This window comes from Enterococcus sp. AZ063, from assembly GCF_051715045.1.
Taxonomy (GTDB): domain Bacteria; phylum Bacillota; class Bacilli; order Lactobacillales; family Enterococcaceae; genus Enterococcus_D; species Enterococcus_D casseliflavus.
The window spans coordinates 2867045-2924715 of record NZ_JBIOTA010000001.1; the positions used below are offsets into that span (position 1 = coordinate 2867045).

49 protein-coding genes and 1 tRNA gene (2 of these 50 running past the window's edge) are annotated in these 57671 nt (G+C 42.6%); 13 read left to right on the top strand and 37 right to left on the bottom strand.

The features are described 5' to 3' along the window. The 8 genes from IGK61_RS13525 to rpoN form a co-directional block, all read right to left on the bottom strand. On the bottom strand, window positions 1-5547 hold the 5' portion of the coding sequence (locus IGK61_RS13525) for a KxYKxGKxW signal peptide domain-containing protein (protein WP_438844948.1). 5529 nt of this gene lie to the left of the window's left edge; 5547 of the gene's 11076 nt are visible here — the first part of the coding sequence; it begins with the start codon at window positions 5545-5547; its stop codon lies off the left edge, out of view. 159 nt (window positions 5548-5706) lie between these two features. Continuing rightward, entirely contained in the window at window positions 5707-6819 is a 1113-nt protein-coding gene (glf, locus tag IGK61_RS13530; RefSeq protein WP_074535539.1) for a UDP-galactopyranose mutase, read from the bottom strand. Between the two features lie 228 nt (window positions 6820-7047). After that, on the bottom strand, window positions 7048-8349 hold the full coding sequence (eno, locus tag IGK61_RS13535) for a phosphopyruvate hydratase (protein WP_438844949.1): 1302 nt from the start codon (window positions 8347-8349) through the stop codon (window positions 7048-7050). Between the two features lie 112 nt (window positions 8350-8461). Further along, window positions 8462-9217, bottom strand: coding sequence for a triose-phosphate isomerase (gene tpiA / locus IGK61_RS13540; protein WP_074535537.1), 756 nt, complete (start codon window positions 9215-9217; stop codon window positions 8462-8464). A gap of 63 nt (window positions 9218-9280) precedes the next feature. Then, on the bottom strand, window positions 9281-10471 hold the full coding sequence (locus tag IGK61_RS13545; RefSeq protein ID WP_005234355.1) for a phosphoglycerate kinase: 1191 nt from the start codon (window positions 10469-10471) through the stop codon (window positions 9281-9283). Between the two features lie 99 nt (window positions 10472-10570). Beyond that, window positions 10571-11572 (bottom strand): type I glyceraldehyde-3-phosphate dehydrogenase, encoded by a 1002-nt coding sequence (gene gap / locus IGK61_RS13550; protein WP_005228677.1) that lies wholly within the window; start codon window positions 11570-11572, stop codon window positions 10571-10573. 40 nt (window positions 11573-11612) lie between these two features. Continuing rightward, window positions 11613-12650 (bottom strand): sugar-binding transcriptional regulator, encoded by a 1038-nt coding sequence (locus IGK61_RS13555; RefSeq protein WP_005228675.1) that lies wholly within the window; start codon window positions 12648-12650, stop codon window positions 11613-11615. 242 nt (window positions 12651-12892) lie between these two features. After that, window positions 12893-14212 carry an RNA polymerase factor sigma-54 gene (gene rpoN, locus IGK61_RS13560; protein WP_175445279.1) on the bottom strand — a complete coding sequence of 440 codons (1320 nt, stop codon included), beginning with the start codon at window positions 14210-14212 and terminating at the stop codon, window positions 12893-12895. 51 nt (window positions 14213-14263) lie between these two features. Here rpoN and IGK61_RS13565 point away from each other — a divergent pair. Further along, window positions 14264-14335, top strand: a tRNA-Arg gene (locus tag IGK61_RS13565). Between the two features lie 166 nt (window positions 14336-14501). Here IGK61_RS13565 and rpoE read toward each other — a convergent pair. Both rpoE and IGK61_RS13575 read right to left on the bottom strand, forming a co-directional pair. Next, window positions 14502-15110 (bottom strand): DNA-directed RNA polymerase subunit delta, encoded by a 609-nt coding sequence (gene rpoE / locus IGK61_RS13570; RefSeq protein WP_005234347.1) that lies wholly within the window; start codon window positions 15108-15110, stop codon window positions 14502-14504. 84 nt (window positions 15111-15194) lie between these two features. Beyond that, window positions 15195-15632, bottom strand: coding sequence for a DUF1934 domain-containing protein (locus IGK61_RS13575; protein ID WP_074535535.1), 438 nt, complete (start codon window positions 15630-15632; stop codon window positions 15195-15197). A gap of 223 nt (window positions 15633-15855) precedes the next feature. Here IGK61_RS13575 and IGK61_RS13580 point away from each other — a divergent pair, with 223 nt between their 5' ends. From IGK61_RS13580 to yidA, 3 genes are read left to right on the top strand one after another with little or no spacing between them, the layout of a single operon-like run. Then, complete coding sequence (locus IGK61_RS13580) at window positions 15856-16677, top strand: lipoate--protein ligase family protein (RefSeq protein ID WP_074535534.1); 822 nt, start codon at window positions 15856-15858, stop codon at window positions 16675-16677. Continuing rightward, the gene (locus IGK61_RS13585) at window positions 16661-18031 is read left to right on the top strand and encodes an HD domain-containing protein (RefSeq protein WP_074535533.1); all 1371 of its coding nucleotides are present in this window, start codon (window positions 16661-16663) and stop codon (window positions 18029-18031) included. The genes IGK61_RS13580 and IGK61_RS13585 overlap by 17 nt, the downstream gene beginning before the upstream one ends. A 9-nt stretch (window positions 18032-18040) precedes the next feature. Then, complete coding sequence (gene yidA, locus IGK61_RS13590; RefSeq protein ID WP_016619757.1) at window positions 18041-18859, top strand: sugar-phosphatase; 819 nt, start codon at window positions 18041-18043, stop codon at window positions 18857-18859. 45 nt (window positions 18860-18904) lie between these two features. Here the strand turns inward: yidA and IGK61_RS13595 are convergent, their stop codons facing one another. Next, window positions 18905-19348 carry an NUDIX hydrolase gene (locus tag IGK61_RS13595; RefSeq protein ID WP_060792833.1) on the bottom strand — a complete coding sequence of 148 codons (444 nt, stop codon included), beginning with the start codon at window positions 19346-19348 and terminating at the stop codon, window positions 18905-18907. 147 nt (window positions 19349-19495) lie between these two features. Here IGK61_RS13595 and gloA point away from each other — a divergent pair, with 147 nt between their 5' ends. Both gloA and IGK61_RS13605 read left to right on the top strand, forming a co-directional pair. Continuing rightward, on the top strand, window positions 19496-19870 hold the full coding sequence (gene gloA / locus IGK61_RS13600; RefSeq protein WP_005228659.1) for a lactoylglutathione lyase: 375 nt from the start codon (window positions 19496-19498) through the stop codon (window positions 19868-19870). An 87-nt stretch (window positions 19871-19957) separates the two neighbouring features. Further along, window positions 19958-20671, top strand: coding sequence for a gamma-glutamyl-gamma-aminobutyrate hydrolase family protein (locus IGK61_RS13605; protein ID WP_074535532.1), 714 nt, complete (start codon window positions 19958-19960; stop codon window positions 20669-20671). 72 nt (window positions 20672-20743) lie between these two features. On the opposite strand, the gene IGK61_RS13610 is transcribed toward IGK61_RS13605, so the two are convergent. The 8 genes from IGK61_RS13610 to zapA form a co-directional block, all read right to left on the bottom strand. Next, window positions 20744-21997 carry an ABC transporter permease gene (locus tag IGK61_RS13610; protein WP_074535531.1) on the bottom strand — a complete coding sequence of 418 codons (1254 nt, stop codon included), beginning with the start codon at window positions 21995-21997 and terminating at the stop codon, window positions 20744-20746. Further along, window positions 21990-22889, bottom strand: coding sequence for an ABC transporter ATP-binding protein (locus IGK61_RS13615; RefSeq protein WP_005228654.1), 900 nt, complete (start codon window positions 22887-22889; stop codon window positions 21990-21992). The genes IGK61_RS13610 and IGK61_RS13615 overlap by 8 nt, the downstream gene beginning before the upstream one ends. A 17-nt stretch (window positions 22890-22906) precedes the next feature. After that, window positions 22907-23587: a DUF2812 domain-containing protein gene (locus IGK61_RS13620; protein WP_010749814.1), complete on the bottom strand. Its 681-nt coding sequence runs from the start codon at window positions 23585-23587 to the stop codon at window positions 22907-22909. Next, window positions 23574-23900 carry a PadR family transcriptional regulator gene (locus IGK61_RS13625; RefSeq protein WP_010749815.1) on the bottom strand — a complete coding sequence of 109 codons (327 nt, stop codon included), beginning with the start codon at window positions 23898-23900 and terminating at the stop codon, window positions 23574-23576. The genes IGK61_RS13620 and IGK61_RS13625 overlap by 14 nt, the downstream gene beginning before the upstream one ends. A 282-nt stretch (window positions 23901-24182) precedes the next feature. Beyond that, a complete protein-coding gene (gene trxA / locus IGK61_RS13630) occupies window positions 24183-24497 on the bottom strand; it encodes a thioredoxin (RefSeq protein WP_005228645.1) in 315 nt (104 codons plus the stop codon). 96 nt (window positions 24498-24593) lie between these two features. Further along, window positions 24594-26957: an endonuclease MutS2 gene (locus IGK61_RS13635; protein WP_074535530.1), complete on the bottom strand. Its 2364-nt coding sequence runs from the start codon at window positions 26955-26957 to the stop codon at window positions 24594-24596. 78 nt (window positions 26958-27035) lie between these two features. Next, complete coding sequence (locus IGK61_RS13640; protein WP_005234314.1) at window positions 27036-27590, bottom strand: CvpA family protein; 555 nt, start codon at window positions 27588-27590, stop codon at window positions 27036-27038. 23 nt (window positions 27591-27613) lie between these two features. Continuing rightward, window positions 27614-28054: a cell division protein ZapA gene (zapA, locus tag IGK61_RS13645; protein ID WP_005228634.1), complete on the bottom strand. Its 441-nt coding sequence runs from the start codon at window positions 28052-28054 to the stop codon at window positions 27614-27616. Window positions 28055-28270: 216 nt separating this feature from the next. Between zapA and rnhC the strand changes: the two genes are divergently transcribed. Continuing rightward, complete coding sequence (gene rnhC, locus IGK61_RS13650) at window positions 28271-29197, top strand: ribonuclease HIII (protein ID WP_074535529.1); 927 nt, start codon at window positions 28271-28273, stop codon at window positions 29195-29197. An 89-nt stretch (window positions 29198-29286) separates the two neighbouring features. On the opposite strand, the gene IGK61_RS13655 is transcribed toward rnhC, so the two are convergent. After that, entirely contained in the window at window positions 29287-30267 is a 981-nt protein-coding gene (locus IGK61_RS13655) for an ROK family protein (protein ID WP_060792827.1), read from the bottom strand. 159 nt (window positions 30268-30426) lie between these two features. Here IGK61_RS13655 and IGK61_RS13660 point away from each other — a divergent pair, with 159 nt between their 5' ends. The 3 genes from IGK61_RS13660 to IGK61_RS13670 are packed head-to-tail and all read left to right on the top strand — an operon-like array spanning window position 30427 to window position 32330. Continuing rightward, window positions 30427-30819 (top strand): VOC family protein, encoded by a 393-nt coding sequence (locus IGK61_RS13660; protein WP_016619764.1) that lies wholly within the window; start codon window positions 30427-30429, stop codon window positions 30817-30819. 13 nt (window positions 30820-30832) lie between these two features. Then, window positions 30833-31474 carry a sugar O-acetyltransferase gene (locus IGK61_RS13665; protein ID WP_074535528.1) on the top strand — a complete coding sequence of 214 codons (642 nt, stop codon included), beginning with the start codon at window positions 30833-30835 and terminating at the stop codon, window positions 31472-31474. A gap of 19 nt (window positions 31475-31493) precedes the next feature. Continuing rightward, a complete protein-coding gene (locus IGK61_RS13670) occupies window positions 31494-32330 on the top strand; it encodes a histidinol-phosphatase HisJ family protein (RefSeq protein WP_074535527.1) in 837 nt (278 codons plus the stop codon). Window positions 32331-32432: 102 nt separating this feature from the next. On the opposite strand, the gene IGK61_RS13675 is transcribed toward IGK61_RS13670, so the two are convergent. The 6 genes from IGK61_RS13675 to IGK61_RS13700 form a co-directional block, all read right to left on the bottom strand. Next, on the bottom strand, window positions 32433-33131 hold the full coding sequence (locus IGK61_RS13675) for a DUF624 domain-containing protein (protein WP_074535526.1): 699 nt from the start codon (window positions 33129-33131) through the stop codon (window positions 32433-32435). A gap of 65 nt (window positions 33132-33196) precedes the next feature. Then, entirely contained in the window at window positions 33197-34066 is an 870-nt protein-coding gene (locus IGK61_RS13680; RefSeq protein ID WP_074535525.1) for a carbohydrate ABC transporter permease, read from the bottom strand. After that, entirely contained in the window at window positions 34067-34984 is a 918-nt protein-coding gene (locus IGK61_RS13685) for a carbohydrate ABC transporter permease (RefSeq protein WP_254777446.1), read from the bottom strand. Window positions 34985-35054: 70 nt separating this feature from the next. Next, window positions 35055-36341, bottom strand: coding sequence for an ABC transporter substrate-binding protein (locus IGK61_RS13690; RefSeq protein WP_254777445.1), 1287 nt, complete (start codon window positions 36339-36341; stop codon window positions 35055-35057). Between the two features lie 17 nt (window positions 36342-36358). After that, entirely contained in the window at window positions 36359-37846 is a 1488-nt protein-coding gene (locus IGK61_RS13695; RefSeq protein ID WP_074535523.1) for a glycoside hydrolase family 30 protein, read from the bottom strand. Further along, window positions 37840-40257, bottom strand: coding sequence for a glycoside hydrolase family 2 TIM barrel-domain containing protein (locus IGK61_RS13700; protein ID WP_074535522.1), 2418 nt, complete (start codon window positions 40255-40257; stop codon window positions 37840-37842). The genes IGK61_RS13695 and IGK61_RS13700 overlap by 7 nt, the downstream gene beginning before the upstream one ends. 169 nt (window positions 40258-40426) lie before the next feature. Here IGK61_RS13700 and IGK61_RS13705 point away from each other — a divergent pair, with 169 nt between their 5' ends. Then, window positions 40427-41257 carry a helix-turn-helix transcriptional regulator gene (locus IGK61_RS13705; protein WP_074535521.1) on the top strand — a complete coding sequence of 277 codons (831 nt, stop codon included), beginning with the start codon at window positions 40427-40429 and terminating at the stop codon, window positions 41255-41257. A 44-nt stretch (window positions 41258-41301) separates the two neighbouring features. Here IGK61_RS13705 and IGK61_RS13710 read toward each other — a convergent pair whose 3' ends face one another. From IGK61_RS13710 to IGK61_RS13730, 5 genes are all read right to left on the bottom strand, one after another. Continuing rightward, window positions 41302-43062, bottom strand: coding sequence for a family 43 glycosylhydrolase (locus IGK61_RS13710; RefSeq protein ID WP_074535520.1), 1761 nt, complete (start codon window positions 43060-43062; stop codon window positions 41302-41304). Window positions 43063-43378: 316 nt separating this feature from the next. Then, window positions 43379-45103 carry an ABC transporter permease/substrate binding protein gene (locus tag IGK61_RS13715; RefSeq protein WP_005228611.1) on the bottom strand — a complete coding sequence of 575 codons (1725 nt, stop codon included), beginning with the start codon at window positions 45101-45103 and terminating at the stop codon, window positions 43379-43381. Then, entirely contained in the window at window positions 45096-46310 is a 1215-nt protein-coding gene (locus IGK61_RS13720; protein ID WP_005228609.1) for a quaternary amine ABC transporter ATP-binding protein, read from the bottom strand. Before IGK61_RS13720 ends, IGK61_RS13715 begins: the two co-directional genes overlap by 8 nt. 135 nt (window positions 46311-46445) lie before the next feature. Next, a complete protein-coding gene (locus IGK61_RS13725) occupies window positions 46446-47099 on the bottom strand; it encodes a GntR family transcriptional regulator (protein WP_074535519.1) in 654 nt (217 codons plus the stop codon). 54 nt (window positions 47100-47153) lie between these two features. Beyond that, complete coding sequence (locus IGK61_RS13730; protein WP_074535518.1) at window positions 47154-48347, bottom strand: NAD(P)-dependent oxidoreductase; 1194 nt, start codon at window positions 48345-48347, stop codon at window positions 47154-47156. Window positions 48348-48441: 94 nt separating this feature from the next. Here IGK61_RS13730 and IGK61_RS13735 point away from each other — a divergent pair, with 94 nt between their 5' ends. Together IGK61_RS13735 and IGK61_RS13740 are read left to right on the top strand one after the other, a co-directional pair. After that, window positions 48442-49065 carry a DapH/DapD/GlmU-related protein gene (locus tag IGK61_RS13735; RefSeq protein WP_015510201.1) on the top strand — a complete coding sequence of 208 codons (624 nt, stop codon included), beginning with the start codon at window positions 48442-48444 and terminating at the stop codon, window positions 49063-49065. 194 nt (window positions 49066-49259) lie between these two features. Beyond that, window positions 49260-50798, top strand: a complete 1539-nt coding sequence (locus IGK61_RS13740) for an AMP-binding protein (RefSeq protein WP_074535517.1) — start codon at window positions 49260-49262, stop codon at window positions 50796-50798. 72 nt (window positions 50799-50870) lie between these two features. On the opposite strand, the gene menC is transcribed toward IGK61_RS13740, so the two are convergent. The 6 genes in view from menC to menB are tightly spaced (at most 15 nt apart) and all read right to left on the bottom strand, a layout consistent with a single transcriptional unit that may run on beyond the window. Further along, entirely contained in the window at window positions 50871-51998 is a 1128-nt protein-coding gene (menC, locus tag IGK61_RS13745) for an o-succinylbenzoate synthase (RefSeq protein WP_060792820.1), read from the bottom strand. Between the two features lie 15 nt (window positions 51999-52013). Continuing rightward, on the bottom strand, window positions 52014-52853 hold the full coding sequence (menH, locus tag IGK61_RS13750; protein ID WP_074535516.1) for a 2-succinyl-6-hydroxy-2,4-cyclohexadiene-1-carboxylate synthase: 840 nt from the start codon (window positions 52851-52853) through the stop codon (window positions 52014-52016). Continuing rightward, window positions 52850-54562, bottom strand: a complete 1713-nt coding sequence (menD, locus tag IGK61_RS13755; protein WP_074535515.1) for a 2-succinyl-5-enolpyruvyl-6-hydroxy-3-cyclohexene-1-carboxylic-acid synthase — start codon at window positions 54560-54562, stop codon at window positions 52850-52852. Before menD ends, menH begins: the two co-directional genes overlap by 4 nt. After that, a complete protein-coding gene (locus IGK61_RS13760; RefSeq protein ID WP_074535514.1) occupies window positions 54555-55919 on the bottom strand; it encodes an isochorismate synthase in 1365 nt (454 codons plus the stop codon). Before IGK61_RS13760 ends, menD begins: the two co-directional genes overlap by 8 nt. After that, window positions 55897-57396, bottom strand: a complete 1500-nt coding sequence (gene menE / locus IGK61_RS13765; RefSeq protein WP_074535513.1) for an o-succinylbenzoate--CoA ligase — start codon at window positions 57394-57396, stop codon at window positions 55897-55899. The genes IGK61_RS13760 and menE overlap by 23 nt, the downstream gene beginning before the upstream one ends. Continuing rightward, window positions 57396-57671, bottom strand: the end of a protein-coding gene (menB, locus tag IGK61_RS13770; RefSeq protein WP_005228595.1) for a 1,4-dihydroxy-2-naphthoyl-CoA synthase. It continues 540 nt past the right edge of the window; only the last 276 of its 816 coding nucleotides appear in the window; its start codon lies off the right edge, out of view; it ends in the stop codon at window positions 57396-57398. Before menB ends, menE begins: the two co-directional genes overlap by 1 nt.

Here is a 57671-nt window from a genome sequence, read left to right on the forward strand (position 1 = left end):
CATTGAATCGCTAATCGATGTGCTGGTGCTTGTCGACTCACTAATGCTTGCAGATGTTGATTCACTACTTGACGTACTTGTACTTGTCGAATCACTGTTACTTACACTTGTGCTGCCGCTAAAGCTTGCTGATTCACTCGCACTTTGTGAAGATGAAACGCTTGTACTCAATGAGGATGAATCACTGATTGATGTGCTGGTGCTTGTCGACTCACTAATACTTGCAGATGTTGATTCGCTCGATGACGTACTTGTGCTTATGGAATCACTGTTGCTAACACTTGTGCTGCCACTAAAGCTTGCTGAATCACTCGCACTTAGAGATGTCGAAATACTTGTGCTCAATGATGATGAATCACTGATTGATGTGCTTGTACTTGCTGATTCACTATTACTGATGCTTGTACTTACAGACATTGAATCGCTAATCGATATGCTGGTGCTTGTCGACTCACTAATGCTTGCAAATGTTGATTCACTACTTGACGTACTTGTACTTGTCGAATCACTGTTGCTTACACTTGTACTACCACTGTAACTTGCAGAATCACTCGCACTTAGGGATGTCGAAATGCTTGTACTCAATGATGCAGAATCGCTGATTGACGTACTTTCACTTGTTGACTCACTAATACTTACTGAAAGTGAATTACTTGCAGATATACTTTCGCTTGCCGAATCGCTATTACTTACACTCGTACTGCCGCTATAACTTGCTGAATCACTCGCACTTAGGGATGTCGAAACACTTGTGCTCAATGATGATGAATCACTGATCGAGGTGCTCAGGCTTATTGACTCACTAATACTTACTGAAAGTGAATTACTTGCAGATATACTTTCGCTTGCCGAATCGCTATTACTTACGCTCGTACTGCCGCTATAACTTGCAGAGTCACTTGCACTTAATGATGTCGAAATGCTGGCACTCAATGAGGATGAATCACTAAGCGAGGTACTCAAACTCATTGACTCACTGTTACTTAATGATAATGAATCGCTAACTGATGTGCTGGTACTGATTGACTCGCTAATACTTACAGATGTTGATGCACTAGCTGACGTACTTACACTTGTGGAATCACTGTTACTTACACTTGTGCTGCCACTGAAACTTGCTGATTCGCTAGTAGACTCACTATTACTTTCACTAATGCTCAATGACATCGACGTACTAATTGAATTTGAGATCGAGTCTGATTCCGATAAACTTTCTGATAAACTCATGCTGGCACTCAATGAATCAGAAATAGATTCGCTGAAACTAATGCTCTCACTAAGCGAAGAAGAATCAGATTCACTAATTGCGACAGATAATGATTCTGATGCTGAAATACTTTCTGATACTGAATCACTCTCTGACAATGACAGTGAAGTGGATTCACTGAGTGATTGCGAGAGTGAAACTGATACTGACTCAGATAAAGATAAACTTTCAGAATCACTTGTACTGTTACTCAATGATCCAGAAACAGAGGCACTAAAGCTAGAACTATCACTTTCTGAATCTGACTCAGAAACACTAGCTGATATGGATAACGATTCTGATGCTGAAAGGCTTTCTGACATTGAATCACTATCCGACAATGAAATCGATGTTGAAATACTTTCAGACAGGGATTCTGATAAAGATTCTGAATCACTAAGCGAAATTGAAAGAGACATTGATTCACTTTCTGAGATAGAGGTCGATGACGAGTCACTCTCTGAGTCCGACACTGAAATAGATTCACTTGTTGAAAGAGACGCTGATTCTGAGTCACTCAGTGAAATCGAAACCGATTCTGAATCACTTACAGAAGTTGAAGTAGAGATTGATGTTGATAATGATTCAGATGTCGAATCATTCATATCAGATTCACTTTCTGAAATAGACGATGACAATGAGTCACTCTCTGATTCTGACACTGAAACAGACTCACTCATTGATGTAGACATTGATTCTGAATCACTAACAGAGATCGATTCTGATAAAGAGTCACTTTCTGAAATCGATTGAGAAAGAGAAACACTTTCTGATTCTGAAGTAGAAGTAATAATGGATTCTGATAATGATTCACTTCCCGAAACAGACTCTGAAGTAGACAAAGATACCGGATCTTGTTCATAATTGACCGTGAACATCTGAGGTGAAGAATCCATTTGAGATGCTCCATTACTGGTGGTGTCAAAAGTTTGATTGGCAGCCATAGCTTCCGCTAATGTATTGTAGACTACTCCATCTGGTCCTGTAACCGTATAAATATATCCATTTCTCTCTAAATCTGCATCTGTTACACCAAGAGTGATACTTTCGTTTGAAACGCCAGAAGTACCATATTTTCCAACAGTGACTGTTCCCGGGATTTGCTCAAATGCTTCCCCTGTAGCAGGATCTGATTCCGGTTGATTATTTCCAACGACACCGACTTCTTGATAAGACGGATAGAGAGTGATCGTAATAAACTGTTGATCACTATCTGTCGTACTACCATTATTGCTAGTATTATCAAAAACAAATGTCCCTGTTTGATCTGCATAATAACCGGTTTGAGTGAGGTAATCCGCAATTAAATCCTCATAACTTATTTCTTGGCCGGTCGTCCCATTGATGGCAACTGTGCCAGTTTGGTTTTGTAATGGACGACCATCTGAATTAACAAATGTTACGTTGACTGTTTGTGTATCTGCTACAACATAAATAGTGGTTAGACTCGCTCCAGTTCCGACTGTAGTAGATCCAGGCTGTACATTGCCATTTAATACTGCACCTGTTGCATAATAGTAACCAGGAGGTAAATTCGTCGAAGTATAGTAACTATTGGTCCAATCAATAACATTCCCGTAGTTTGCAGGAACTCTATCTGTTCCTGAAGCTTCGGTACCAGCATTCATGTACTCAGAATAAATCACTTGACCTGACTTAACGTCAACATATTGGTACTGAACCGAATTATTAGCAACACCGTATACATAAATATTATAGGTATAATTGGTGTTTTCCATCGGAACGATCGCAACTGTCGCTTGTCCATAACTATCCCCATTATCGGCATTCGTCGTACTATCTCCGCCACTTTGGCCATCGTTTTTCGCAGAACTAGCGACTTGAGTACCAATTGCCCACATATAATTATCAGGCATTAGATCATTGGCATACTCCAACGTTTGCAAATCAAGATACTCACCAATGTAATTAACGTCTGGATCAATTGGCATATCAACAGTTTTGATAATATTGCCATACTGATCAACATAGTTTACAGTTACAGTTCCTGGTGCAATAGCAACAGTCGCTAATTCACGAGTAGAAGTATCTACAATATTAGATGTAGTAACATTTCCAGCCGTATCTTTAATGGTGGTTGTCGTACCTGAAATAGTCATCTCTACGAATTTTAAGTTACGGTTTCCTTCTGGAGCAGCGGTTTGACTACTGCTGCCTTGCCATGTACTAATCTGAGAATTATTCATGACAAATGTTCCCGAACCTGTAATCAATCGGCCAGCCGAAACAGCTCCTGAAGAAGTTAAACGTGCTAAGTGCAATGCTCGCGGTGAAATAAAGCGAATGGTTGCGCCAGAATCAACGTTTACAACAGTATTGGCATTCCATTGTTGCAAATCAAGTACCGTTCCTGCATTAAATGTAACAACCGCTCTATTTGTGACATTTAGCGAGTTAGAACCTACTGTACGCGTAGCCGTCATTTGTAAATTTTGTCCAAAAGTTGCAGTTCGGTCATTTGATTGACTTCCTGAATAACGAGAAAAATCAAGGAGCATTTGGAAGCCGTCTTGTTTCCAGGTTACGTCATCTCCAACAGTGATTGAGTTAAATCCATAATAGACAAGGGGATAGTTGTTACTATTATAGGTACTAAGTTCGTTCCCAATAATTGTCGCTCCATCACCTACTTTAAAGGTATGGTTGAATCCTGTATCACTCGCATTGTTCCCTCGGATGGCCATATAGTAAAACATGGAATAACCAGTGGTACCAGCTGTTCGATTCAACTCTACATGGGATCCGTTAGCGATAGCTACTTCCCCAATTTGCATCAATTCTTGTTTTACATTGGCAACGATTTTGCCTGATAAAGTCACTTGACTATCCTCAGCATCCAGTAGTCGTCGTGGTTGATAAGCAGTATCTGTTCCGCTAACACCATCTCGTCCTTCGAGAGTGACATTATCGATATTGAAGTACCAGTATCCATAACCACCTGTTGCCGACCTTGAATCGATCACAGCGTCCGCTGTACCTGTCCCACTGTCTCCTGAGTTGGTGCCTGACTGCCAATGAATCAAGTTAATATTTGTGATCGTAAAAATAGAACCGCGAACCGTAGAACTTGCTCCTACATTAAACGCTGCTCCTGCCATATTGACTGTAAAACCATTCCCGTCAATAATCACACTCGTTTCGCGCCAACCCAAATCACGAGTTGCCACATTGGTAGCTGCTGTAATATTGGCGGTTACCTCGATATAGGTAATCGAAGAATTTCCATATGCTGCTTTTAAGGTAGCCCAGTCAGTAACTGCGGCATAAGTGCCATTAGCAATAGCGGTTTGCTTATATAAATCTTTATTCTTCACTTGGTCTGGCACATCAACTGTTACCCCAGAAGGTGAATTGGTTTTATTTCCATCATTGATTGCCTGCTCAAATTCTTCTCGACCCATATCCGGATCTGCAGAAACATTGATTTTAATGATCTGCCCCGATTGGGTGGTAATTGCAAAACTTGCAATCAAATTATTGGCACTAGCATATTGTTGCGCTGCCCGTATCAAAGATGTACTTGGTGAATTGCCATCTTTGACTACTATCTCTAATGAATTCGTTGTAGTGTCAACCGACGCTTGTACTTTCTTCGGCACTAATTGATCAAAGAGATCTTGTGCTTTTTGTGATTCTACTTTATTTTTTTCGGAGACTGTTTGTTTTGGTGGGTTCTTTTGACTTACTGACGTTGAATGAGAGACGCTGGTAGATCGTGACATCGATAGACTAGTCGATTCTGATGCACTTGACGACAACGAACCACTTTCTGAAATCGAGGTACTTTCTGAGATACTCAAACTCTCTGATTCAGACACACTCTCCTCCTCGGAAAGGCTCATTGATTCAGAAGTGCTTTGGGATTCTTCAATAGTGGTAACATTGTTTTCAATTTCTGAATCACTCACACTCTGTGATTCGGTTAAACTAGTTGACTCTGTTGCACTTTGTGACTGGGTAATACTTTCGGATTCAGAAAAACTATCCGATGGCTGTGTGCTTTCAGATTGAGAAGTAGCTTCACTTTCTTGTATCGATGAAGCCGGTATTTTGGTCGTCGTTTTATTTGCCAAGACATTCTCGGCATTTGCTTCTTTACTTGCATCTAATGGCGGTGTGATTTCTGAAGCATGTGCCACGATTGGCGCGATACTCAATCCAGCAATGCCAGTAAAAGAAGTGATCGTTGCATAGACCCAATGTTTTCCGCTTTTATACATCTTGTAGCGTTCACTTTTATTGGAGCGTAACAACTTTCGATAATTATTCTTTTTACTCATTACGTTTATTTTTCTCCCCTTTCGTAAAAATGTTTTATAAACTTCCCCAAGTCCTATTTATTTAGAAGATAGGATAACTAATTATTTCATAGCTAGTAAAAAAGTTACGTTTTGTCCCAGAATCGGGACAAAAAAAAGCAACCTCTCCAATAGAAGAGGTTACTCCACTTGAAATTCCTGTTGGACAAGCTTTAAAGCAGCTGCGATCGTATCGTCCATATCATAATAGCGATAGCTGGCTAGGCGCCCACCAAACAAACAATTTTTTTGCTGTTGCGCTAATTTTTCATACTTGCGATACAATGCATTATTGCTTTGATCGTTAATTGGGTAGTAAGGAATATCTCCTTTCTTCCACTCTTTCGGGTATTCTTTAGTGATAACTGTTCTTTTTGACACCACTGGACAAAAATGTTTATGCTCAATGATTCGCGTATAGGGCGTTTGACTGTCTGTAAAGTTCATGACGGCTGTTCCTTGGTAATTATCCGTGTTATAGACTTCAGTTTCAAAATGTAAAGACCGATAGGCCAACTCGCCATAACAATAATCGAAATATTGATCAATCATTCCAGTATAAACAATGTTCTTAGAAGAGGCTTCATGTCGTGTGCGATCTGCAAAAAAATCAGTCTCTAAAGAAACATCAATCAGTGGATGTGTAAGCATTTTTTGAATCATTTGTGTATAACCCAATTTAGGTATTCCTTGAAAAATATCCGTAAAATAATTGTTGTTAAAGGTATACCGGATCGGCAGCCTTTTGATAATCAAAGAAGGAAGAAGATCACATTCTCGTCCCCACTGTTTTTCAGTGTAGCCTTTGATCAGCTTATGATAGATGTCTGGTCCGACTAAAGAAAGAGCCTGTTCTTCTAAATTTCGTGGTCTTTTTATTCTTGTCTTTTCAATTTGAGTCATTATTTTGGTACGAGCTTCAGCAGGATTTTTGGTTCCCCACAGTTGGTAAAAGGTGTTCATATTAAAAGGAAGATTATATAGCTCGCCTTGATAGTTTGCAATGGGTGCATGAATGTAGGGATAAAATTCAGTAAACTGATTGATATACTCCCAAATTTTTTTACTCGATGTATGAAAAATATGCGCACCATATTTATGTACGTCGATTCCTGCTTGTTTTTCTGTATAACAATTACCACCAATATGTGTTCGTTTTTCCAACATTTTCACTGTATGTCCCCGTTTTGCTGCTTCATGAGCAAAAACTGAGCCAAAAAGACCTGTACCAACGATCAAATAATCATAAGCCATTTTTTTCTCCTAAACTTTTTTCTTTTATTTTAGAATTTTGATAAGCCAGAATTATAATTTCTTTTTTTAAAAAAAGAAATTAAAGAAGAAATAACTACTTACAGTTATCTTAGATGAATGGTCAATGTCTTCAATGAATGAATCGAGACAACAAAAAAGCTCTGAAATCGCAGCGGCTAATTGTTAAATCAGCCGCTGCTCATTCAGAGCTACGTAATAATCCAGAGATTATTTATTTTTTAAGTTGTAGAAAGCTTGCAAGCCTTTGTATTCAGCAACTTCACCAAGTTGGTCTTCGATACGTAGTAATTGGTTGTATTTTACAATACGGTCAGTACGTGAAAGAGAACCAGTTTTGATTTGGCCAGCGTTTGTTGCAACTGCGATATCAGAGATTGTTGAATCTTCTGTTTCACCTGAACGGTGAGAAACGACTGCAGTGTAACCAGCTTCTTTCGCCATTTCGATAGCATTGAATGTTTCAGTCAATGTACCGATTTGGTTAACTTTGATCAGGATTGAGTTACCGATACCGTTTTTGATTCCTTTTTCAAGGATTTCAGTATTTGTAACGAACAAGTCATCCCCTACTAATTGAACTTTGTCGCCTAAGCGTTCAGTTAATAGTTTCCAACCATCCCAGTCGTTTTCATCCATACCGTCTTCGATAGTGATGATTGGGTATTTGTTAACTAATTCTTCTAAGTAGTCAACTTGTTCAGCAGCAGTACGTTTTACGCCGTTTTCGCCTTCAAATTTAGAGTAGTCGTAAACACCGTTTTCGTAGAATTCTGATGATGCACAGTCAAATCCTAGGTATACGTCTTTACCTGGTTCTAAACCAGCAGCTTTGATTGCTTCTAAGATTGTTTCAACACCGTCTTCAGTTCCTTCAAAACGAGGAGCGAAACCACCTTCGTCACCTACTGAAGTTTCTAAACCACGTTTAGACAAGATTGATTTCAAAGCGTGGAATACTTCAGTACCCCAACGTAAGCCTTCTTTGAATGTAGGTGCGCCTACAGGCAAGATCATGAATTCTTGGAAAGCGATTGGTGCGTCAGAGTGAGAACCACCGTTGACGATGTTCATCATAGGAGTTGGCAATACTTTTGTATTGAATCCGCCTAAGTAGTGGTATAAAGGTACTTCTAGGTAATCAGCAGCTGCACGAGCAACAGCGATAGAAACACCAAGAATCGCGTTTGCGCCTAATTTGCCTTTGTTAGGAGTTCCGTCTAAAGCGATCATTGCTTTATCGATAGCCATTTGGTCACGTACATCGTAGCCGATGATAGCTTCTGCAATGATGTTATTTACATTGTCAACTGCTTTCGTTACACCTTTACCGCCATAACGAGCTTTGTCGCCATCACGTAATTCAACTGCTTCGTGTTCACCTGTTGAAGCTCCTGAAGGAACCATTCCGCGGCCGAAAGCACCTGATTCTGTGTAGACTTCTACTTCGATAGTTGGGTTACCACGTGAGTCTAAGACTTCGCGTGCGTAAACATCAGTAATAATTGACATGTTTTGTCTCTCCTTTGAGTTTGTTTTATCTTAAGGGGAAAGCCCCTTGCGAACAACTTAATTGTAGTGAAAAAATCACGATTCTGCAAATGTTATTTTCATGAAAATGAAATTATTTTACAGCATCTAATAATGCTAGGAATGAATCAGCTTGCAAGCTTGCGCCGCCAACTAATGCTCCGTCAACATTTTCTTTTGCCATGTATTCAGCAATGTTTTCAGGTTTTACAGAACCGCCGTATTGGATACGCACGCTATCTGAAACTTCTTTGCCGTATAATTTTTCAACGGTTTTGCGGACAACGCCACAAATTTCGTCTGCGATGTTTGCATCCGCTGATTTACCAGTACCGATCGCCCAGATTGGTTCGTACGCAATCACAAGATTACTTACTTGACCGTCTGTTAAACCGTCTAAGCCAGCAGTGATTTGTCCTTCGATCCACTCCGCTGTTTTGCCAGCTTCATAGGTTTCTAAAGATTCACCACAGCATAGGATTGGGATCATGCCGTTTGAAAAGATTGCTTTGGCTTTTTTGTTGATGTCTTCATCTGTCTCATGGAAGTATTCACGACGTTCTGAATGACCAATGATGACATAGTCAACACCTAGATCTGCTAAAGCTGCTGGTGAAGTTTCACCAGTAAAGGCACCTTCATTTTCCCAGTAGCTGTTTTGAGCAGCAATTTTTAATTCTGTTCCTTCAGCAGCATTCACTAATGTTTCTAAGAATAGAGCTGGCGAACCGATCACAGAGTCAACTGTCTCGTTGCTAGGAATTTTTGTTTTGACTGCTTCAGCAAATTCTTTTGCTTCTTTCGCAGTTTTGTTCATTTTCCAGTTTCCGGCAATAATTGGTTTGCGCATGTTCTGGCACTCCTTTTCGTTATCAAGCGTGCAAAGGAGATCCTTTGCACGGCTTGTCATTGATTATTTATCGTTGATCGCAGCTAGGCCAGGAAGTGTTTTTCCTTCTAGCAATTCAAGGCTGGCACCGCCACCTGTTGAGATGTGGGTAAATTTGTCAGCAAAACCTAATTGTTCTGCTGCAGCTGCAGAGTCACCGCCACCGATGATCGTTGTTGCATCTTCAAGGTTGGCAATTGCTTCACAAACACCGATCGTACCGTTTGCGAAGTTAGACATTTCAAACACACCCATAGGTCCGTTCCAAACGACTGTTTTTGCGCCTTTTAATGTTTCAGCAAACAAAGCGATAGTTTCAGGTCCGATATCTAAGCCCATTTGTCCTTCAGGAACATCACCAGTATGTTCTTCTGTTGGGACATCATTTGAAAATTCAGCAGCAGTGATTGAATCAACTGGTAATACTAATTTATCGCCAGCTTTTTCGATCAATTCTTTTGCTAATTCTACTTTGTCTGCTTCCACAAGAGAATTACCGATTTCCATACCTTTTGCTTTGTAGAACGTATACGTCATTCCGCCGCCGATCAAGATTTTGTCTGCTTTAGGAATCAAGTTTTCGATTACGCCGATTTTATCAGATACTTTTGCTCCACCAAGAATCGCGATCATTGGACGTTTTGGTTCTTCGACTGCTTCACCGATGAATTTGATTTCTTTTTCCATTAAGAAACCAGCAACTGTTGGGATACCTGTTGAAGCGATCCCTACGTTTGACGCGTGTGCGCGGTGTGCGGTACCAAAGGCATCATTTACAAAAACATCGCCTAAAGAAGCCCAGTATTTACCTAGTTCAGGATCGTTTTTGCTTTCTTTTTTGCCATCGATGTCTTCGAAACGAGTGTTTTCAAAAACAACGACATCGCCATCTTGCATGTTGTTGATCGCTGCTTCTAATTTTTCGCCGCGGGTTTCATCCACGAAAGTTACTTCTTTGCCTAACAATTCGCCTAGACGTTTCGCAACTGGCGCTAAAGATTTTCCAGCTTTATCTGCTTCTTCTTTCACACGACCTAAGTGTGAGAAAAGAATTGCTTTTCCGCCGTTTTCGATCACGTAATTGATTGTTGGTAATGCTGCTTTGATCCGTGTATCATCTCCGATCACTCCATCTTTCAATGGAACGTTGAAGTCCACACGTACAAGAACTTTTTTATCTTTTAAATCGATATCTTGAACTGTCATTTTCGCCATGAACAGATTCCTCCTAGCATAATTGTTAAAAAAAGCGGAGAAGCGCGATGCTTCCCCGCTTTCTCTTGCGATGGTTTAAATTAAAGTCGTTCGCAACTCTTATAGGTTAGCGAAGTATTCTAAAGTACGTACTAATTGTGCAGTGTATGACATTTCATTGTCGTACCAAGCAACAGTTTTAACTAATTGTTTGTCGCCAACAGTCATAACTTTTGTTTGAGTTGCATCAAACAATGAACCGTAAGTCATACCAACGATATCAGAAGAAACGATTTCGTCTGTGTTGTAACCGTAAGATTCGTTTGAAGCTTCTTTCATTGCTGCATTGATTTCATCAACAGTTACTTCTTTGTCAAGAACAGTAACTAATTCAGTTAATGAACCAGTTGCAACAGGAACACGTTGAGCAGCACCATCTAATTTGCCGTTCAATTCTGGGATTACTAAGCCGATCGCTTTAGCAGCACCAGTTGAGTTAGGCACGATGTTTGCAGCAGCAGCACGGGCACGGCGGAAGTCACCTTTAGGGTGTGGTCCGTCTAGAGTCATTTGGTCACCTGTGTAAGCGTGGATTGTAGTCATTAATCCTTCAACTACACCAAATTTGTCGTTCAATGTTTTCGCCATAGGAGCTAAACAGTTTGTTGTACATGAAGCACCAGAGATAACTGTTTCTTCACCTGTTAAAGTTTCATGGTTTGTGTTGTAAACGATTGTTGGAACATCGTTTCCACCAGGAGCTGAGATAACTACACGTTTTGCACCAGCTGTTAAATGTTTTTCAGCAGCTGCTTTAGAAGTGAAGAATCCAGTACATTCTAACACGATTTCAACACCTAGTTCGCCCCAAGGCAATTCTTCAGGGTTGCGGTTAGCTAAAACTTTGATTTCGTTTCCGTTCACATTGAATGAACCTTCGTGAACTTCAACTGTACCGTTGAAACGTCCTTGTGTTGTATCATATTTTAACAAGTGAGCTAACATTTTAGCATCTGTTAAGTCATTGATAGCCACAACTTCGATTCCTTCTACTTCTTGGATACGACGAAATGCTAAGCGTCCGATACGTCCAAATCCATTAATACCTACTTTAACTGTCATTTAAGATTTCCTCCTTATGAAAATCATAAAAATATTTATTTTAAAGGGTTGCCCCTTTTAAAATCTCATTTGCGCAAGCTTCATCGGTGATGAGCCAGGTTTGTTTTGGTGCATTTTTCATGTATGCATTGACCGCTTTGGCTTTTGATTGTCCGCCAGCGACCGCAAAAATGATTGGGACTTTTTGCAAATCTTTTAATTGAAGTCCGATGCGAGGAACTTTGTAGACGACCTCGCCAGCTTCGTTAAAGAAATACCCAAAGGATTCTGCAACTGCATTTTTTTGTTTTAACATCAGAATTTCTTGTTCTGACATTTTTCGTCGAGCCGCCATATGCAACGCCCGTCCAATACTATGAATAACACAATTCGCTTGACTTATCAAGTTTAAGACATCAACGATGGCGGGTTCTTTCAAGAGAAACTCGTAGGTGTTCATGCTTAATTGCTCTGGTACAAACAAGGAGCGATAATCGCCATTTGTCTGCATCGCCATTACTGAGCTGACTGAATTTGCTTGCACGTTGACTGATTCTCCGATACCGCCACGGGCTGGAACAAACAAGTTATGACGTTTGGCGGTTTCCAAATTGCCCAATTCCTCGGCAACTTTCGCCATTGTCGTCCCTCCCATCACTGCGATGGTGTTTTTGCCTTCTGGCAATAAGAGATCCAACGATTCATTCAGCAACTGACCAAATTCAGCAATCACTTTCGGTTGTCGATCACCATCGCCGCTCGCAATCAAACAACGTTCGATGCCAAAGGTCTCTGATAATCGTTTTTCGATTTGGTGCATTCCGAACAGCTGATCCATCAGTGCACCGATCTTTGTGTACACTTCTTCTCCATAGGCGGTCAATTGCATGCCGCTTTTTGAAGAGTCGATCAGTTTTAGCTTTTTAAGGATATCTGTTTCCGTCCTCAACACGCGTTCCGTCATTGATAAACTTTCCGAAAGTGTCCGGCGGCCAACGGGCTGCATCCAATAAATATTTCTTAAGATACGGTAACGTTCCTGGAGTACAGCGAGAATATCCGGGGTGATTGCCTCAATCAATTTTAATTCATCGAGCATTTTATATCCTCCCGTTGGACAATTTTCGTCCTACAATGACTTAAAATGACCCATCGATTGCAAAAAAAATTTAAATCTGTTCCTACACCAATAATAGTAGCACTTATCGCCTTGATACGCAACTATTTCAGTCACAAAATCTTGCTTTTCATAAAATCGTCATAAATTGAAAAAGAGGAAAGGATCGATAAAAAAAGGAAAGGCTTTGCTGCCTTTCCTACTCGCTAATAGTACGTTTTGCTTTACTCGAATCGTTTCCGCTTGGAAGAACCAGGGATATTCATGGCTTCACGATACTTTGCCACCGTTCGTCTAGAAATATCGATGCCTTGGGCTTTGAGGGCATCTGTCAACTTTTGGTCTGACAATGGTTTGTTTTTATTTTCTTCATCGATCAGTGCTTTTAGCTGCTGTTTGATCGATGCCGTCGTCAGGTCATCACCGCTTTCTTGTGTCGAAACTTTCTGTCCAAAAAATAGTTTTAATTCAAACACCCCAAAGGAGGTTTCCAAGTATTTCCCATTGACCGCTCGGCTGACCGTCGATTCATGAATCCCTAATTCTTCGGCAACTTCTCTTAAAACCAATGGCTTTAATGGGCGATCTGGTTGAGTGAAAAACTCCTTTTGCCGTGCAACGATCTGCACCCCGACACGATAGATGGTATCCCCTCGTTGCAGCAAGGTCTTCTTTAACCACTCGAACTCTTGGGCTTTATTGTCTAAATAACTTAAGACCTCTGGATCACCGCTTTGCTTCAATTGATCAAAATACTGCTGCTGAAAGCGAACCTCTGGCAAGGCGCGTTTGTTTGATTTCACGATCGGCTGTCCTTTTTCAACCGTCACTCGCAGGTCAGGAACGATGTAAAGCCCATCCGTTGACCCAAACGCCGCCCCTGGTGTGGGGGTCAATGTTTGAATATAATCAAAGACCTTTTGAATCTCAGTTAATGGAATCTGCAGCGCTTTGCTAATTTTATCCCACTTGCGCTCTGCCATTTCCGTGAAGAATTCTTCTAAAATGAGATAGGCCATTGGCGGCGCATAATCATCTCTTTCCGTTTGTAGCATCAAACACTCTCTTAGATCACGAGCACCGACGCCTGCTGGATCTAGCTGCTGGATCAAGGTCAAGGCATCAAGCATTTGGATTGGGGTCCCACCAACAAGTTTTCCAGCTTCTTCCAGATCAATCGTCAAAAAGCCGTTTAAATCAATGTACTCGACTAAAAATAAAACGATCGTCCGCAAGAAGGTATCTCGGTAGTTTAAATGCACTTGATCGATGAGGTATTCGAATAAAGACGTATGCTGGTCAGGGATCTGGCTTAAATAATCCATCAATTGTTCTGATGAGCCATTGCTTTTGCTTGGTGTGATGGGCGAATCATATTCCCCCAGATCAATCAATGGATTTTCTAATGCTTGGTTATCTATGAAGGACAATAATTCGTCTGCAGAAAATTGCAGCACTTGGATTGATTGCTGTAATTTCTGCGTCATAGCAAGCTTTTGCGTCTGTTTTTGTTGTTGTGAAAATTGCTGTTGAAATTTCATCATTCTACCTCTTGTTTTTTTCACTGAAATTGGTTAAACTAATATTTGTGCTTCGCGCCTTTAGTGTAGTGGATATCACGTAAGATTCCGGTTCTTGAGACGGGGGTTCGATTCCCTCAAGGCGCGTTTTTTCTTTTCGTTACAAGTATACTCGATTCAAATCAATAATTCAAAAGCACTTAGGGACCGCTGATGCGGTTCCTTTTTTTATTTGTATCTATGTAAGAAGACGAAATCGTCCTTCAGCGATTAAAAGCTGCTTGCAGCCCAAAAGGCGAAAAAAAGAAGAGGATTACTCCTCTTCTTCTTCTTCATCCGCAAAATCATCTTCATCATCGTCATCGATAATGGTGAGATCTTCCTCAATGCTGTCAGGTAATTCTTCTTCATCATCGGTGCTATTGTCGGCGCCGATTTCTTGCAAGTCTGAATTGTATGCCGAGATTTCTTCATCCTCGTCATCATCATCATCAAAGAGATCATCTTCTTCGTCATCTGACAAATCAGTATCCTCAGGATCATCATCGTTATAATCGATTGCGTCTTCATCATCGTTGATAAAGGCATTGACTTTTTTACGTTTGCGACGACGTGGTGTATCTTCATCCTCGTCTTCGATGCCATGGTTGACTTCTTCATCGATCGAATCAATGGCGTACCATGAACGTAAGCCCCAACGATTGTCGCCTAAAGAAATAAAACTACCGTCGATATTCAAGTCTGTATAAAACTGCGCCAATGAATCACGAATCTCGCTGTCTGAAGTTTCAAGATAGTTTTGAATTTGGTTGACCAAATCAGAAAAATCCATCACGTCACCGCGCTGCTCTAAAATCGCATGGGCAACTTCAATCATCGACAATTCGTTTTTATTTACACCTTCAAATACATTAATTTCCAAACGGGACACGTCCTTTCACAGTCTACTCCTAATCATACAAAATTACGTCTCAAATTGCAATTTTTTCTTTCAATTTCCCTTTGATCAAGCGGTAAATTCTAAAGATAGTTTGTATTCGCCGACTTTGTCAGCAGCCATGAACAAGTCATAATCGATATCGATCTTTCCCGAATATGGACGGTCTTTCAAGCTAACGTGCAAATGATTGGTGAAGGTGTGGAACATCATCAAGCCATACGGGGTTTGGTAGCTCGTCTCTAAACGTTCCTTATAAGAAAATTTCAAGCGCATGCGCATTTCCCCTGAGCGAATCAATTGAATCAATCCGTCTGGCATGATTTTCATCGTGACGGGAACGTCGGTACCGTCTGGCTGGATCTCTTTGTAACGGATATATAAGGTATCACCGATCTTGACTGCTTGTCCTTGCAGATCAAACAGAAAGTTCTCTGTTTCCCCTGCTTGTCGTACATTGGTTGTTAAATGAATCGAGATTGGGATTCCTTTTGCTAATTCTTGCATGTACGTGTGCCTCCTTTGAAGATTTCAGTTTCATTCTTGCTTTTTTTCATTCGTTTGTCAATCATTTCAGTTGATTCTCCTTGGTCTATTTCTTCATTGAAAATAAAAAAGCGAAAACAAAAGCAAGTTTTCATTCTTTTCTCCAAGTAATTTTCCAAGAATCGTATATAATAAGGATAACAGTTATTTTTAAAGGAGTTTAACCGATTTGACTATCTATATAATGGATCAAACCTTACCACGTATCCACAATCCTTATGAGCCATTTGCCTTCACCGATGTTGCCACCGAAGCTGCTGGCAAACAGGAACAAGTTTATTGTCATTTTTGGCAGTTGTCCGATACGATGATTTTAGGAATGAAAGATACCAGGTTGCCTTTTTTGACAGCTGGTCTGCAGGTTTTGAAAGAAGCTGGCTATGCCTCGATCATCCGCAACTCAGGCGGGCTTGGGGTCATCAATGATGCCGGTATTTTGAATGTCTCCCTCATTTTCCCTAAACATTTGGCTGCCACTACGGATGCAGCCTATGAAATGATGGCGACATTGTTGCAAACAGCCTTTCCTGAGCGGACAATTTTAGCTTATGAAATTGCTGACTCGTACTGCCCAGGCACCTATGACCTGAGTATTGATGGAAAAAAAATTGCTGGCACAGCACAACGACGGATCAAAGACGGCGTGGCTGTCATGATGTATCTGAGTATCAATGGCGACCAACCAGCCCGCGGCTCTCTCGTTCGTCGTTTTTACCAAGCAGGTTTAAAAGAGCGCTTTGGTACGGATGGCTATCCAGCCGTCAATCCTGCGAGCATGACCACTTTAGAAGCAGCCCTCGGCCGTAAGTTTACCACACAAGAGGTGATTGACCGCTTGCAAAAAGCCCTGCTTTTCTTGATCACAGACCAATCCCTATATCCGCTTGAGTCACTGGATCAATGGCTTTCAGAAAATGACCTTAGCGAACAAATGCAGCAACGCTTAGCTGGCATGGAAAAGCGAAATCACCCAATAAAGGAGTTTAGCGATGAGCCTACCATATAAATATCAAACCTTAGCGATAGAAAAAGTGTTTCGTGACCCTGTTCATAACTATGTCCATGTACAGCACCAAGTGATTTTAGACTTGATCAATTCCAAAGAAGTGCAGCGTTTGCGACGAATCAAACAACTAGGGACTGCTTCTTTCACCTTTCACGGAGCAGAACACAGCCGCTTTTCTCACTCCTTGGGGGTTTATGAAATCAGCCGCCGCATTTGCGATATTTTCCAACGCAATTATTCGATTGAAAAAGTTGGACCGAACGGCTGGGATGATAAGGAGCGTTTAGTGACCTTGTGTGCAGCATTACTTCATGATGTGGGCCATGGACCATACTCCCACACCTTCGAGCATATTTTCCATACAGACCATGAAGCCATCACAGTGGCGATCATCACTTCTCCTGAAACGGAAGTTCATCAGATATTGAACCGAGTGGAAGCTGGATTTCCTGAGAAAGTGGCAAGTGTTATCACTAAAACCTATCCAAATCCCCAAGTGGTTCAAATGATTTCCAGTCAAATCGATGCTGATCGGATGGACTACTTGCTACGCGATGCTTATTTTACCGGCACTGAATACGGCACGTTTGATCTGACCCGAATTTTACGAGTGATTCGTCCGTACGAAGGCGGTATTGCTTTTTCTATGAATGGCATGCACGCTGTGGAGGACTACATCGTCAGTCGTTACCAAATGTATGTGCAAGTTTATTTCCATGCGAGTTCTCGAGGGATGGAAGTGATCTTAGCCCATTTGCTGGATCGAGCTGCAGAACTGTATCAAGTGGATTCAGAATTGTTTCAAGGCCATTCGCAGCTGCTTCTCCCATTTTTAAAACAAGATTTCACCTTAGATGAATACTTGAAACTCGACGATGGCGTGCTGAATACCTACTTTACCCAATGGACGGAAGAAAATGATCCAATCCTCAGCGATTTGGCCAAGCGGTTCTTAAATCGTAAACCATTGAAATCCGCTCGCTTTGACGATGAGACGCAGTTGCCGATGATTGAAGAAATGCAGGGACTGGTGGAAAAAGTCGGCTTCAATCCCCGCTATTATACTGCCATCAATTCAAGCTTCGATCTGCCTTATGATTTTTATCGGCCGACTTCAGGCAAACATCGGACACAAATCGAATTACAGGAAAAAGATGGTTCCCTTGTGGAATTATCCCAAGCCAGTCAGCTTGTTGCAGCCTTAGCAGGACAGACGCAAGGTGACCAACGCTTTTATTTTCCAAAAGAAATGATTGACCCCAACATCCAAAATCACTATGATTTATTTGGAGAGACGTATCAAGAGTTTGCCAAGCACATTCGCAATGGTGCTTTGATCAAACCAAGCCACTAGGAGGAACTTATGAGTATCAAATTGATCGCTATCGATATCGATGGCACCCTGTTGAACAACGACCGCAAGATCACCCCAGCCGTTTACAAGGCATTGAAAGACGCTGAAAAACAAGGCGTACGCATCGTTTTGTGTACGGGACGCCCTTTAACTGGTGTTCAAGATTTATTAAAGGAACTAGACTTATTTACGGACAATGATTTCGTGATTACCTACAATGGCTCTTTGGTTCAAAAAACCAAAAACCAAGAGATCATCTCTGAATTCGGCTTGTCCCAAGATGACTATCTCTTTGTTGAGATGACTGCGAGAAAATTAGGGGTTCATCTTCATGTAGAAACCGAAGATACTATGTATACCGCTAACCGCGATATCAGTCCTTATACGATTTATGAAGCCTTCTTAGTCAACATGCCATTGAAATATCGGACACCAGAAGAAATGACTGCTGACTTGAATATCATCAAAATGATGATGATCGATGATCCCGAAATACTGGATCAGATCATCCCACAATTGCCGAGTAGTTTGACCGACAACTACAATGTGGTTAAAAGTGCTCCTTACTTCTTGGAAGTCCTAAATAAACAAGCCCATAAAGGAGCTGCTGTCAAAAAATTGGCGGAGCACTTAGGCATCAAACAAGAAGAAGTCATGGCGATCGGCGATAATGAAAATGATTTAACCATGGTGGAATATGCTGGTATCGGTGTGGCGATGGCCAATGCTACTGAAAACGTGAAAAATGCCGCAGATGTCCTAACTGCTTCAAACGAAGAAGATGGTGTGGCAGAAGTAATCAACAAGTATGTTTTAGCAAATAACTAAGTGTAAAAAAAGTCAGGTTTCCATTTTATCGGAAGCCTGACTTTTTTATTTTGCCAACCACTGTTCAACTGCCCATTTATGGCTGCCGCGTTTCAATCGTTGGATCGCTTCTTCTGGCGTGTGCCATGACAACTGATTGGTTTCTTCTGTCGGTTCACAGACTTTTTTCCATTTGGTCATTAAATAGAAATAGCCGGGGTGATGGTAAAACGTGTCGCGATGGCGCGAATAGAAGTATTCAACTGCCTCCCCTAGATACTCAGCGATCTCTCCTTCAAATCCAAGTTCTTCTATTAATTCTCGCTGGATCGCTTCTTCTTTGCTTTCATTTGGTTCAATTTCACCGCCTGGTAAAAAATAGGCGCCGTTGGGTGCTTGCACCAAGATCACTTCATTTTTTTCATTTGGAAGAACGACATACGCCCCGTAGCGTGATTTGTATGGTTTTCCCGCTTCTTTTTCCCCGAACACAATTTCCTTTTCTGGCATGATTCCCTCCACCAACACTTTCTTTCCATTTTACCCTATGCCAATAGTCTGGACAAGCTGGAAATAACGCTCGGTTGTCTTTTATTCGTTACAAAAAGAGAAAATATGTTATCATACAACTATCAAGATCGAAAGGATGATTTACCCATGAAAATGGCTCACACATGTGTCCGCGTCAAAGACTTAACGGCTTCTCTAGATTTTTATCAAACTGCCTTTGGTTTTGAAGAATCTCGCCGTCGTGATTTTCCTGAACATAAATTTACTTTGGTTTACTTAACTTTGCCTGGTGATGATTACGAGCTAGAGTTGACGTATAACTATGACCATCCTGGCTATGAGTTAGGCGACGGCTATGGCCACATCGCCATCAGTACCGATGATCTAGAAGCGCTTCATGAGAAGCACCAAGCTGCCGGATTTGACGTCACTGACTTGAAAGGACTACCAGGGACTTCTCCATCTTACTATTTTGTGAAAGATCCTGATGGCTACAAAATCGAAGTTATTCGCGAAAAATAAAGCGAAGGTGATCGAAAAAAGGACCTCGTGTCCTTTTTTCTTTTTCGATTCATTTCGATTCATTTACTAGTAGAAAGGTTTGATCAAATGAAACCCATTATCGGCATCGCTGCCAATGAACGACCAATGATTGAAGAAGCAGAACATTGGTTGTCCTATACACCCAAAAATTTTGTGACCCATATCCAACAAGCTCAAGGCATTCCCCTATTATTACCAATGGGTGTCGTGGAAGATGCTGCGACTTACATCAGCAAAATCGATAAACTCTTGTTAGCCGGTGGTCACGATGTCTCCCCTGTTCACTATGGCGAAGATCCTCATCCATTGATTCAAGGTATTCATCCTGATCGTGATGTCTTTGAATTGGCATTGATCAAAGAAGCAGTGGCTCAAAACAAACCGATCTTTGGAATCTGCCGCGGCATGCAGTTACTCAATGTCGCATTTGGCGGGAGTTTGTACCAAGATCTCTCTTTGATCGATCACCCAACGATCAAACACGTGCAATTGCCGACGTTCTTTCAATTCCCTACACATCGGGTAAAAATCAAGGCAGACAGTCGTTTGGCTGCTCTTTTAGGCACAACCTATCACGTCAATTCTTTTCATCACCAAGCAGTCAAAACCGTTGCGGATGATTTCAATGTGACCGCCACCGCTCCTGATGGTGTCGTTGAAGCCATTGAATCCACCGCCTATGGCGCACCGATCTTCGGCATTCAGTGGCATCCTGAGCTAGCCGCTCACAAGCTGCCTTCTGAGCAATCGATCTTCAACTTTTTTGTGCAGGAATTCTAAAGGCTTGCACCTTGTTTTCTAGATTTTAGCGAATAAAAAACGCCCGATTACGAAAAGGATCGGGCGTTTTGCTTATTTCTCGTTTTTCATTAACACTAGTGATTGTTTTAGCGTTGCTAAAATGCCATTGTCGTTATAGATCAAGACATTTGATTTGTACATTTTTGCAGAAACCAGCATCAGGACAATTGTGGTAACAGCAAGGATCCCTACTGAAATCAATGCACCGCCGATACCCACAGTATCATTCGCAAGCCGTACTGGCATAATATAAGAGGACAAGAATGGGATATAAGAGGTTACTCGTAAAACAACGTTATGAGGATCCATTCCGCCTAGCACGATTCCAAGCATATACCCGCCCAATGAAAGATACGTCACTGGGATGATGGCTTTTGCCGTATCTTCTGCTTTGTTCACTAACGACCCGCAAAGGGCTGACAAGACCGAGTAGATCAAAATTCCTAAGAAGACGAAAACGATCGCAAACACCAAGAAGGGACCAAAAATGCCATCTGTCGAAAAGTTTGCCAACAAGTCTTTTACCATTGGGTTATCCTTGATCCAGAAATAGCTCCCACCAAAAATCGCAACATACGCAACTAGCTGGGTTGCTGCAACCATGATCACCCCAGTCAATTTGGCATAGTAATGGGTTTGCGCCCGTGTACTAGACAAAATGACTTCCATGATGCGTGTGCCTTTTTCAGAAGCGATCTCTTGTGCAATGATCTGTGCGTAAGTAATGATAAAGAAAAAGAGGATGATTGTTGCGATCATACTTACTAGTGATTGCATCGCGGTATTGTCTTCCCCATAAGTCATTTCGCCATCTTCACCGAAGGAAACTTTTTGACGATCAAGCGGTGCGACTTCACTAAGGACTGCCACTTGCTCAGCAGTCAAGCCAAGCTCACTAGCTCTATAGGAAGACTGCAAACCCGTCAATAACTGTTGGATCGTCAGCTCTAAAGCTTGCCCCATCGAGGACTCGCTTAATAATTCCCCTTGCAGCGTATCCCCAGAAGCAGTAATAAGTAACAAAGCATCAGCATCTTTGTCTGCCATCTGTTGCTGCCCTTGTTCTTCGCTGTCAACAATTTCAAATTCAAAATCATCGCCGCTTTGGTCCACAAAGGTCTGCGCAATGGCTGGTTCATTCGCATAAACGGCAATTTTGTCGACACTGTTCATACCATCAGCAAAATAACCAATGAGATAAAATGCCCCCGTTGCAATAAATGGCACGAGAATCATAATCAAAAACGAAATTGATTTGATATTTTTTTTATAAACATCTAATGCGATTACCCAAAACTTACTCATTTATTTTTCCCGCCTTCCGCTTAAAGATTTCTTCTAACGTTGGCGGTTGTTGATTGAACATAGGGATATAACCATCCGCCGTTGCTAAATCAAATAAGGTTTTTCCTACTGCAGGATCAGCGATCGTAATATCATAGCTGCCATCTTCTCTGGCAAGAACTTCCTCGACACCTGCCACTGCCAAGAGCTGTTCTTTCGTCAAGTTGGATTCTAAATAGACTTTCGTCCGCCCAAAGGATTCACGAATTTCATGAACTTTTCCGTTTAAGACAGTTTGACCATCCCGCAGCATAATCAAGTGATCGCAGATTTTTTCCACATTATCCATATTATGACTGGAGAAAATGACACATGAGCCATTTTTTTTCAGTTCAATGATCCCATTTTTCAACAGTTCTGCATTGACGGGGTCTAACCCACTAAATGGTTCATCTAAAATCACCAATTTTGGTTCATGGATCAACGTTGAGATCAGCTGAACTTTTTGCTGATTTCCTTTTGATAGCGATTTGACTTTATCGGTTTTCTTGCCCTTGACTTTAAATTTGTCCATCCAATAGTCGATTTTTGGTACGATGTCTTCTTTCTTCTTGCCTCGTAACCGCGCGAAATAGATCAATTGATCTTCAATCGTTACTTTTGGAAACAAGCCGCGTTCTTCTGGCAGATAGCCGATAATATTGTATTCTTTTTCACTAATTTTATGGCCATCCCACAATACTTCCCCTTGATCGGCTTTCAAGAAATCCAAGATCAATCGGAATGTCGTCGTTTTACCAGCACCATTTTGACCAATCAAGCCCATGATCTGTCCATCATTGATGGTAAAGGACAATTGATCGACTGCTGTATAATCGCCAAATGTTTTTACTAATTGTTTTGCTTCTAACACATGCTCACCTTCCCTATCTAATAAAATATATCACTAAAGAAAAAGCCGATAACGGCGCCAATGATCGCTCCGACAAACATCAAGATGACGGTATCGCGGATCACTCGTTGACGCTTCGCCAGTTTCTCTGGTTCATTGTAATAACTTGCTCGATTTTTATATAAGAATTTCATCAGGATCGTGGTCAATCCTACCCCAATCGGGATAAACACCAGCCCCGTAATCAATCCTAGTCCAAAGGACCAAAATGGATTTGTGCGAATATTGAAATAACGGATCAAAAAGTAAATCGCTGCTAATATCACTAAACTGATCACCGAAAGTAGAATCGATTTTTTCATTAAATACCGTGTTTCATTATCGATCCGTTCTTGATAGCTTTCTTGGTCACTGAAAATCGCTGGTGTGTCAGGAGACGCTTTAAAATAAAAATAGCGATCTTTATAATTGCTGATATAAGTCCAGCCTCCTGCTTGATACATCGCTAAGTAATCAACGATCTCAGAGGGCTCTCCTTCGAAAAAGTCTACTGCATATTTGGTCGTTTCTGGGTCTCCTTTGATAAACTTCAAAAACCCTAACCGATTCATCTTCACAAAGTGCCACCCTAACGACGCTTGTTTTTGCAGACGAACCATTTCCTTTTCTGGGTAATAGGCTACACCAAGTGAAAGAAGGTATTTCTTATTGATGCCCATCTTGCTCTCCCCCTAACGCTTCGAAAACCTGTTCTCCGATTTGATAAAATAATTTGCGCCGTTGAATATCTCTCTCCAGAACTTGTCTTCCTTCTGGTGTAATCTGATAGATTTTTTTTCGGTCAACGCTCTCCTCTAAATCGATCCACCCCTTTTTCGTCAGCTTCTTTAAAATCGTATACATCGTTGCGGGACCAATCTCAAACGTCCCTTGGCTTAGCTCATGGATCTGTTTCATGATGAGATACCCATGTTTCGGCTTTAAAAGCGCTAATAAAATCAAATAGGTTGAATCTGTCAATGCCTCATCCATTTGATTCCTCCGTCCCACTAGCTATATCACTTAATGATATATTATCGAATGATATAACCAGCGTCAATCTTTTTTTTCTGATCTGCTAACATTGCTGGAGAATGACTGCTTTCTTAATGTTCATTCTCACTTTTCTCGTTAGCAATTGAGTGAACCCCAACAGCAGTGCATGGAACAAAGAGTAGAAGTTAGAAACGTCAAAGGCATTCTTCAAAGACTTTGTCCCCAAAATAAAAAAAGCAATAGCCACTTTCGGCTATTGCTTCAAAAACGTTTCTTCTATTACATATGTTCCGCAACTAAAGCTTTCAATTGATCTTTTGTATGCACCCCAATTGCTTTATCAACGACTTGGCCGTCTTTTTTCAACAACAAAGTTGGAATAGACATGATCCCGAATGAAGCTGGTGTTTCAGGATTTTCATCCACATCCATTTTCACGATCTTCAATTCGTCTTCTTCATATTCGTTCGCTAATTGTTCCAAGATCGGCGCTTGCATCCGACATGGACCACACCAAGTTGCCCAAAAATCAATAAGGACTAAGCCTTTATCGGTTTCTTCTGAAAAAGTTTTATCAGTAATTTCTTTTGCCATCGTACTTCCCCTCCATTTTTAAAACTAAAAAAAGTATACCACGTATCGGAAGTTTTTTAAAATCGTCTGCTTACAAAAGGTAAGGGTTCTTAAAGGTTAGTTAAACTTCACTATGGTCGCCCCATTGCCCCCTTGATTTGCTGGCGCAAATTCAAAACTTTTCACCGAGCGATGGTTTTTCAAATAATCGGTAATCCCTTGACGCAGCGCACCGGTTCCTTTTCCGTGGACGATCGTCACTTGCGGATAGCCTGCCAAAATCGCTGCATCCAAATACTGATCCACTTCATTGAGGGCTTCTTCGTACCGCTTGCCTCGTAAATCCAACTGATTGACCACTGGACTGCTGTCAGCAGAACGAATCGTATTGACGATACGCTGTGTAGGCTCCTTCACTGGCGCTGCTGGTTGGAGATCTGTTTCTGGCAAATTCATTTTCAAAATACCGATTTGGACTTGCCATTGATTTTTACCGGCTTTTTTCAACAAGACTCCTCGCTGCCCATAAGAAGTTACGAGCACTTCGTCTCCTTCTTTCAGCGTCTTGGCTGCCTTGGCTTTTTGCAGAACCTTGTTTTTTTGCAGATGTTCTTCTTGCTGTAGCCCTGATAACTTGGTGCGCGCGTCGATCAGCTCGTGTTCTTTGACCTTCGTTTGACCGCCGGCTAACTGCATTTTACGAATATCGGCAATGATTTTTTCAGATTCTTCTTTGGCTTCTTCAACGATCTGATTGGCTTTTTGCCGAGCTTTCGCCAATTCTTTTTCACGTTCTTCAAAGAAATAACTATAGGCTGCTTCTAGCTCTTGGTGCAAGCGGGCCGCTTCTTTTACATGATGACGGACTTCAAGATACTCGGTTTCCGTCATTTTTCTTCGATTTTCTAAATCAGCGATCATTTCATTCAGGTCTTGGCTTTCTCCATCCATAATCTCTTTGGCTTGATCAATGATCGTCTCTGGCAAGCCAAGTCTTTTCGAAATCTCAAACGCATTGCTTCGTCCTGGAACCCCGATCAACAAGCGATAGGTCGGACTTAAGGTATCAACATCAAATTCCATAGAGGCATTGATCGTATTTGATCGGTTATAGCCATAAACCTTCAATTCAGGATAATGGGTCGTCGCCATGACATAAGCCGACTTAGCCCCAAGTTCGTCCAAAATCGCAATCGCTAGTGCCGCCCCTTCTTGAGGATCGGTTCCTGCGCCTAATTCATCAAAGAGAACTAAGCTTGTCTCGTCGACTTTTTTCAACACTTCAACGATCGTTGTCATATGAGAAGAAAAGGTCGATAGACTTTGCTCAATGGATTGTTCGTCCCCAATGTCCGCAAAAATCTCATTGAAGACACCCATTTGGCTTTCTTCTTCTGCCAGAATCGGTAAACCAGCTTGGCCCATGATCTGCAATAGCCCTAATGTTTTTAAGGTGATGGTTTTCCCACCGGTATTCGGCCCAGTAATGACAACGGCTTGATACTCTTTTCCAATCGTAATATCGTTAGGAACGACTTTTTCTTGATCGATCAATGGATGACGTGCTTGCTTAAAAAAGACATGGTTGTCTTGATTGATCGCTGGTACGATTGCCTTCATCTCTTTTCCAAAACGAGCCTTGGCATTCATGAAATCCATGATCCCGATCACATACGCATTATGGAGAATCTCTCTTTGATATGGGGCTAACTCTGCTGACAATTCTGCTAGAATACGTGTAATTTCATCCCGTTCCGCAATTTGATGCTGGCGCAAACGGTTATTTTGTTCCACTACTTGTTTCGGTTCGATAAACAAGGTTTGACCAGAGGAACTTTGGTCGTGGACTACCCCGCCGAAAACACCTCGGTACTCTTGTTTGACTGGGATCACATAACGCTCATTTCGCATGGTTACGATCGTATCACTTAGATACTTTGCATTGCCACCTCGGACGATGCCATCCAATGTCTCGCGAATCGTCCGTTCTGCTCGTCGGATCGATTGGCGAATTCCACGTAGTGCTGGAGAGGCATCATCTGTGACTCGGCCATCCTCATCGATCGCTTCTTTCAAGCGTCGATTCAAGGTTGGCAAAGACACCAACTGTTCTTCCCAGTGATACAAGCGGGAAAATTCAATCTCGCTTTCAGACAAATCAGCAAAAAAGCGTTTCAATTCCTGCGTAGTTGATAAGACACGGGCAACTTGTGCCAACTCAATGCCGTTTAAATCGGCGCCAATTTCGATCCGTTTCATTTGGGGACGAATATTCTCAATCTTTGGTACAGGGATTCCGCCTCTTAAACGTTGGATCTTGATCGCGTCTTCTGTTTCTGCTAGCCAAGAGGAAATGACCTGCGCATCACTTGATGGCGCAAGCTTTGCTAAAGCTTCTTTTCCTTGGGCTGTTACGATATACTGACCGATTTGACTCTTTACTTGTTCAAATCCTAAAACATCAAGGATCTTAGTATTCATTCTTTTCTCACCTGCTTTGTTTTAACTTTTTGTTCCTAAGAAAAAGGCAGAATGGCTCTGCAACCATCTGCCTGCTTTTTACCCAATCACATCTGTGATCCACAATCGATAGAAGTAATCTGAGAGAATCGGTGACCGATCAACGATGAAATTCGCAGTTCCGCTCGTTTCAAACAGATTTTGAATCGTGGCAAACGGGATCATTGAGAGAATCATGAAAAACATATACAAATTGATATACATCAAGATGACATTCAAAACACCCGCAACTGCCCAGTCATAGCCGCCTAAAAAACGTAGGCGTTTGTAACGCAAACTGTCTGCAAAAATCACTAATAGTTTGGTGATCAGCCAACCAGCAAAGAGCACCATCACAAAAGCGATGGCCGCATAATAGGCTTTGTCTAAATCTAAAGCCAGTTCCATATCGTAGTATTTTAACTTTGAATCCGCCGTTACTGACATATAAGGAACATAGAGCTCAATTTTTTTCGCAATTTCTTGGTAATTCGCAACTGCAAAGAAAAAAGAGATCAAATAGCCCAAAACTGAGACCAATTGTAAACTGGTTCCGCGCCGCGCGCCGCCATAAAAGGCTGCCAACAACAAAACCAAGACAAATAATCCAATCATTTAGGAATCCTTTCTACGCCGCACTACCCATGGGCTGTCTTTTCTTGAATTTTTCGTTTCCTTTGTTCATTTAAGATCTGTTGTGCTTCCACATGATTATGGATCTCCACATCACTGCGACCTGTCTCATCGAGAACTTTCCGTGCTTCGGATTCGATCGCTTCGATCCGCTTGATGCGATTCTCAAGCTCCGTTGCTTTAATGGCTTGTCCCCGCAACTCGTCCACTTTTTTTTGTAGGACCAACAGCTGTTCTTGTTTTTTCAGCTGGTCGGAAACAGCGTTGATCGCTAATAAGATCGACGCTTGTTCTTGATCGGTTTGTGGCGATAATTGCATGATCTCAAGCAGTTGGTCATTGACCAATCTTGTCACCATATCCATGTGTTCTTTGCTTTCGCGTCCAATAATCGTGTAACTTTGATTCGCGATAACTGCTTTATAGCGTTTCTTTTGCTCCGTCATAGGAATATTTCCTCCCATTGCTTACATTCTGCTCTATTCTATCACTTATTGAACATGTGTCGCAAACTCTTAACTATTATACGTGATTTTCTTATGAATTTCCATGCCAATCGTTTGTTTGCTGATCGTCTTAGTAAAAAAGAATAAGAAGTATGGTAAAATCTTAAAGTATCCTTTTGTCTACCTAAAAAAAGACAAAAAATCAGGAGGAATCAAATGAGTACGATCGTTATCAAAGTACCAACTTCAACTATCCAAAAGATGCAGCAATTTTACCAACGAGATTTGCTAGCTAAGAAAGTTCCTTATACCGTGTTTGTCGCCAAAAAAGGGCCAACGACGATCACTGCTTATACGTCAGGAAAAGTCATGTTCCAAGGAGCGACTGCTGAAAAAGAAGCTTCCTTATGGGGCGATACGGCAAGTGCTGTACCAGATAAGAAAAAAGCGACTGTTTCATCCACTGCGTTGCCAGCAGGATTTAGCGAAAAAAGCGTCGTCGGCAGTGACGAGGTCGGTAATGGCAGTTATTTCGGTCCTTTGGTGGTCTGTGCCGTCTATGCAAAAAAAGAGCAATTACCACAGCTGAAAGCTTTAGGAGTCAAGGACTCAAAAATGCTGACAGATCCAGAGATCCGTAAGATGGCGCCGAAAATCAAAGAATTGGTTCCTTACCAATTGCTCACTGTCACGCCCAGAAAATACAACGAGATCCAACCAAAATACAACACGGTCCGAATGAAAGTTGCTTTGCATAATCAAGCCATTCGTTTGCTTTTGCAAAAAATTGCTCCTGAGACACCAGATGCCATTTTGATCGATCAGTTCACGAGCGAAAAAAATTATCGCACCTATTTAAAGTCGGAACAAGCAGCGGTCACTGAAAAGCTCTATTTTGCGACGAAAGGGGAACAATATCATCTAGCAGTAGCGGCAGCCTCTATTTTATGCCGTACAGTCTTTTTGGATGAATTAGATGCAGCCTCCAAAGAAGTCGGTATGCGTTTGCCTTCTGGCGCCCACGCAGCTGCTGACCAAGTTGCAGCAAAATTACTGCAGCAAGGTGGCATAGCACTATTAGGCCAATATGCCAAACTGCATTTTGCGAATACCGAAAAAGCACAGAAACTCGCCAAGCTGTGAGTTATCGTATTTTCAAAAAAACTGCCGCTACTTCTGAATAAAGGAAGCAGCGGCAGTTTTTGTCCTCAGTACCAGTTGAATGCTGGGAATCAAAGCCCTAAGCCCGCTGCTTCGATTCCCATCGTGATCAACCCAGCCAAATAATTTTCTGAAAACCGATCGGAAAAGTGTAATTTTGGCAAGACGCCATATTGAAACACTGCTGCCAGCTGCTTTTCCAAAAAGGAGCGCGACACGAGCGCCTGCCATTCAGAGGGCAAAAACAAAATGACTTGATGCGGGTCCGTCACTGCCACGATCGCTTGAAGAGTGGCAGTCACTTGTTCTGGGATCGCCTCTGTTGCCAAAGGGTAAGAAGCCGTGTAGAGATGCGGCAAATGCTTGATTTCGCCACTTAAATGGTTGGCTCCTTTAAAGAGCTGTTGGTCGATGACCAGTCCCGCACCTGGCGGATAATTTTTCGGAAAATAAATGCCAGCCACGATTTTTTTCTCTTCTTTGAAATGGAATACCGCTGCATTCACGTCATTCTCAATAAGCGTTTTTACCGCGATCTCCTTTTCAATCAATTCCCCTAGCGCCATGTCCTTAAATGCTGGAGCATCCATGATCTTCAGTCTTCCAGCAATTTCCACACCAGGAATTCCCACGACTGCCAAGCTGATTTTCGGGTATTCCTGTTTTATCTGACGAATCACTTGCAAGAACTGCGGCAATCGGCCCTCTGCTGACTGCTCATGATGCAAAATGTTCCCGATGAGATCGACGACTGAAAAACGAATCACGATCTGCTGGTCTTCTTCGATAAACTGAATGATCAACAACAGTGTCCGTTGCGCATTGTACTGGTAAGCCGCAGCTTGACGTCCTCCCGTTCGTTGCGGTTGATCCGTCGTCAAAAGCAACTGCTTTTCAATCAATTCAGGAAGCAGCTTGTTGATCGTTACCACGCTTAATTGAGAGGCATCTGCCAGTTGGCGCTTGGTCATAGGCGCTTGCTGCTGTTTTAGCAAATCCAGCAATACTGCCTGATTATGTAATTTAATGGTCGTTGGCTGATAAGCTTTCATTTTTCTCCCCCTCAACGCTCCTATTTTAACAGATAAAAAGCTGGGAATATACCTTTATTAATTTTGTTAACAAAGGTATAATAGAAGCAACTTATTAAACAAAGTTTACTAAGTTCAAAAAAAAACGATTTATGTTGCTTATTAAAGGAGTTGTCGATAATGAAAATTGAACACATCGCACTATATGTCAATGATTTGGAAAAAATGAGGACATTTTATGAAACCTACTTTCAGGCGGTCAGCAACCCAAAATACCATAATCCGAAAACAGGCTTTCAATCCTATTTTTTGACTTTTGATTCTGGAAGTCGGTTAGAATTAACGACCAAGAAATTTTTAAGCCCTCGTGTCAGCGAGAGCTTAGGCTACACTCACCTTGCGATTGCAGTTGGTGATCAAGCTGACGTCGATCGATATGCTCAACGGTTTGTTGAAGATGGCTACCCTCTTTTAAATGGTCCTCGTACAACAGGCGATGGCTATTATGAAGCAGTTGTCCAAGACCCCGAAGGCAATTTGATTGAATTAACCACCGACGATTTACCGTCTTAGAAAGGATTTTGCAATGAAAGAAGACTTTGATTATCAAGCGATGTTGGCTGGTCAATTGTATCAAGCTGCTGGCATTCTCCCTGAGAATGGCTCAGCAGAGGGAAAAAAACGTGCCCAGGAAATCAACCATTTACCAGTCGATGACCGAGAAGGAATCATCGCCAAAGAAAAAGCACTCTTTGGCAAATTTGGGCAGCATTGCTTTGTCCAACCACCCCTTTTTGTTGATTATGGTCGCCATGTTGAGATTGGTGATCACTTTTATGCCAATATGGATTGCATTTTTTTAGATGTCAATAAGATTCTGATTGGTGATCATGTGATGGTGGGACCACGGGTCAGCTTCTATACCGCCGGTCATCCGATCGATTCTGTGGTCCGCAGTCAAGATTTGGAATTTGGTCTCCCGATCACCGTCGAAGATTACGTTTGGATCGGGGGCAATAGTACGATTTTACCAGGTGTAACGATCGGCAAACATGCCATCGTCGCTGCTGGTTCCGTCGTCACAAAAGATGTGTCGCCGAATACGATCGTCGGCGGCAATCCAGCCCGTGTGATCCGTGAGATTCAGCCGGCTGACAAAGAACATTGGGAAACTGCCGCCCAGCTCTATCATCAAAAACGAGCAGACTGGCAGAAGCAGCAAAAATAACGAAACAAAAGGAGACGCCATGATTTTTACAGACTATCACGTCCATAGTGATTACAGCGATGATTCTTGGTATTTGATGGAAGATGTAGTCAAAGACGCCATTAAACTAGGCTTAGCAGAAATCTGCTTTACCGATCATGTGGATTATGGAGTCAAAGAAGACTGGCAAGCGACGGATACGTACCTCGTCGGGGCCAATAAAGTTGTAAAAAATGTCTACTACGACTTGTATTTTAACGAACTGGCACGCTTAAAGGAAACATACAGTGACCAAATCAAGCTAAAAACTGGGCTGGAATTTGGGATACAAATGCACACGATCCCACAATTTACCCGTCTTAATCATTCGCATCCCTTTGACTTCATTTTACTTTCCGTTCATCAGGTAGACGATCAAGAATTTTGGACTGGAGAATTTCAAAAAGGACGCAGCCAACAGGAATGCTACGAGCGCTATTATGATGAAATGTATCAGCTAGTCACGACATATAAAGAGTATTCCGTCTTAGCCCATATGGATTTGATTCGTCGTTATTTAGATAAAGAGAAGGACGCTTTTGAACAAACGAAAGAACAAATCGCAGAGATCTTGAAAGTCGTGATCAAAAATGGCAAAGGCATTGAACTGAATACCTCTTCCCACCGTTACGGAATCAACGGGTATACGCCATCGATCGAGATCCTCAAGCTTTATCGTGACTTGGGGGGAAGCGTGATAACCATCGGCAGCGACAGTCATAAACCAGAGCAGCTCGGGTTTCAAATCAAAGAGGGACAAGATCTTTTACGGTCATTAGGATTTACTAAGCTCTGTACGTTTGAACAGATGCAGCCGATTTTCCATCGTTTTGCTTAACCTAAAAACACCTGATAAAACACACACTGAAGCGACCTCGACTTGTTAGAATTTTGGTCTAACTGTTCGAGGTTGCTCCATGATCAGGTGATTTTTTGTTGCTCAACGAACCGAATGCTTTCGCGCAAACTCCATGACTGGCGCAAAGTTCAGTAATAATAAGATCCCAATCAGCCCTACGCCAAATAATGCCAGATAAATTGGAACCAAGGCTAACAGCAGCCAACTACTAATGATGATCATAAAACTTAGCATATATCGGCTGGATTTCAAAATAAATAATTGGAGATTAAGCAAAAGAGCTTCCTTGATTGAAAGAGACGGTGCCGTTGCGACCACTAAAAAATAGTTGATCGCAAACGTCAAGGCGACGATCAGCAGAAACAGATTTAACCATTTCAATTCAGTGATTTGGATCGTGACCCTCAGTAACAATAAATTTGCACTACATAACCCAATAACGACTAAAACAGGAAGCCACCCTAGAAGACTATGCTTAAATTTCCTGCGATAGGCCAATAAAAACACTTTTGGGGTACCATCTTTCTCCTTTGCTTCTTTCAAATAGATGAGTAACGCTGTAAAAGCTGGTGCTACTGGCAAGAAGGACAGGAGAAACAATGGTAAGGTGCTAAGTTTGATTTCCATTGTTAGCAATAAAAAAAGAAGGGGTACATTGAACAACCAAAACAGCAGCGTCCCTAGAAAAGTATAGATAATATAGTTTAAATAAGATAGATGATGAAACAGTTTGTAGCTATCTTTTTGATTAATCTCCGATTGTCGAACATTTTTTTTCATCTGTCGCTCCTTATAATCCTATTTTTCTATATGAGATCGTCAGTTTTTTCCATAAGCTCTTCACCTTATTTTGTCCCGCTATTGCCAATCCCCAAATTGATTTGGAATAAATATTTTTGTCCTAAGAAATAGATAATGATCTGTGGAAGTGTCAGCAGCAATGACATTACCATCAACATTGACATATTGACGGTACCCGCTGGATTGGAGGTGGCGGACATAGATTGTGCGCCTAAAGCTAAGGTCATTTTGCTCGTATCTGATACATAGATCAAAGGACCCATGATGTCGCTCCAAGCAAAGTTAAAGGTAAAAATAGCAATCGCAGCCATCGCTGGTTTGATCAACGGTAAGACTATTTTGGTAAAGGATCTAAATGGTCCTAAACCATCCATTTCTGCTGCTTCAAATAAGTTTCCCGGAATCGCCGTAATAAATTGGCGAGTAAAAAAGATATTGTAGGCAGAACCAAAGAATTGCGGGATGATCAGTGGCCAAAGGGTGTTATACAGACCTAGATTTCTAAAAATCAAAAAAACTGGAATCAAGGTGATCTGCCCTGGCAACATCATCGTTCCTAATACCAATAGAAACAATTTGTTTTTATGTTTATACTTCATTCGGGCGAAGCCAAACGCAACCAGTGTCGAAGAACTAATTTGTCCAACAATGCTGAGAACGACGATCAGCATCGTGTTGAAAAACCACAGCAAGATTGGTCGCTCTCCTGAAAAGGAATCTCTAAACAAATTGGTGAAATTGGACCAATAGAATTCTGTCGGGAGTAAAGTAAACTGTTCTTTGATATTTGACTCTGGCGAAGCTAGTGCAATCGAAATCATATAAACGAATGGAATGATCAAAATTCCCGCAAACAAAACCAAGGTCAGATAGATCAATAATTTAGATACTTTGGATAGATTTTTATCTAACACTTACTTCACCTCCTCTTCATAAAATACCCATAAGCTTGAGCTCTTCAGCACGATCAAGGATAAGACCATCACGATCATAAACAACACCCATGCCATTGCCGAGGCATAGCCCATCCGATAGAATGAAAAGGCGTTTCGATAAAGGTACGGAACGATCATTTCGCTGGCATAATCAGGTCCACCACCGGTCATCATATATACTTGAGTAAAGGTTTGAAGAGATCCGATGACTCCGGTAATCAGGTTGAAAAATAAAATCGGCGAAATTTGGGGAATGGTTATACTAATAAACATTCTGAATCTGGATGCACCATCAAGAAGTGCCGACTCATACATTTCTTCCCCAACGCTATTGATGGCAGACAGCATCAAGATCATTGTTCCACCAACACCCCATAGAGAAAGGAATACGAAGCTCCAAAGCACATGGTCTTTACTCAACAGCCAAACAGGTCCATCTATCCCAAACAATGCTAACGCTTGGTTAACTAACCCTTTAGAAGATAGCAAACGGGTAAACAGCATCGTGCTTGCAACGATTGGAACAATGGAGGGTAAGTAATAGATGGTACGAAAAACACGCATCCCTTTCAAATGAAAGCTCAATAAATAAGCCATACCTAATGAAAGTAATAAATTGATTGGCACACTGATCAAGGTATATTTAAACGTGTTTGCTAAAGCTTTTAAAAAAATATCATCCTTAAAAAGACGCAGGTAGTTATCAAACCCGATAAAATTAAATTCGGAAAACATATCCCAGTCAGTGAAACTCATGATGATCGAAAAAATCATTGGTCCAATGGTAAAACAGACAAATCCAATGATCCACGGTGAAACAAAGGCAAAAAACCAGCGGGACTGGGTTCGCTTACGCTTTTTTTGATTTAGTTGAAGTTCTGTCGCTGAACTATCCAATAGGAAACCCTCCTTATTAAGGATCTTAGGGAAGAAATATATCTCTTCCCTAAGCTATCCTTGCTTTGAATTAATATTGTTCCATGATTTTTTCGCCAGATTCTTGCATTTTCTCAAGCGCATCTTCTGGCGTTAAACGGCCAAGGAGCATTTCTTTTACTTGATTGCTAAACTCTCCGGTCAATTCTCCGTAATAAGGACCTTCGAAAATACCATCGATCACAACACGTTCTGTCGAGATTCCTACGACGTCCAAGCGAAGATCTTTCCCATTTACTTGTCTATTGGTAAATTCTTCAGAGTTCAATACTTTGATATTGGCAGGAGAATCCACTAAACTTTCACCAAGAATTTTTTGTACTTCTTCGCTCGTCATATATTCAATGAATCGAAAGGCGGCATCTTGTTTGGTCGATTGCTTAGAAATCGCTAAGGCACTTCCGAAAGGCCACGTAACTTTTTCATTAAAAAACGGCATCGGTGCAATATCAAAATTTAAATCATCCAGTTGTGTGAAGTTACCAATATTCCAAAATCCTGTCGTCAACATACCAATTCTACCTTGTGAGAACATTGAATCCGCACCAGACTGCGCAACAGATTCATAAAATTCATATGTGCCAACATAACCGTCTTGGTATAGATTATTAAACCAAGTAAGAACTTCTAAGTTTTCGGGAGAATTGATCACAACCTCGTTATTTTCCACAAGGGAACCGCCATTGGACTTGATAAATACTCCCCAGTTTGGCACCCAATCCATTCCACTAGCACCATACTGAACCGTTTCGCCGTTTTCTATTTTTGTTAATTTTTCGGCAGCAGCCGTGTATTCTTCAATCGTCCAATCATTTGTCGGGTATTCGATCCCTGCTTCATCAAATAAGTCTTTATTGTAGTAAAGAATTTCTGGGCCCCCTCTATCCGGCAAACCAAATGGTTGGCCATCATAGGTATATTGGGTCATTGCCTCCCCCCAATTGCTTTCTACATCAATCGATGATTCCGCAATATATTCTGAAAGATCAATAAATAATCCCTTAGAAGCAAAGTTTTGCCCATTTTCTGCCACTTGGACAACGTCAGGTGCTTCATTTCCGGCATACATTGTTTGCAGTTTGGTGTCATAATCACTTGGCACTTGAACGAAGTCTACTTTTATGTCAGGATTCGCTTCCTCAAAGGCTTTGATACGTGGCTCATAGATGGGAAGGTCACCTTCACCTCCCCACGTATAAAACTGGATCGTCGTGATTTCTCCATCCGAATCATTATTGTTGTTTTCTTGCCCACAAGCAGCAAATAAGACTACTGAAGACGCCAATAAAGATGTTTTAGCAATTTTCCCAAAGTTCATAGCCATTTCCCCTTTTCTTATTCATTCGTTGTAACGCTCTTCAAGGTAACGATCGATTGCCGAGGGATTGTCAGTTCCTGAGAAGCGATGCTCTGCTCTTCTAAATCAGACTCACTATCTGTCGTATAGCTGATGATTTCGCCAAATCCGACGCCTTGAAGATCAATCTCTTTTTCCTGAAAACTGTTATTGATAAGCACTGTAATAATTTCTTCTTCGTTTGCTTCATTTTTTCCCAAAAAGCTTACGACATTCACCTCTTTGTCGTCGCTGATTGCGGAAACTCTCGTGTACCCTGGTCGAATAAACTTGCTGAAATTTCCCATCCCCCAAAGTCTTTTTGTCGGAATAATTTCTTTTGAACCCAAATTTACATAAATCAGACCATCTCGATAATCGTAACTACTGACTGCGATCCAATATTGCCAAGCAACCACATCAAGGATCGTTAAATCATCGTGCATCTCGTTGGCTAAGTTTAGGGCAGAGTCCATAGTGTAGTCGCGACCATTGATCATTTCTGTCCACTCAGACATTTTTAAGGTAACATCGATTTCCTTTTCGTCTAACCACTCTTTAAAATTCATTTTCTCGACGTAAGTTGTCCAATATGAATGGACTTCCCACGTGTCAAAGTAATTCATCAATGTATCATTTTCGATGATCGCTTCGAAATATTCCTTGCTGGTGTTTGCCCATTCTCCTAATTCGGGCATCGATAGCGCTATTTGTTTCAACTCTGGTCTTTTTTGTTTTTCTTCAATAAATACCTCTAAGAGTGCGACTACTTCAGCTGGATCATAGTAGGTGCCCTCCTGACCACCAGTCCAATCCCATTGTGGTTCATTGATTGGCGATACATGCGTGACGGGAATGTCTTCTTTTAAGAAGTGTTCCGTTACATCATAGACGTAGTTGGCAAATGCCTGATAATTCTCTGGGGCTAGATTACTGCGTTTTTCTTCCAGCTGATCTCCATACGCAGAGCCATTTTTCGTTAGCCTCGTCAATGGGCTATTGACGAATAAATAGATATCATCAATTCCATAATCAACCGCTGTTTTCAGCATCCATCGTGCATTTTCATCCTTCGACCAATCATAGACTTCGGGTCCTTCTTCAAAGCTTTCTGCTCGTCGCCAGGGATCTTCAATGCGAGGACTATTTTGTAACGTACTTCCGGCGCCTAAGTTGTAGCGATAAGACGTCAAGCCAATCCCTTCAAGCGGATCAAATAATAATTCTGCGATATATTCTCGCTTCGAAAGTTCTGCTGTTTCTTCTTCGATCCAGCCACCGACATCTTGACTCCACCAAGCACCACTTGCGCCAAAGCTTTCAATTGTCTGGTAGGTTTCTGCCGTATTTAAGGTGATCGTCGCCGTTTCAATGACTTCATCTGTCTCTGGCTCTTTTTCTTTCTGTGTATTTTCCTCGACCGTTCCACACGCTGTCAGTATACTCAATAAGACCAAAGGAATAAGGAGTGTCCGCTTTTTTACCATGTACTTCCCTCTCTATTCTTTAGAATCAATCGTGTATCTGGTAGTCCAGGTGAGCGCAGCGTCACAACTGTCTCTTTCTTGCGCTCTCCTGCTACAAAGCAAAGCAACTTTCCTTGCATCGTTCTACGGAATGGCTCTGTATAAGCGGTAGTATCTGCTAGATCACCATTCTCCAAACCTAGTAATGTCCCATTTTCGACTTCTAAATAGACCATTACTTCTGCTGCTAACGGATTTTTAGCATAATCCAAGACTTGGCATTCGATTTGATGAAGGTTCTTATTTAGTGTTAAATCGGTAGCAGCCAATTTCTCCCGCCATCTTTGAGGAATTTCATAGTTCATAGCTACCAAAGCAGTTGGCGCTGCTTCGGGTCTTATTTCATCATGCAGAATCGTTTCTTCAAATACCGCTTCCACCGACAAGATTTTTGGCTGATAGTTGATCCGTGCAACATAATAACCAAAGGTATCATCATAACGAACATTGGGTACTTCCAAGTTGCCAACCTTCAATCGAATCTCTTTTGCATTTGTATAACACCTTACTTCAATTTCTTGCTCAGCTGGGTAAGACCATTTTCGATAGGTGGGTTCCCATTCTGCTCTTCGTTTGTTTTTCTCGTAAGGAATCGTTGTCAAATAAACAGTCGGTTCTTGACTCCACCAGCTCTTTCTCTTGTAATAACTAGGCTTTTCAATACCAGCCAATGTCAATAAGCCTGCCCCAGATCCGTGAATAGGCCAGCCATGGGCTTCCCCTAAATAATCAATGCCCGTCCATAAAAATTGTCCAGCGATATACGGAAGAGTGTTTGCCGTTTGCCATTCTTTAAACCCGTGACTGTTCTCACTCCCAATAAAAGGTTTATCTGGGAATTTGCGATGATCCTCTTCGTATAGATGTTCTTTGTAGTTATAGCCAACGACATCCAAGCGATCGATCAAGCCAATTTTCGTAGATAATTCTGGAAAAGCTGCTGCCAAGGTAACTGGTCGAGTCGGATCAAGTGTTTTGCTCAAACGGACCAGCTTTTCGGCTATCGTGCGTAACCTTCTCATATCAGGGCGATGTGGATTATAGATGCGCTCAGCTTCTGGTTTGCTATTGTCATTATTCCCTGTCATTTCAGCAAACAATGGACTAGCATATGGATCATTGGGATAATCAATCTCATTGCCAATGCTCCAAGCAATGATCGATGGATGGTTTCGATTGCGTAAAATCATATTTTCCAAATCTTTTTCATACCAAGTTGGAAAATGTTCTGCTGCTCCTTCTAACTTGGGTGGATACACATTATGACCTTGCCACCATTTATTTTTAGGATTTTCCCATTCATCAAATGCTTCATCAAAGACTAAAAATCCCATGGTGTCGCATAAACGATACAAAGCAAACGAATGAGGATTGTGTGCCATTCGTATAGCATTTGCCCCCATCTCTTTTAACTTTATTAAACGCCGTACCCATACCTCGATCGGGACAGCTGTACCGAAAGAGCCCGCATCTTCGTGCAAGCAAACACCTTTGATTTTCAGCTGCTGCCCATTTAAAGAAAAACCCTCATTGGCATCGAATTGAAAGGATCTGATCCCGACATACTCGTTGTATACGCTCTCATTTTCCTTCAAGGATTCTTCTTGATAACTCAGCTTTGTTCGTAGCTGATAAAGATTCGGCACTTCAGGTGACCATAGCTCTGGCTTTTCAACTTTTGCCTTCAATGTGACTGTGCGGCGTTCCCCTGCGTTAAGTTGGATTTCCTGACTTATGTTCCTCACTTTTTCCGTTTGTAAGCTTTCCAGCATTTGTTCGATCCTAACAACACGGTCTTGTTTTAAGGTATTTACTAGCCGATGTTCAATCACTAGCTCTGCTTGCTCGTCTGTAACACACGGGGTTGAAAAACTCGTTCCGTATTCGTCGATATAAATAGGCTCATGGATTTCCAGAGAAACAGGACGCGTGATTCCATTTCCGTTATACCATCTTGAATCTGCCAAATCCGTGTGCTCGACACGGACACTAATAAGCAAGCTATCATCCGAATTGTAAGTTAAAATCTCTGTCAAATCATAATAAAATGAAGCATATCCTGAAGGTCTCATCCCCATATGATAGCCATTGATCCAAACCCGAGCGTTTTTATAAACACCTTCAAAATGAATTTTTACGACTTTATTCGTAAGGTCACCCAACTCTTGCAGCGACTGTTTGGTTCGATACCAACCTATCCCTCCGGGTAGATACCCTGTTCCGCTTGAAAAGTGTTTTTCAAAGGGATAAGAGACACCCCAATCATGAGGAATCGTTACCTTTTCCCAAGTAGAATCATCAAAATCTTTTTTCCATGCTTCTTTTTCTTCTTGTTTTGAGAATCGCCATTCATTCAAAAAACGTTTTTCCATTTAATCCCTAACCTCCCTTTTACCAATACCTAAGTAAAGAAATCGCTTTCTTTCACTTAATTTTACTAAAACATTTAATGAAAAACATAGTCTATCCGATTCATTTTCATGTATTATATGATATGAAGAAAAAAAGCGCCTACCTTTTCGTAGGTAATAGGAGGGAACTATGTACCACATCCATTCGAATATATTTAATCCTGAAATTATTTATGTCGTTGACTTTTGGAATAAAAAGAAAAATCTTCGGGGCTACCACCATCATGATTTCATTGAGATCAGCATCGTATTAGAAGGAACCGTTGATTACGAATTTAATGAGACCCGCACAAGGTTATTTACTGGAGATGCCCTCCTTTTTAACCCTGGTCTTCCTCATACCGAAATCCATCCGGCTGGGATGGAATCTCATGAACTTCATATCGGCCTTTCCAATATTTTGATCGAAGGACTTCCTTTTAATACCTTTCCAAATGAAAATCCCCTACTAGACTTGGGAATTTATCAAGATGCGTTTTTCAAAAAAGCTTGGCAGCTGACCCAGGAGTTCAATAGCCATAACCTTCATCACGATTTGATGGGCAAAGGAATCATTCTCGAAATGCTAGCTTTGATTTTAAGAAGTTTGACGCCCTCCGATCCAAACAATTGCCTGGCAGTGATCTCTGAAAAAGATAAACAAAAGCAAACGCTAGTGAACCATACGATTTATTATTTGGAGAATCATCACCAAGAAGACATCACATTGGAAATGCTAGCAGACATGCTTTATATTAGTCCTGCCCAACTTTCAAAAGTCTTTCGGAAAATCACTGGTCGTAGTCCGATTAAATATTTGATCGAGATTCGGCTCAAACATGCCTATGAGCTGTTGCTTCATACCAATTTGACCATCAAAGAAATCGCAGAAAAAGTAGGTTATCATGATCCTTTTTATTTTAGTAAACTATTTAAAAAGCATTATCATCTTGCTCCTTCTAACGTTCGTAAAAGAAACTAACTGAATTTGCAGACAAAAAAGGATGCATCGCTGCACCCTTTTTCTTATACGATTACTTGCTTCATATAGCCTGCTTCGTCAAAATCTAATGGGGAAATGCGAACTTGTCGATGAAATCCGCGGGCTTCTTCTGGATACTTACTAAGTGGAACAGCAAAGCTATGATAAGCAATATAATATCGATCAGAATGCTCCAAAATACTGTGATGACCGGTTCCTAAAATGCCTTTTTCAACATTTTTTTGTAAGACAGGATAATGATAGTGAATCGGTCCATACAACGAAGAGGAGGTACCATAATTCACATGATAGTCTTCGCTGCGGGTATCTTCTCCCGACCAAGTAAAATGATACAAATCATCTTTTTTCAAAACGGTAATGGCTTCTCGAAAATCTTCCAGCCCTTGATATTCTGCTAGTGTATCAAGTTTGACTGTTCGCATGTCATCTCCCAATGCTACGATCGCAGCCGTTCCTCCCGCAGAATTGCCAAACAATAGATAGTACTTCCCAGCTTCTACGTAAACAGATGGATCGATGACTTGACTCATGTTTAACCCATAGTCATCGATAAGGTCAGGACTCAAAAGCGGTTTCTCATCTGCAATAAAGGGACCTGTTGGATGATCCGCATAAGCGACACCGATTCCTGAGCGTCCATCCGCCATTTTTCCAGTAAAGTAAAAATAAAACGTTCCTTCTTTTTCTGCTGTACAAGGTGCCCACGCACCACCGATCGTCCATTTCACTTGCGAGGATGCTAGATCAAGGATCGTTCCTTTATTTGTCCACTGAGTAAGATCTTCTGATTCAAATACCGAAAAGCTTGTCCCAGACCAATCGGTAAAACCATCTGATGTTGGATATAAGTAAAATTTCCCGTTAAATGACACCAAATCAGGGTCTGCATAAAGACCATCTAAAACCGGGTTTTTCTGTTGATAATAGGTCAGTAATCGTTGATACTCATCATCTGTGATCGTGATCACTCCACCATGGCGCTTGATAGATTGACCGAAGTCAAAGGCAGAAACAGGTTCGAAAACGCCTGTTGCGAGATCATCACTTACTGCGATCCCATATCCTGTGCCTTTTTTAAAGTGATCTACGATCAGCGCCCATTTGCCATCAGGTAATTGGTACAATTGCGGTCCTTCAACCCCTTCTAATTGAGCAAGATATTCAGAAGTTACTTCCTGATAGTCTCCTGTCAGCTGTTGACTGCGATCTAAAAAAATGCGACTATTTTCTTCGTTTTTTGTAAAACGATAATAATACCCCTGACTAAAAACAATCGTTGTATCGATCACATCCATCGTTTTTTCAATAAATAGCACTGGCTCAGTAAACGTCTGAAAATCCTTGGTAGAAACAGAATAAATCTTATGTTTTCCATTGACATTTGCAGCAAAATAGACAAAAAATGTCTCTTTTTCTGCGTCATAAATTGCCTCTGGCGCCCACAAATTCCCGGCATCTTCTGGAGCGATCGTTGCGGTCCATGGGTTTGTCCAATACACAAGATCCGTTGATGACCAGATAACCATCTGGCGGCTACCATTGGTTTGAGCATGTGCCCAGCCAAGTCCCTTTTCAATACGCAAATCTGTCGCAATGAGATAATACTTGTCCTTCCCCTTAACTAGAAAAGGATCTCTGACTCCTTTTTCCCCAAGATCACTTTTCAAAACGGGATGGCCTTGATTTAAATCTGTAAAAGTCAACCCATCCTTGCTCACACTAAAGTATACTTGTTCACCATTTTTTTGCTCGCCAGTGAAATGACAAAATAAATAAGCCGTCATCCAATCCCTCCGAATTCCTTCTCTATGCACTCGACTTCCTTCTCTCTCATTTTATAGAAGTTCCCGTGAATTTGTATAAGTTGATGAACGAACTTTTATAAGATTTTGAAACACTTGCTTTTCTATTTTCTTACACGAGCGACTCCATTGACTGGCCATTCTTTGCTATTTCTTGTCAAAAATCATCGTTCATTTTCTTTATACCTGAAGTTTGTGCAGCAAATAAACGATCAAAAAAAGCACACATCCGAAGGTGGATGCGTGCTTTCTCAACATTAAAATCGATTGAAGATTTTATACATTTATTTGAAAGAAGTTAGTTCGTCCAAGCAGCAACTTCTTCTGGGTGATTGGCTACCCAATCTTTGGCTGCATCTTCGGCTGACGTTCCGTCATTGATTGCTAACATGACTTCTTCCATGTCTTCTTGTGTCCAGTTGAAACGATCAAGTACTTCGTAGACTTCTGGCATGTCATCTGCTAATCCTTGGCGTACAACAGTGTTGATGCTTTCTGCTTCACCCATTGTTCCTTCTGGATCATCCAGATATTTCAGATCATATTTCGCAAACATCCAATGTGGAGACCAGCCAGTAATAACGATCTCATCTTGGTTCTTGATGGCTTGGCCTAATGCCACTGTCATCGCTCCTGAAGAAGAGGTAGCGACATTCCAATCGGAAAGGTTATCATACGTTGCAACTGTATTTTCCGCTGCATTTACGACACCAGCGCCTGGTTCGATACCAGTGATGGTTTTGCCAGCTTCGTCAGAAAGGTCTGCGATGGAATCTACATCCATATAGCTTGGTACAACGATCCCCAGTTTTGCCCCTTCTAAGTTAGGACCCAAGTTCTCGACTTGGTCTTGGTACTGTTCATACTGGGATTGATGCGTAGATGGCAGCCAAGCAGCAACCATCCCGTCAACTTCCCCTTTTGCCACCGATTCCCACATGATGGCATTATCCAATGGCGTCGTATTGACTTCGTAGCCCATTTGCGACAAGACTTCTGCCACCACATGGGTAGATGCAACTTCCGTATCCCATTCGACATACGCCAAGTTCACCGTGCCTTTGCTGTCAGAAACATTTCCAAAGGCAAACGATGCGCCAATCAAAGCAACGACAGCCGCTGCAGCAATCCCGCCAAAAAGACGTTTTTGTTTGCGACTCGTCTTGCTCGCTGCTTTTTGATGTGCCGAACGGTTCAAATTCTGGGTAAAGCGATCCATAATGATCGCCAAAATAACTAAGGATACCCCACTGACAAATCCGTTACCGACTTGTGCTCGTTGTAAGGCGGATAAGACGCCACGCCCTAATCCAGGAGCCCCGATCATTGATGCGATCACGACCATTGATAATGCCAGCATCGTCGTTTGGTTGACCCCAGCCAAAATAGTACTTTTGGCTAGTGGCAATTCTAATTTGATCAGTTTTTGCCAGCCAGTCCCACCGAAGGAATCAGAGGCTTCTACCAATTCACGAGAAATTTGGCGAATCCCTAAGTTCGTCATCCGAACGGTTGGTGGTAGAGCAAAGATCACTGAGGCAAAGACCCCAGGAACCATGCCGATCCCAAAGAAAGCAACCGCAGGAATCAAATAAACGAAACCAGGCATCGTTTGCATAAAGTCTAAGATCGGCGTCACGATACTTTGCGCTTTTTCGCTTTTCGCCATTAAGATTCCTAGTGGAATCCCAATGATGATCGAAACCAAACTCGACAATAAGACCAACGTGACGGTGTTCATCAAGTCTGTCCATAACCCTTGGTTATAGATGAACAGCAACCCGACAAAAGTAAAAGCTGGCAAGCCGAATTTTTTGCGTGAAACGAAAAAGGCAGCAGCCGTCAATAAGACGATCATTAATAACGGTGGTACAAACAGTAATACATTTGTAATAGCGTCCATGATAAATTGTCCGAAAGACTGTAAGGCTGAAAACAATCCACTGAAAGTTCCTGTTAGCCAATCAGTAAAGTTTTCGACCCAATCAGCCACCGGAATCGTATGTTGTAAGAAATTATCCATTTGTCACTACCCCTTCCTCTGCTTGAGCGGCTGAATCAGTCTCAGCCAATGCTTCAATCACACTTCCGCGGATCACGACTCCGATCAAACGATCGTTTTCTACCACGGCTAAAGGTGTAGGCGAATCATAGATCAAATTGAAGATATCCGTTACCAGCATATCTTTATCGATCTTTTTAACATTTTTATCAATAACTTCCTTCAAGGTCAGATTGTTTTTCCGTGCCTCACGAGCAGACTCGGCTGTCAGGCTTCCTTTTAGGTGACGACGTTTGTCGACGGCTAACAGCATGCTGACTTCTTCTTTCCGCATCCGGTTCAATGCTACGCTTGGTCCATCGATCTCGATGTTCGTCGTCAATGCTGGGACCATGATGTTTTGCGCAGTCAAGACTTTGGAACGATCGACATCTTCCACGAAATCACGCACATATTGGTTGGCAGGATTCGTCAAAATATCTTCTCCTGTACCGATCTGCATGATCTGACCATCTTTCATTAAAGCGATCCGGTCACCGATCCGCAAGGCCTCGTTCAAATCATGGGTGATAAAGATAATCGTTTTTTGAACATTGGCTTGCAATTCTAAAAGTTCATCTTGCATTTCACGGCGAATCAGCGGATCGAGTGCTGAAAAGGCCTCATCCATCAAGAGGATCTCTGGATCATTGGCTAACGCACGGGCAAGTCCCACACGCTGTTGCATCCCTCCAGACAGCTGGTCAGGGTATTGGTCTTTAAAAGAAAGCAATCCTGAGTTTTCTAACGCTTTTTCCGCTTTCGCTGTTCGTTCTTCTTTCGAGACCCCACGGACTTCTAGTCCGTATTCTGTGTTCTCTAAAATTGTCCGATGAGGGAAAAGGCCAAAGCTTTGGAAAACCATGTTGATTTTGTGACGGCGAACTTCTCGCAGTTCTTCTTTACTCATTTTGGCAACATCCACGCCATCTATGTAAATATCTCCGCCAGACGGCTCGATCAATCGATTCAAGAGGCGAATCAATGTTGACTTCCCGCTTCCAGAAAGGCCCATGATGACGAAAATCTCGCCTTCGTTGACTTCGAAGTTCACATCATAGACCCCGACGGTGGCACCCGTTTTTTCTAAAATCTCGTTTTTGCTGCGTTGTTCTTTGACCATGGCAAGAGCTTGCTGCTTTTTCTTACCGAAGATTTTGGTTAAGTGCTCCACTTTAACTTTACTCAAATGATTAATACTCCTTTTTCTGAAAAATTTCACGAAAGTGACCATACTATCTTAACAAGATGTGGTCACTTTGTCAAAAAAAATTTCCCAATGCTTTTTCTTTTGCAAAAAAAGCATGGGAATCAGGAAAAAGAATTACGCTGAATGGTCCGTTGGATAGAAGAAATTGGTCATGCGCTGCAACGCCAATTCATTCCCGACAAAATAAATCGTATTGCCTGCACTGAATTTCGCATAAGGTCCTGGTGACAACAGCAATTCTTCGGTTGTTTGGATCGCGATGACCGTCGCCCCTGTTGCCTGCCAAACATTCAATTCGTTGATACTTTTTTCCAAATGCTGCGCCTGTTCCGTCAGCTGAAGCTCAAAGGGCACAAACGGACTCATGTGGTGTACCTTTTTGGTTTGCTGCACTAGCGTGTTCAACAAGTCAGAAAAATTATCCAGCTCTTGCTGCTGCCGCTCCACACTGTCTAAAATATCTTGTCTAATTTCTTGGATCGACTGCACATCTTGGTATTGTTCCACAAAGGCCTGTGCTTTTTCCTTTGAAGCAATATAGGCGCCGCTGCCATGACGGACGTCCATGATTTCTAAATCAACTAATACATTGATCGCTTTGCGGGCTGTTTCAGGAGAGACATTGAAATTGCTGGCTAATGTTGAGCGTGCATGGATCTTTTGCCCAACTTGGTAGCGATTTTCAACGATTCGTTCCGCGATCGCTACGGCAATCTGCTGATAACGAGGCAAAGCGACCTTCTTTTTATCTTGAAACTTATTCGTCATGATGAACTTCCTTTACTTTTTTTTCATCATAACAAGAAACATTGTTGGTGGCAACTATTCACTGGTTCGCGAATTTTTGATCAAGCGGGCACGAATGATCGCTGTTTCTTGCTGTATCTGCTGCTGTAGATCTTGCAGCAGTGCTTCATTTGTCTCATCAAGATCAATCAAAGTATAGGCAACTCCGGCTTTTCTCTCACTCGCCAAATTATCGATATCCACGCCTGCTTCAGAAATGATCCGCAATAATGGGGCAAAAGCACCAGGCTTGTCGTGATAAAACAGCGCTAAGCGATACGGTGCCAAAAAAGGCAACTCTGCATGGGGGAAATTAACCGATTCTTGAATCGTCCCAGCGCGTAAATAGGCATGCATGCGATCAAAAACTACGTGGTCCCCCTTTTCCAAGGCATTGGTAGTACTGCCGCCGATATGCGGATAACACAACACTTTCGGTTGTCCGATCAAGCCCGCACTAGGAAAATCAGTGATGTATTGTTTGAGCTGATTTTTGGCTAATGCTTCTAAGACGGCTGCTTCTTCCACGATTTCCCCGCGACCAAAATTCATCAACACTGCATTTTTTTTCATCTGCTGAATCGTTTGTCGATTCAGCATGCCTTTGGTCTCTTGACTTAAAGGGAGCAAGACCACCACAAAATCTGATTCGGTCAACAGCATTTGCAGGTCACTGACTTGCTCGTAATCGTGTGCTGCTTTCTTCGTTCGGGCATAGCCCAAAACCTCCATCCCTAGCTGATGACAGGCTTTTGCCACCCGTTCACCGATCTCTCCTAACCCTAAAATACCGATGGTTTTTCCAGCTAATTCTTCGCCAATCACTTCTTTTCGCCGTTCTTCAGCTACCTTCAACACCTCTTTTGCTTCAATTTGACCGGACGTTAGTTCTTCTTGTAAATCGGCTACCGTCTGGATCGCTTTGAATAAGGGGCGGACGCTGAGAAATAAATTGGATAGCACCAACTCTTTGACTGCATTGGCATTGACACCAGGACTATTGAAAACTACTGTGCCATTTTGAGTACACCGTGCCAAATCGATCGTATTGGTGCCTGTTCCTGAGCGAGCGATCACAGCTAATTCTGGTGTGATCAATTCGTTAGGAACCGTTGAACTGCGCACAAACAGCGCCTCTGGGGCCGCTTGATCTTTTAACGAGTATCCTTTTTTGATTGCTCGCTTAGCTATCGTTTCGGTCATCTTATCTAACTGATAAATCGTCTCCATAAAGCAGACCTCCTTTTGTCTTTAGTGCGTATTAGTCAAATAGTACAAAAAAGTGCGGTAAAATGATAGCAATACGCAAGAGAGGATGATTTCTATGCACCTATCGATCACAAATTTTCCAGATGAACAGCCGATCGTTGGCAAAGACTCGCAGCTTCAAGACACAACTTTAGGAGACTATGTCGAAATTGGCGAAGCCAATCACATTGATCATTCTTCCATCGGCAATTATACCTATACGGGGCAATATTGCTTTATTCAGAACAGCCAATTAGGACGTTTTATCAGTATCGCAGCGATGGTCCGCATCGGCCCTACCAATCATCCCTATGAACGCCCTAGTCAGCATCTTTTTGCCTATAATGGCGAAGGCTATGGATTTGCGCCAAAGGACGAGTCCTTCTTAGAAAAACGCAAAGCAAAAACGACCGTCATTGGCAATGATGTCTGGATCGGCCACGGTGCCGTGATCCAATCTGGTTTGACCGTCGGTGATGGTGCCGTGATCGCCTCAAACGCAGTCGTAACCAAAGATGTGCCGCCTTATGCGATCGTCGGCGGGGTTCCAGCAAAAGTGATCAAATACCGCTTTGATCCAGAAACGATCACTGCTTTGCAAGAAATCGCTTGGTGGAATTGGAATCGTGCAGAATTAAAAGCACGCTATTTAGACTTTCGCCTCCCAATCGAAGATTTTGTAGCAAAATACACCCGTTGATTATGCACTTTTTCCGCTTAGTACGAGGAATGAATGATAACACATCACAGTCATTCATTCTTCGAAAGTCTTTGCCCGGATGATTTTTTAGAAATAAATAAAAAACACAAAATATCTATTGTATCGAGGAATTCCTGTGCTAAAATGGAGAAATCAAATGAAGTTTTTCACGAACTTTTAAAGGAGTGTTCTATTTGTCCATTTTAGACTATCGTCCATTGAATCTATACACCAATTATCGCGAAGCTGCTGAGACGTTTCCTGACACCCCCATCATCCATGATGAAGTGTTGCCAGCATTTCCTGAGCTTGGCTATCGTAGTACCTACCGTTCGAGCCATGAAATGATTTTAAAGCGTGCTTATCAACTTGCCTCACTTGGCGTGCAAGCAGGAGATAAAATCATTCTGTATAAATCTTCAAAATTCGATACGTATTTGTTAGCAACGGCTGCTTCTTACCTTGGTGCCGTTCCTGCTATGATCTCCTATCATTTTCCTGCTGAAACCATCGAAGTGTTTGTGGATCGCTTAGAAGATCCGTACATCTTATTTGATGAAGAAACCGAAGGCCGCGTCGCACAAGTGAAAAATAGCAGTACTGACAAACAGATCGCTGTTCGCCATTTGCTGCAGCAGCCAGCGGAACCAGTGGAACAAACTGAATTACCGGTGGATCAAATTTCCTATATGACCCATACTTCTGGAACGACGGGTATTCCAAAATTGATTTGTCATTCAGCAAACTCCATGGGCTGGCGGACAAAATGGCAAAAAACGATCTTCACCAAGATCGATCGCACCAAAGCTGACTCTGATTTAATTGCGTTCCATATTTCACCGGTGCACTCCCGCTTCAATATCGGTATCTCCTCCTTGATGGCGATGGGCTTTCCGATGATGCCATTAGCCAATGCCAACGGTGCTCATGTCGTAGGCATGTTAAAAGAATACCCACCGATCGCTTTGGAAACTCATCCAAACAATTTTGTCCAATGGAGCTTTGTGGCAAAAGAACAACCAGATGCTTTTGCTAATATTCGTTACTATCACTCAACCTTTGATGCCATCAACAATCAAACAATGGCGACTTTTTTAAATACTTCAGCAACAAAAGAAGCACTCTTTTTACAAGTCTATGGCCAAAGTGAGTGCGGGCCAATGATTCTAAAAGCACATACCTTAGAAAGCATCACTACCAACGATGCCCGTGATATGGGTGTCGGTCTGGAGGACTTAACGAGAGCGCGGATCGCCGATGCCGAGGGCAACGAGCTGCCAGCCAATACCGATGGGCACATCCATTTCCTTTCAAAAGGACGCGCGTTGACCTATTATAAAGAAGATCAGCGTTTTGCTGACAATGTCTATGGCGCTTGGTGGGACAGTGGTGATTACGGCATGATGGATGATCAGGGACATCTTTACTTAAAAGACCGTCAAGTGGACTTGATCAAAAATATTGAAAGCAATCTTGCCTTGGAAGACCTTTTGCTGGATCATTTAGACTTCCTTGCCGAAGTCGTGATCGTTCGCGACAAAGAAAACTCACCGCAACCAATCATTGCTTTAGCACCAAATCGTCAAATGGATTGGGATGCTTGGTGGAAAATGGTGGAAGATCTCCCTCACCTCAATCAGCCAATTTTACGCGACTACGAAGATATCCCACGAACAGCAACCATGAAAGTCCAACGACTACAAATTGAAAAAGAATTCAAAAACGCAGAATAAAGCAAAAGAAACGGCCAGCAGATTTCCCTGCTGGCCATTTCTTTTGCTTTCGCTGTTTTTTCTTTGATGATGTTATTCTTTCGCTGATCGTTTTCTTGAGTAGATGCATTCTTTAGGTTGCCCATACTGACTTAGCTTTGTTTCTGCTAACGTGATGCCAAAGCCCTTTCCATCAGGTACCAGCAGCTTGCCTTCATGCAAAGTTGCAGGCTGTGTAATGACATCATCATAAAAGTAACGATCAGAAGCGGAAAGATCCCCAGGAAAATGGAAAATATCTTGACTCGCAAATTGCAAATTCATGGCTCGTCCCACACCAGACTCAAACATGCCGCCTAACCAAACGAGTAGTCCATGGGTTTGACATCGATCAAGGATTCGCAAGGCTTCGGTGATCCCACCGACACGGGGGATTTTCAGGTTGATCGCACGGCAGCTGTCCAGGGCTGCGACGGTATCGACGTCTTCTGCCGTTCGAATATCTTCATCCAAACATAGAGGCGTCTTCATCTGCCGCTGTAGCTGACTGTGCCCCACCAGATCTCGTACCTTAAGTGGTTGCTCGATCATCACCAAGCCTAAGTCATCAAGTGCCAAAATGCGTTCTGGCTCACTCTGATAGGCTCCGTTTGCATCTGCCATCAAAAGCAATTCTGGAAAGGCTTGTCGAATCGCTCGCAAGGGTACCAGATCTTGCCCAGGCTTGATTTTTAATTTGATTCGTTGATACCCTTGGGCGACATAATCGGCAACAAGAGCCACTAGTTTTTCGACAGAGTCTTGTATGCCAAGACTAACGCCAACAGCGACACTCGGTCGGGTTGCGGTATAAAGCTCTTTCACACTTTGATGCGTTTGCTTGCCATATAGATCCCAAATCGCTGTTTCCAAAGCCGATTTTGCCATGTAGTTTCCTTGGACCGTTTGAAACAGCTGCCAAACTTCTTGCGGATGCTCGATCTCTTGGTCAATCAATAATGGGATCAGTGCTGTTTCAATCACTTGTCGAGCAGAAAAGAGGGTTTCTTCAATGTAATCTGGCTGCTCAAAAGCGACCAATTCACCGATGCCCATCGTTTTATCCTCTGTCGTCACCAAATAAAGATCAAAAGCTTTTTCTGTTAATTGTCCATAACTTGTCACAAAGGGTTGTTTGAGGGGCAAGCGACAGGCGATGCGTTCAATTTTTTCAATCTTCATTGCGTTCTCTCCTTGTCAATCAGCTGACTGTGGCCCCGATCCTTTTACAAACCATTGATCGATTTCATGACGAACCTGTGTCGGCTGTTCTAAATGGATACAATGTCCAGCATTAGCAACGACTTTGATGGTCATCTCTGGTTGCAGCTGCTTCATTTGGTGGGCGATTTTACGAAACTTTACATCTTTTTCCCCCGCTAAATAAAGAATTTCACAAGCTAGCTGCGGAAGTGCCGACCAACAGCTTGGCTGTTTGCCAGTACCACCGTAAACCAAGCTTACTGCCAAGCCAAATTTGTTTTGCTGCAAGCGTCCTTGCCGTACAGCAGCCTGCTGCGCTAAAGGTAGCTCCTTTTGACTAGCAAACAACGGCAGTTCTTGCCAGTAATCGACAAAATCGACCAAAGGCTCCCTTAGTAAGCGCAACGCTAAGCGACGATCGTGCCGCTGACGAGCGAGTCGTTCTGCTGGATCAGCTAACCCGGGTGAACCACTCTCAAGCAAAAGATGGGTCACTGCCGTTGGTTCCATGACCGCCCAGACAAGTGCGATTCGCGCCCCCATCGAGTAGCCATACAGGCCATAACGTTCAATCCCTAACTTCGCTAAAAGGTGTGCGAGATCCTCCACCAGTAAAGGAAGTTCATAACGCATGGGATGGACATAAATCGATGAGCGTCCATGTCCAATCAAATCGATTGCCAATACATTGTAAGAACCTTCCTCTGCAAAAACCGGTCGAAAGCTTTCCGAAGAACCCGTGAAGCCATGCAATGCCACAAGGGTTGGTAAGGATGATCGATACGGCTGCAGCCACTGATAAAAATAACTGACGCCATTTATCGTGTCCTTCATTGCTGCGCTCCTGCCTCGCTAAACTGCTGTTGGAGTGCTTGCCAAGTGTTGACCGGATCTTTTTGCTCACCCTTCACTTCGATTATTTGAAAGCGCGGCTGTTGACTTGTTTCCGCTAAAATCGTTTGAAACTCTAGCAAAGAGGTCGGTGTGTGCCAATCTGCCTCATATAAGGCCGCCACTTTTTGAAACTCAAGATCTAACGGAGTACAAAAGAGCGGGACAAAGTCGTTTGGTTCTAAGGTATTTTGTGACAGAAAGGAAAAGATCCCACCACCGTTATTATTCAGTAAAATGATCGTTACTGGCAATTGATACTGGCGCAGTAGTTGTAGGCCGTTCATATCATGGTACAACGCTAAATCACCAATCAACAAGTAGGTAGGCTTTTGACTGGCGGAAGCAATCCCAGCCACGGTCGAGACAAGGCCGTCGATCCCATTGACGCCCCGGTTTCCATACACGCGATAAGTGGAGGTAGTTTTGCTGCCGTAGCGATCAAAAAAACGGATCGCATTGCTGTTTGCCAAAAGAATTTGCGCTTCTTCAGGCAAACATTGTTGGAGCATGCGCACAGCGCTGCTCTCATCCCATTGTTGCAACTGAGGACTTGCAGCAATCACCTGATCTGCCCGCGCTTGAAGTGCTTGCCATTGTTGTTGCCACGCCGTATGTTTGACGATCGGCAACTGGGTGATGGCCGCCACGAAGGCGCTGATCGCTGCTTCGATCAAATAGTTTGCCCGATGCAGCTGATCTTGCCACTGCCCTGATGGATCAACAAAGAGCCACGTCGTCGTATCGGCTGCTTTGTTCAACCATAATAGGACATTTTTGGTGACTGGTAAGCGACCAAAACGCACGACCACTTCTGGTTGGAAGGCAGAAGTCAATTGTGGGAAAACAAGATCGGCTTGACTGATAAATGTTCCTACTTTGGTACCGGCTGTCGCCAGATTGGTCAATGGATCGCCGACGATCGGCCAGCCTAATTTCTCCGAAAAAGCCAGCAACTGCTGCGCTTCTTCGATCGTAAGGCTTTCTCCAGCAATCAGAATACCTTTTTTATCAAAGTAAGGGGCTAGCTGGGTGATCATCTCTGCTGACAGCTCTTGTTGTGGTGCCAGATAGCTCACGTCTTGCTGCATACTGCATTGGCGACTAAAGTCAGGCAACAGCGGCTCCCGTAATGGAAAGTTGATTTGGACAGGGCCTTTCGGCTGTTTTTGCGCTTCGATCGTGCAAGTTGCAGCTTGCCAAAAACTATAACGCAACAAAGCAGGATCGTTTTCTGGCACCGTCATCTCTACCATCTTTTTGACATGAGAGGCATACAAATTCTGTTGATCCATTGCCTGTGGCGCCCCAACGCCCCGCAGTTCTGGCGGGCGATCAGCCGTTAAGACGATCAGTGGCAAGTTGGTAGCTTCTGCTTCACAAACAGCTGGATAATAATTGGCTGCTGCAGTTCCAGAAGTACACAGTAAGATCGTTGGCTGGAGATCAACTTTAGACATCCCTAAAGCAAAAAAAGCAGCCGAACGTTCATCGACAGCCACCGTACAGGTGATCTCAGGATCACGATGCAATAGTAGCGCCAATGGCGTGGAGCGTGAACCAGGACTAATGACTGCTCGCTTCGCACCCGCTGCTTTTAGTCCTTGGATCGCCGCTAGTAAATAGTCTGTCATGACTGTCTGATTATTCATCTCCTAAGATCCCTCTCCTCATCGGTTGAAATTTTAACCGTGTTTCTTGACGTTCGGATTCCGCATCTGAATCGGCAACGATCCCACAGCCCGCATACAGCGTTGCTTGATTGCCGCTAAAGAATCCTGAGCGGATCGCCACAGCAAACTCGCCAATATCTTCTTGAATACCCAACCAACCGATCGGTCCACCGTACATCCCTCTGCTGGCTGGTTCATGGGTACGAATCCATGAGACGGCTGCTTCTTTCGGTTCTCCCCCCAATGCTGGGGTCGGGTGTAGTTTTTGTACAGCGGTCAGAAAGTTGACTCCTGCCTTTCTTTGCCCTGCTAAAGGAACAAACAAATGCTGAATGTCACGATTTTTGATCACGGAACGGGCTTCTGATTGAAAGCCGTCAGCTAACAAAGTGGCCAATGCCGTTTCTAAGCGATCGACAACTACTTGATGTTCATGGGTATTTTTTGCGTCCGCTAAGAGGGCTTGTGCCAGTGCCTCATCTTCTTCTTTGGTTTTGCCTCTTGGTGCGGAACCTGCGATACTTACCGTTTCAAACTGATCGACAGTCGCTTTTAGCAAGCGTTCTGGCGTCGCACCAGCAAAAACATGGCCCCCATGTTCGATGGCAAAAAGATAGGTATTCGGCTGCTGTTGCGCCAACCGTTGCAACACCGCAGCACTAATGATCGACTGCTTCGTTTCTACCTTCATTCGTCTTGCCAGAACCACTTTTTTCAACGGTGTTTCAGTTGAGCGAATGGCTGCCACTGTCTCTTCGACCGCTTGCAGCCATTGGGGCACATCTAGTTCCTCTTGTGCCTGAAAAGCAGGCGTTTCTGCTACAAGACTCTTGTCCGAATTGGCATGCAACCAGCTTGCGACTTTTTCCTGTAAGGCAGCGACTTTTTGTTGTCGTTGTTCCTCGGAAGAAGCGGCTACTGTATAAACGACGCCATACTGATCTCCAGTTTTGCTGACCAGTATTTCTGGCAACGCAAAGAGACCAGCACCTAGCTCAGCCCAATCCTGACTGACTTCTGCCTGTTCATCAAAAGCAAAGCCGCCAACTAACTGCGCCTGAAAAGGTGCCTCTGGTTGATAGTGGGCTTGCTTTAAGAGAGAGCGGACTTCTGAAAAGTCTGCAAGTTTGGGTTGCGAAAAAGTGGCTAACCAACCCAACCCTACTATACTGGTCGTTTCATCAGGGGTACGCCAGAAGTAGCGTTCCCCTCGATATTCTTGTGCCGCTGCATAAAGAGCCAGTAAGTCACACTTTTCTATAGGTTGATACTCACTCAAATAGGTTTTCCCGGCAGCGATCGCTGCCTCATAATTACTTGTTGATTTGCTGTTCAATGTAGTTCACTCTTTCTTCACTCAGCAATAGCCTTTTTAAAACTTTACCGCTTGCTGTGCGCGGCATTTCTCGCACGTGATAAAAACGGCGCGGAAATTTATAGTGGGCGATCTGCCCTTCTAACGTATCCAATAAAGCTTGGAAGTGGATCGGTTGATTTAACGTTAAATAAGCCGCGACAGATTGTCCCCACTCCTCGTCTGGTTCCCCCACCACAGCTGCCTCTTTGACCGCTGGATGCTGCAACAAGGCTTGCTCCACTTCTGCGGGATAGATGTTTTCTCCACCAGATATGATCAGTTCGCTTGCACGACTGACTACATACAAAAAGCCCTCTTGATCAAGATAACCTAGATCTCCTGTGGCAAACCAGCCCTCTTGGTCCCACTGCTGTGGACTGCGATCGTTCAAGTAACGAGTCGTGATCGCAGGTCCTTGCAGTTGGATCTCTCCGATCGGCTGGGTATTTTCAGCAGTCTGGTGGTCTGCCATTTTCCCATCAGTCGCAATTCGTAAATGAACACCTTGCAGGGGAACCCCAGAGGCGCCGATTTTTTCAGAAGCTTTTTCTGGCGGCAATGCCACCACTTGTGAACAGGTTTCTGTCATCCCATAGGATTGAATCACAGAAAGCTGTTTTTGCTGGCATTTTTCCAATACACTTTTGGCAATCGGACCGCCGCCTAGCAGGATATAACGCAACGAATCAAAGCCTTGTTGGGGCACCAAGGGCAGCAAATCTGTCAACATCTTTGCCACCAAAGAAACGATCGTCCCTTTCCCTGCTTCAAGGTCTTTTGCCATTTCTCCAGCATCAAAGCGCTCATACAAACGAACGCTCATCCCAAGTCGCAAGGACCGTAAGAGAATTGATAACCCACTGATATGATACAGCGGAACTGCACAAAGCCAACAATCCTCGCTAGTGATGGCTAAGTTTTTTTGAGTCGCTACGGCACTTGCTAGATGATTCCCAAAGGTTTGGGGCACACCCTTGGGATTGCCAGTCGTACCAGAGGTATACATAATTGAAGCCACTTGCTCTGCTTGATAGATTGCTTCATTAGGAACAAACGAAGGAACAACAGAACCAACAAAAGCCTCCGCCTGTTTGATCGCTTGTCCAAAGGTCAAGCTGCGAACACCCGAAACCGCAGCCTGATCCGCCGCGATCACCCAGTCGCAGTGGGCATCTTGCAATTGGAAGGAGATTTCAGCGGCTGTCAATCGCGTATTCAGCAGCTGGACTTCGATCCCCAACTCCCATAACGCAAGGATCGTAAAGACCATTTCAGGGGCGTTATTGCTAAAAAGAGCTACCCGGTTTGGCTGATCAACGAATTGGGCTTGATAATAAGCAGCGTAAGCATAAACCTCTTTTTGCAAGGCAGCAAACGACCAGCTTTTTTCATGCCAATAAAAAGCTGGTCGTTCTGGATGAAGTTGTGCTTGCCTTTGCAGCCAACTCCCAGTCATTATGGGAATTTAGGGAATTGGTCGAAGTCTGGTTGACGTTTTTCTTTAAACGCGTCACGACCTTCTTTGGCTTCATCCATCGTGTAATACAATAAGGTCGCATCGCCAGCTAATTGCTGAATGCCAGCTAATCCGTCCGTATCGGCGTTCATTGATGCTTTGATCATGCGTAACGCCAACGGGCTCTTTTGCAGCATCGTTTCTGCCCATTCCATCGTTTCATCTTCTACTCGATCAAGAGGAACGACTGTATTGATCCAGTTCATCGCCAATGC

Coding starts and splice junctions, on each gene's coding strand:
- IGK61_RS13690 (WP_254777445.1), bottom strand. CDS start 36,341: ATGAACTTTGGGAAAATTGCTAAAACATCTTTATTGGCGTCTTCAGTA.
- IGK61_RS13575 (WP_074535535.1), bottom strand. CDS start 15,632: ATGCAAGAATTAGCAAAAGGAATCCCAATCTCGATTCATTTAACAACC.
- IGK61_RS13625 (WP_010749815.1), bottom strand. CDS start 23,900: ATGGATGAGGCATTGACAGATTCAACCTATTTGATTTTATTAGCGCTT.
- IGK61_RS13715 (WP_005228611.1), bottom strand. CDS start 45,103: ATGGATAATTTCTTACAACATACGATTCCGGTGGCTGATTGGGTCGAA.
- gap (WP_005228677.1), bottom strand. CDS start 11,572: ATGACAGTTAAAGTAGGTATTAATGGATTTGGACGTATCGGACGCTTA.
- gloA (WP_005228659.1), top strand. CDS start 19,496: ATGAAAATGGCTCACACATGTGTCCGCGTCAAAGACTTAACGGCTTCT.
- IGK61_RS13730 (WP_074535518.1), bottom strand. CDS start 48,347: ATGGAGACGATTTATCAGTTAGATAAGATGACCGAAACGATAGCTAAG.
- eno (WP_438844949.1), bottom strand. CDS start 8,349: ATGTCAATTATTACTGATGTTTACGCACGCGAAGTCTTAGACTCACGT.
- menC (WP_060792820.1), bottom strand. CDS start 51,998: ATGAAGATTGAAAAAATTGAACGCATCGCCTGTCGCTTGCCCCTCAAA.
- IGK61_RS13635 (WP_074535530.1), bottom strand. CDS start 26,957: ATGAATACTAAGATCCTTGATGTTTTAGGATTTGAACAAGTAAAGAGT.
- IGK61_RS13555 (WP_005228675.1), bottom strand. CDS start 12,650: ATGCTCGATGAATTAAAATTGATTGAGGCAATCACCCCGGATATTCTC.
- menD (WP_074535515.1), bottom strand. CDS start 54,562: ATGAATAATCAGACAGTCATGACAGACTATTTACTAGCGGCGATCCAA.
- IGK61_RS13585 (WP_074535533.1), top strand. CDS start 16,661: ATGAGCCTACCATATAAATATCAAACCTTAGCGATAGAAAAAGTGTTT.
- trxA (WP_005228645.1), bottom strand. CDS start 24,497: ATGGCAAAAGAAATTACTGATAAAACTTTTTCAGAAGAAACCGATAAA.
- tpiA (WP_074535537.1), bottom strand. CDS start 9,217: ATGCGCAAACCAATTATTGCCGGAAACTGGAAAATGAACAAAACTGCG.
- yidA (WP_016619757.1), top strand. CDS start 18,041: ATGAGTATCAAATTGATCGCTATCGATATCGATGGCACCCTGTTGAAC.
- IGK61_RS13640 (WP_005234314.1), bottom strand. CDS start 27,590: ATGATTGGATTATTTGTCTTGGTTTTGTTGTTGGCAGCCTTTTATGGC.
- glf (WP_074535539.1), bottom strand. CDS start 6,819: ATGGCTTATGATTATTTGATCGTTGGTACAGGTCTTTTTGGCTCAGTT.
- IGK61_RS13675 (WP_074535526.1), bottom strand. CDS start 33,131: ATGAAAAAAAATGTTCGACAATCGGAGATTAATCAAAAAGATAGCTAC.
- menE (WP_074535513.1), bottom strand. CDS start 57,396: ATGACTGGGAGTTGGCTGCAAAGGCAAGCACAACTTCATCCAGAACGA.
- rpoN (WP_175445279.1), bottom strand. CDS start 14,212: ATGATGAAATTTCAACAGCAATTTTCACAACAACAAAAACAGACGCAA.
- IGK61_RS13580 (WP_074535534.1), top strand. CDS start 15,856: ATGGATCAAACCTTACCACGTATCCACAATCCTTATGAGCCATTTGCC.
- IGK61_RS13695 (WP_074535523.1), bottom strand. CDS start 37,846: ATGGTAAAAAAGCGGACACTCCTTATTCCTTTGGTCTTATTGAGTATA.
- IGK61_RS13700 (WP_074535522.1), bottom strand. CDS start 40,257: ATGGAAAAACGTTTTTTGAATGAATGGCGATTCTCAAAACAAGAAGAA.
- IGK61_RS13610 (WP_074535531.1), bottom strand. CDS start 21,997: ATGAGTAAGTTTTGGGTAATCGCATTAGATGTTTATAAAAAAAATATC.
- menH (WP_074535516.1), bottom strand. CDS start 52,853: ATGAAGGACACGATAAATGGCGTCAGTTATTTTTATCAGTGGCTGCAG.
- IGK61_RS13605 (WP_074535532.1), top strand. CDS start 19,958: ATGAAACCCATTATCGGCATCGCTGCCAATGAACGACCAATGATTGAA.
- IGK61_RS13735 (WP_015510201.1), top strand. CDS start 48,442: ATGCACCTATCGATCACAAATTTTCCAGATGAACAGCCGATCGTTGGC.
- IGK61_RS13595 (WP_060792833.1), bottom strand. CDS start 19,348: ATGCCAGAAAAGGAAATTGTGTTCGGGGAAAAAGAAGCGGGAAAACCA.
- rnhC (WP_074535529.1), top strand. CDS start 28,271: ATGAGTACGATCGTTATCAAAGTACCAACTTCAACTATCCAAAAGATG.
- IGK61_RS13670 (WP_074535527.1), top strand. CDS start 31,494: ATGATTTTTACAGACTATCACGTCCATAGTGATTACAGCGATGATTCT.
- IGK61_RS13705 (WP_074535521.1), top strand. CDS start 40,427: ATGTACCACATCCATTCGAATATATTTAATCCTGAAATTATTTATGTC.
- IGK61_RS13710 (WP_074535520.1), bottom strand. CDS start 43,062: ATGACGGCTTATTTATTTTGTCATTTCACTGGCGAGCAAAAAAATGGT.
- IGK61_RS13545 (WP_005234355.1), bottom strand. CDS start 10,471: ATGGCGAAAATGACAGTTCAAGATATCGATTTAAAAGATAAAAAAGTT.
- IGK61_RS13620 (WP_010749814.1), bottom strand. CDS start 23,587: ATGGGCATCAATAAGAAATACCTTCTTTCACTTGGTGTAGCCTATTAC.
- IGK61_RS13665 (WP_074535528.1), top strand. CDS start 30,833: ATGAAAGAAGACTTTGATTATCAAGCGATGTTGGCTGGTCAATTGTAT.
- zapA (WP_005228634.1), bottom strand. CDS start 28,054: ATGACGGAGCAAAAGAAACGCTATAAAGCAGTTATCGCGAATCAAAGT.
- IGK61_RS13660 (WP_016619764.1), top strand. CDS start 30,427: ATGAAAATTGAACACATCGCACTATATGTCAATGATTTGGAAAAAATG.
- IGK61_RS13655 (WP_060792827.1), bottom strand. CDS start 30,267: ATGAAAGCTTATCAGCCAACGACCATTAAATTACATAATCAGGCAGTA.
- IGK61_RS13725 (WP_074535519.1), bottom strand. CDS start 47,099: ATGACGAATAAGTTTCAAGATAAAAAGAAGGTCGCTTTGCCTCGTTAT.